The sequence below is a fragment of the Actinoallomurus vinaceus genome, assembly GCF_039542055.1.
Lineage (GTDB): Bacteria > Actinomycetota > Actinomycetes > Streptosporangiales > Streptosporangiaceae > Actinoallomurus > Actinoallomurus vinaceus.
The window spans coordinates 510568-566833 of sequence record NZ_BAABHK010000001.1; the positions used below are offsets into that span (position 1 = coordinate 510568).

At 68.8% G+C, this 56266-nt stretch carries 53 protein-coding genes, 1 tRNA gene and 1 riboswitch (2 of these 55 running past the window's edge); of the genes, 23 read left to right on the forward strand and 31 right to left on the reverse strand.

Going from position 1 to position 56266, the window contains the following annotated elements; genetic code table 11:
* The 3 genes from tmk to ABEA24_RS02100 form a co-directional block, all read left to right on the forward strand.
* A protein-coding gene (tmk, locus tag ABEA24_RS02090; RefSeq protein WP_345428746.1) for a dTMP kinase crosses the window boundary here: on the forward strand, positions 1-672 show its end. Its footprint begins 1350 nt before the window's first position; the window shows 672 of its 2022 coding nt (coding positions 1351-2022); the start codon falls outside the window, past its left edge; the stop codon is at positions 670-672.
* 399 nt (positions 673-1071) lie between these two features.
* Entirely contained in the window at positions 1072-2226 is a 1155-nt protein-coding gene (locus tag ABEA24_RS02095; protein WP_345428748.1) for a DNA polymerase III subunit delta', read from the forward strand.
* A gap of 157 nt (positions 2227-2383) precedes the next feature.
* Positions 2384-4099, forward strand: a complete 1716-nt coding sequence (locus tag ABEA24_RS02100) for a S8 family peptidase (RefSeq protein ID WP_345428750.1) — start codon at positions 2384-2386, stop codon at positions 4097-4099.
* 68 nt (positions 4100-4167) lie between these two features.
* Here the strand turns inward: ABEA24_RS02100 and ABEA24_RS02105 are convergent, their stop codons facing one another.
* Entirely contained in the window at positions 4168-4911 is a 744-nt protein-coding gene (locus tag ABEA24_RS02105) for a glucose 1-dehydrogenase (RefSeq protein ID WP_345428752.1), read from the reverse strand.
* A 77-nt stretch (positions 4912-4988) separates the two neighbouring features.
* Here ABEA24_RS02105 and ABEA24_RS02110 point away from each other — a divergent pair, with 77 nt between their 5' ends.
* The gene (locus ABEA24_RS02110; protein WP_345428754.1) at positions 4989-5597 is read left to right on the forward strand and encodes a TetR/AcrR family transcriptional regulator; all 609 of its coding nucleotides are present in this window, start codon (positions 4989-4991) and stop codon (positions 5595-5597) included.
* Here the strand turns inward: ABEA24_RS02110 and ABEA24_RS02115 are convergent.
* Positions 5594-7108, reverse strand: coding sequence for an outer membrane protein assembly factor BamB family protein (locus ABEA24_RS02115; protein ID WP_345428756.1), 1515 nt, complete (start codon positions 7106-7108; stop codon positions 5594-5596). The two genes, ABEA24_RS02110 and ABEA24_RS02115, sit on opposite strands and share 4 nt — an antisense overlap.
* A 163-nt stretch (positions 7109-7271) precedes the next feature.
* Between ABEA24_RS02115 and ABEA24_RS02120 the strand changes: the two genes are divergently transcribed.
* A complete protein-coding gene (locus ABEA24_RS02120; protein ID WP_345428758.1) occupies positions 7272-7751 on the forward strand; it encodes a low molecular weight protein-tyrosine-phosphatase in 480 nt (159 codons plus the stop codon).
* Positions 7752-7753: 2 nt separating this feature from the next.
* The gene (locus tag ABEA24_RS02125) at positions 7754-8713 is read left to right on the forward strand and encodes a fructosamine kinase family protein (RefSeq protein ID WP_345428760.1); all 960 of its coding nucleotides are present in this window, start codon (positions 7754-7756) and stop codon (positions 8711-8713) included.
* A gap of 290 nt (positions 8714-9003) precedes the next feature.
* Here ABEA24_RS02125 and ABEA24_RS02130 read toward each other — a convergent pair whose 3' ends face one another.
* Positions 9004-11820, reverse strand: coding sequence for a lectin (locus ABEA24_RS02130; RefSeq protein WP_345428762.1), 2817 nt, complete (start codon positions 11818-11820; stop codon positions 9004-9006).
* 184 nt (positions 11821-12004) lie between these two features.
* Here ABEA24_RS02130 and ABEA24_RS02135 point away from each other — a divergent pair, with 184 nt between their 5' ends.
* The 3 genes from ABEA24_RS02135 to ABEA24_RS02145 all read left to right on the forward strand — a co-directional run bounded on the left by ABEA24_RS02135 (position 12005) and on the right by ABEA24_RS02145 (position 14557).
* A complete protein-coding gene (locus ABEA24_RS02135; protein WP_345428764.1) occupies positions 12005-12832 on the forward strand; it encodes a PSP1 domain-containing protein in 828 nt (275 codons plus the stop codon).
* Positions 12833-12916: 84 nt separating this feature from the next.
* Positions 12917-14422: an alpha/beta hydrolase gene (locus ABEA24_RS02140; protein WP_345428766.1), complete on the forward strand. Its 1506-nt coding sequence runs from the start codon at positions 12917-12919 to the stop codon at positions 14420-14422.
* A 62-nt stretch (positions 14423-14484) separates the two neighbouring features.
* Positions 14485-14557: transfer RNA gene (locus ABEA24_RS02145), tRNA-Thr, on the forward strand.
* Here ABEA24_RS02145 and ABEA24_RS53380 read toward each other — a convergent pair.
* The 9 genes from ABEA24_RS53380 to ABEA24_RS02185 all read right to left on the reverse strand — a co-directional run bounded on the left by ABEA24_RS53380 (position 14513) and on the right by ABEA24_RS02185 (position 20018).
* A complete protein-coding gene (locus ABEA24_RS53380) occupies positions 14513-15964 on the reverse strand; it encodes a tyrosine-type recombinase/integrase (protein WP_425551143.1) in 1452 nt (483 codons plus the stop codon). The two genes, ABEA24_RS02145 and ABEA24_RS53380, sit on opposite strands and share 45 nt — an antisense overlap.
* 116 nt (positions 15965-16080) lie before the next feature.
* Positions 16081-16287 carry a helix-turn-helix domain-containing protein gene (locus ABEA24_RS02150; RefSeq protein WP_345428768.1) on the reverse strand — a complete coding sequence of 69 codons (207 nt, stop codon included), beginning with the start codon at positions 16285-16287 and terminating at the stop codon, positions 16081-16083.
* A gap of 92 nt (positions 16288-16379) precedes the next feature.
* Entirely contained in the window at positions 16380-18140 is a 1761-nt protein-coding gene (locus ABEA24_RS02155) for an FtsK/SpoIIIE domain-containing protein (RefSeq protein ID WP_345428770.1), read from the reverse strand.
* Positions 18137-18490, reverse strand: coding sequence for a hypothetical protein (locus ABEA24_RS02160; RefSeq protein ID WP_345428772.1), 354 nt, complete (start codon positions 18488-18490; stop codon positions 18137-18139). Before ABEA24_RS02160 ends, ABEA24_RS02155 begins: the two co-directional genes overlap by 4 nt.
* Positions 18487-18696: a hypothetical protein gene (locus ABEA24_RS02165; RefSeq protein ID WP_345428774.1), complete on the reverse strand. Its 210-nt coding sequence runs from the start codon at positions 18694-18696 to the stop codon at positions 18487-18489. Before ABEA24_RS02165 ends, ABEA24_RS02160 begins: the two co-directional genes overlap by 4 nt.
* Positions 18677-19348, reverse strand: coding sequence for a DUF2637 domain-containing protein (locus ABEA24_RS02170; protein WP_345428776.1), 672 nt, complete (start codon positions 19346-19348; stop codon positions 18677-18679). Before ABEA24_RS02170 ends, ABEA24_RS02165 begins: the two co-directional genes overlap by 20 nt.
* Before the next feature lie 10 nt (positions 19349-19358).
* Complete coding sequence (locus tag ABEA24_RS02175; protein ID WP_345428778.1) at positions 19359-19553, reverse strand: hypothetical protein; 195 nt, start codon at positions 19551-19553, stop codon at positions 19359-19361.
* 7 nt (positions 19554-19560) lie between these two features.
* Positions 19561-19827, reverse strand: a complete 267-nt coding sequence (locus tag ABEA24_RS02180; protein ID WP_345428780.1) for a hypothetical protein — start codon at positions 19825-19827, stop codon at positions 19561-19563.
* Positions 19827-20018, reverse strand: a complete 192-nt coding sequence (locus ABEA24_RS02185; protein WP_345428782.1) for a hypothetical protein — start codon at positions 20016-20018, stop codon at positions 19827-19829. Before ABEA24_RS02185 ends, ABEA24_RS02180 begins: the two co-directional genes overlap by 1 nt.
* A gap of 263 nt (positions 20019-20281) precedes the next feature.
* Here ABEA24_RS02185 and ABEA24_RS02190 point away from each other — a divergent pair, with 263 nt between their 5' ends.
* Both ABEA24_RS02190 and ABEA24_RS02195 read left to right on the forward strand, forming a co-directional pair.
* Complete coding sequence (locus ABEA24_RS02190) at positions 20282-21025, forward strand: helix-turn-helix domain-containing protein (protein ID WP_345428784.1); 744 nt, start codon at positions 20282-20284, stop codon at positions 21023-21025.
* A 3-nt stretch (positions 21026-21028) separates the two neighbouring features.
* Positions 21029-21505 (forward strand): NUDIX hydrolase, encoded by a 477-nt coding sequence (locus ABEA24_RS02195; RefSeq protein WP_345428786.1) that lies wholly within the window; start codon positions 21029-21031, stop codon positions 21503-21505.
* On the opposite strand, the gene ABEA24_RS02200 is transcribed toward ABEA24_RS02195, so the two are convergent.
* From ABEA24_RS02200 to ABEA24_RS02220, 5 genes are read right to left on the reverse strand one after another with little or no spacing between them, the layout of a single operon-like run.
* Positions 21498-22055: an HD domain-containing protein gene (locus tag ABEA24_RS02200; RefSeq protein WP_345428788.1), complete on the reverse strand. Its 558-nt coding sequence runs from the start codon at positions 22053-22055 to the stop codon at positions 21498-21500. The genes ABEA24_RS02195 and ABEA24_RS02200 overlap by 8 nt on opposite strands.
* Positions 22056-22108: 53 nt before the next feature.
* Entirely contained in the window at positions 22109-22558 is a 450-nt protein-coding gene (locus tag ABEA24_RS02205) for a GntR family transcriptional regulator (protein ID WP_345428790.1), read from the reverse strand.
* A gap of 52 nt (positions 22559-22610) precedes the next feature.
* The gene (locus tag ABEA24_RS02210) at positions 22611-22796 is read right to left on the reverse strand and encodes a hypothetical protein (protein ID WP_345428792.1); all 186 of its coding nucleotides are present in this window, start codon (positions 22794-22796) and stop codon (positions 22611-22613) included.
* Positions 22793-23107, reverse strand: a complete 315-nt coding sequence (locus ABEA24_RS02215) for a winged helix-turn-helix domain-containing protein (RefSeq protein ID WP_345428795.1) — start codon at positions 23105-23107, stop codon at positions 22793-22795. Before ABEA24_RS02215 ends, ABEA24_RS02210 begins: the two co-directional genes overlap by 4 nt.
* Positions 23035-23448, reverse strand: coding sequence for an ATP-binding protein (locus tag ABEA24_RS02220; protein ID WP_345428797.1), 414 nt, complete (start codon positions 23446-23448; stop codon positions 23035-23037). The genes ABEA24_RS02215 and ABEA24_RS02220 overlap by 73 nt, the downstream gene beginning before the upstream one ends.
* A 195-nt stretch (positions 23449-23643) precedes the next feature.
* Here ABEA24_RS02220 and ABEA24_RS02225 point away from each other — a divergent pair, with 195 nt between their 5' ends.
* On the forward strand, positions 23644-24372 hold the full coding sequence (locus ABEA24_RS02225; RefSeq protein ID WP_345428799.1) for a helix-turn-helix domain-containing protein: 729 nt from the start codon (positions 23644-23646) through the stop codon (positions 24370-24372).
* 129 nt (positions 24373-24501) lie between these two features.
* On the opposite strand, the gene ABEA24_RS02230 is transcribed toward ABEA24_RS02225, so the two are convergent.
* Positions 24502-27288 (reverse strand): NACHT domain-containing protein, encoded by a 2787-nt coding sequence (locus ABEA24_RS02230; protein ID WP_345428801.1) that lies wholly within the window; start codon positions 27286-27288, stop codon positions 24502-24504.
* A gap of 310 nt (positions 27289-27598) precedes the next feature.
* On the opposite strand from ABEA24_RS02230, the gene ABEA24_RS02235 reads away from it, so the two are divergent.
* On the forward strand, positions 27599-29344 hold the full coding sequence (locus tag ABEA24_RS02235; protein ID WP_345428803.1) for a translation initiation factor IF-2 N-terminal domain-containing protein: 1746 nt from the start codon (positions 27599-27601) through the stop codon (positions 29342-29344).
* Positions 29341-30489, forward strand: a complete 1149-nt coding sequence (locus tag ABEA24_RS02240) for a hypothetical protein (protein WP_345428805.1) — start codon at positions 29341-29343, stop codon at positions 30487-30489. The genes ABEA24_RS02235 and ABEA24_RS02240 overlap by 4 nt, the downstream gene beginning before the upstream one ends.
* 817 nt (positions 30490-31306) lie before the next feature.
* Here the strand turns inward: ABEA24_RS02240 and ABEA24_RS02245 are convergent.
* Positions 31307-32119: a MerR family transcriptional regulator gene (locus ABEA24_RS02245; RefSeq protein ID WP_345428807.1), complete on the reverse strand. Its 813-nt coding sequence runs from the start codon at positions 32117-32119 to the stop codon at positions 31307-31309.
* 100 nt (positions 32120-32219) lie between these two features.
* Between ABEA24_RS02245 and ABEA24_RS02250 the strand changes: the two genes are divergently transcribed.
* Positions 32220-32567 (forward strand): nuclear transport factor 2 family protein, encoded by a 348-nt coding sequence (locus tag ABEA24_RS02250; protein WP_345428809.1) that lies wholly within the window; start codon positions 32220-32222, stop codon positions 32565-32567.
* A 224-nt stretch (positions 32568-32791) separates the two neighbouring features.
* Positions 32792-34243 (forward strand): amidase, encoded by a 1452-nt coding sequence (locus ABEA24_RS02255; protein ID WP_345428811.1) that lies wholly within the window; start codon positions 32792-32794, stop codon positions 34241-34243.
* A gap of 38 nt (positions 34244-34281) precedes the next feature.
* Here ABEA24_RS02255 and ABEA24_RS02260 read toward each other — a convergent pair whose 3' ends face one another.
* On the reverse strand, positions 34282-35169 hold the full coding sequence (locus ABEA24_RS02260) for a helix-turn-helix domain-containing protein (protein WP_345428813.1): 888 nt from the start codon (positions 35167-35169) through the stop codon (positions 34282-34284).
* A gap of 278 nt (positions 35170-35447) precedes the next feature.
* On the opposite strand from ABEA24_RS02260, the gene ABEA24_RS02265 reads away from it, so the two are divergent.
* From ABEA24_RS02265 to ABEA24_RS02275, 3 genes are all read left to right on the forward strand, one after another.
* Positions 35448-36170: an alpha/beta fold hydrolase gene (locus tag ABEA24_RS02265; RefSeq protein ID WP_345428816.1), complete on the forward strand. Its 723-nt coding sequence runs from the start codon at positions 35448-35450 to the stop codon at positions 36168-36170.
* 184 nt (positions 36171-36354) lie between these two features.
* Entirely contained in the window at positions 36355-37230 is an 876-nt protein-coding gene (locus ABEA24_RS02270; RefSeq protein WP_345428818.1) for an arylamine N-acetyltransferase family protein, read from the forward strand.
* Positions 37231-37394: 164 nt separating this feature from the next.
* Positions 37395-38879 carry a hypothetical protein gene (locus tag ABEA24_RS02275; protein WP_345428820.1) on the forward strand — a complete coding sequence of 495 codons (1485 nt, stop codon included), beginning with the start codon at positions 37395-37397 and terminating at the stop codon, positions 38877-38879.
* A gap of 70 nt (positions 38880-38949) precedes the next feature.
* Here ABEA24_RS02275 and ABEA24_RS02280 read toward each other — a convergent pair whose 3' ends face one another.
* Positions 38950-39915, reverse strand: a complete 966-nt coding sequence (locus tag ABEA24_RS02280; RefSeq protein ID WP_345428822.1) for a C40 family peptidase — start codon at positions 39913-39915, stop codon at positions 38950-38952.
* Between the two features lie 62 nt (positions 39916-39977).
* Positions 39978-40116, reverse strand: a riboswitch (cyclic di-AMP (ydaO/yuaA leader).
* A 330-nt stretch (positions 40117-40446) separates the two neighbouring features.
* Between ABEA24_RS02280 and ABEA24_RS02285 the strand changes: the two genes are divergently transcribed.
* Entirely contained in the window at positions 40447-41427 is a 981-nt protein-coding gene (locus ABEA24_RS02285; RefSeq protein ID WP_345428824.1) for a hypothetical protein, read from the forward strand.
* Positions 41428-41557: 130 nt separating this feature from the next.
* The gene (locus ABEA24_RS02290; protein ID WP_345428826.1) at positions 41558-42007 is read left to right on the forward strand and encodes an RDD family protein; all 450 of its coding nucleotides are present in this window, start codon (positions 41558-41560) and stop codon (positions 42005-42007) included.
* A gap of 146 nt (positions 42008-42153) precedes the next feature.
* On the opposite strand, the gene ABEA24_RS02295 is transcribed toward ABEA24_RS02290, so the two are convergent.
* The 8 genes from ABEA24_RS02295 to ABEA24_RS02330 all read right to left on the reverse strand — a co-directional run bounded on the left by ABEA24_RS02295 (position 42154) and on the right by ABEA24_RS02330 (position 52680).
* A complete protein-coding gene (locus ABEA24_RS02295) occupies positions 42154-42627 on the reverse strand; it encodes a nitroreductase family deazaflavin-dependent oxidoreductase (protein WP_345428828.1) in 474 nt (157 codons plus the stop codon).
* Positions 42628-42654: 27 nt separating this feature from the next.
* Positions 42655-43065, reverse strand: coding sequence for a VOC family protein (locus ABEA24_RS02300; protein WP_345428830.1), 411 nt, complete (start codon positions 43063-43065; stop codon positions 42655-42657).
* A gap of 84 nt (positions 43066-43149) precedes the next feature.
* Positions 43150-46026 carry an FtsX-like permease family protein gene (locus ABEA24_RS02305; protein ID WP_345428832.1) on the reverse strand — a complete coding sequence of 959 codons (2877 nt, stop codon included), beginning with the start codon at positions 46024-46026 and terminating at the stop codon, positions 43150-43152.
* Positions 46023-49247 carry a permease gene (locus ABEA24_RS02310; protein WP_345428834.1) on the reverse strand — a complete coding sequence of 1075 codons (3225 nt, stop codon included), beginning with the start codon at positions 49245-49247 and terminating at the stop codon, positions 46023-46025. The genes ABEA24_RS02305 and ABEA24_RS02310 overlap by 4 nt, the downstream gene beginning before the upstream one ends.
* 16 nt (positions 49248-49263) lie before the next feature.
* The gene (locus ABEA24_RS02315) at positions 49264-50073 is read right to left on the reverse strand and encodes an ABC transporter ATP-binding protein (RefSeq protein WP_345428836.1); all 810 of its coding nucleotides are present in this window, start codon (positions 50071-50073) and stop codon (positions 49264-49266) included.
* Entirely contained in the window at positions 50070-51002 is a 933-nt protein-coding gene (locus ABEA24_RS02320) for an ABC transporter ATP-binding protein (RefSeq protein WP_345428838.1), read from the reverse strand. The genes ABEA24_RS02315 and ABEA24_RS02320 overlap by 4 nt, the downstream gene beginning before the upstream one ends.
* A 76-nt stretch (positions 51003-51078) precedes the next feature.
* Entirely contained in the window at positions 51079-51504 is a 426-nt protein-coding gene (locus tag ABEA24_RS02325) for a YchJ family protein (RefSeq protein ID WP_345428842.1), read from the reverse strand.
* Between the two features lie 84 nt (positions 51505-51588).
* Complete coding sequence (locus tag ABEA24_RS02330; protein WP_345428844.1) at positions 51589-52680, reverse strand: helix-turn-helix transcriptional regulator; 1092 nt, start codon at positions 52678-52680, stop codon at positions 51589-51591.
* Between the two features lie 62 nt (positions 52681-52742).
* On the opposite strand from ABEA24_RS02330, the gene ABEA24_RS02335 reads away from it, so the two are divergent.
* Positions 52743-53477 (forward strand): alpha/beta fold hydrolase, encoded by a 735-nt coding sequence (locus tag ABEA24_RS02335; protein ID WP_345428846.1) that lies wholly within the window; start codon positions 52743-52745, stop codon positions 53475-53477.
* A 140-nt stretch (positions 53478-53617) separates the two neighbouring features.
* On the opposite strand, the gene ABEA24_RS02340 is transcribed toward ABEA24_RS02335, so the two are convergent.
* Both ABEA24_RS02340 and ABEA24_RS02345 read right to left on the reverse strand, forming a co-directional pair.
* Complete coding sequence (locus tag ABEA24_RS02340) at positions 53618-54799, reverse strand: CU044_5270 family protein (RefSeq protein WP_345428848.1); 1182 nt, start codon at positions 54797-54799, stop codon at positions 53618-53620.
* A complete protein-coding gene (locus tag ABEA24_RS02345) occupies positions 54796-55332 on the reverse strand; it encodes an RNA polymerase sigma factor (protein ID WP_345428850.1) in 537 nt (178 codons plus the stop codon). Before ABEA24_RS02345 ends, ABEA24_RS02340 begins: the two co-directional genes overlap by 4 nt.
* 246 nt (positions 55333-55578) lie before the next feature.
* Between ABEA24_RS02345 and ABEA24_RS02350 the strand changes: the two genes are divergently transcribed.
* A protein-coding gene (locus ABEA24_RS02350) for a RibD family protein (RefSeq protein ID WP_345428852.1) crosses the window boundary here: on the forward strand, positions 55579-56266 show its 5' portion. The gene runs 50 nt beyond the window's last position; the window shows 688 of its 738 coding nt (coding positions 1-688); the start codon lies at positions 55579-55581; its stop codon lies beyond the right edge, outside the window.

The following is a 56266-nucleotide window of genomic DNA, read 5'->3' on the forward strand; positions in this document are numbered from 1 at the left end:
GAGCGCGGGGTGTTCCTCGCGTTCGAGGGCGGCGAGGGCGCCGGGAAGACCACCCAGGCGCGTCTGCTCGCGATCTGGCTCCGCGACCAGGGCTTCGACGTCGTCACGACCCGCGAGCCCGGCTCGTCGAAGATGGGCATGCGGCTGCGCGCGATCCTGCTCGACAAGGAGACCACCGGCCTGTCCTCCCGCGCCGAGACCCTGCTGTACGCCGCCGACCGGGCGCAGCACGTCGCCGAGGTCATCCGGCCCGCGCTGCAGCGCGGCGCGATCGTCGTCACCGACCGGTACGTCGACTCGTCCCTGGCCTACCAGGGCGGCGGCCGCGAGCTGAAGGTCAAGGAGATCGCGGAGGTGAACCGCTGGGCCACCGGCGGCCTCACCCCCGACCTGACGATCATCCTGGACGTGCCGTCCGAGGTAGGGCTGGGCCGGTTCGCCTCCCCGGCCGACCGGATCGAGTCCGAGCCGCGGGAGTTCCACGAGCGCGTACGCCGCGGGTTCCGCGCCCTCGCCGAGGCCGAGCCGCACCGCTACCTCGTGATCGACGGCACCCAGCCGCAGCAGGAGATCAGCCGGCAGATCCACGACCGGGTCCGCGCCATCCTGCCCGACCCCGTCCCCGCCACCGCCGAGGCCGTCACGAGCACGATGCCGGTCATCTCCGACTGACCGGCCGCCGTACGGGCGAGCCGCCGCGCCGGCGTCATGGGCGCGGCGAGAGGAACGGCCCCTGGATGGTCCAGGGGCCGCTCCGGCCGGGCCTCACACGTTGTAGACCCACTTCGACGTCCACACCCGGATCCACGTGCCGGGCGGGTAGGGCCGCCCGTTCGTGAAGATCCAGTGGTTCTTGGAGCGGAAGCAGTCGACGTCGGGCCAGCGCGGGGATCCGTAGGAGTTGGAGTTGCGCCCCGGCGGGAGGTTGCGGCGCAGCGAGCCCGGCGACGCGCGCTCCAGCGGCCGGTGCCAGCCGTTAGCATCAAGTGCGCCCGCGGGTCGGCAGGTAAGGGGCTACTCCAAGAACGGCGGGTTTATGAAACAGCCTGTAGGGCTGGAGGAGATCGACGCGTGACGGTGTACGACGATCTGGTCGGGCAGGGGCCCGTCATCGAGCAACTGCAGTCCGCCGCTGCCGCCGGGGCGCAGGCCCTGACCGGTGAGGGCGGCGGCGGGATGACGCACGCCTGGCTGTTCACCGGGCCGCCCGGGTCGGGCCGCTCGACCGCCGCTCGCGCCTTCGCCGCCGCGCTGCTGTGTCCCGACCAGGGCTGCGGGCACTGCGCGTCCTGTCACCAGGTGCTGTCCGGCACCCACGCCGACGTGGAGGTCGTCCGCCCGGCCGGCCTGTCGTACGGCGTGCGGGAGACGCGTGAGCTGGTGCTGCGGGCCGCCTCGTCGCCGACCGGCGGGCGGTGGCGGATCGTGCTGTTCGAGGACGCCGACCGGTCCACCGAGCAGGCGGCGAACGCGCTCCTCAAGGCCATCGAGGAGCCCCCGGCCCGTACGGTCTGGCTGCTGTGCGCGCCGTCGCCGGACGACCTTGTCGTCACGATCCGGTCCCGCTGCCGCCTCGTGACGCTGCGGACGCCGCCCGCGCACGCGGTCGCCGACGTGCTCATTCGCCGGGACGGGATCGAGCCGGACGTCGCGGCCGCCGCGGCGCGGGCCGCGCAGGGGCACGTGGGGCGGGCGAAGCGCCTGGCCACCGACGAGCAGGCGCGCCGGCGCCGCGCCGAGGTGCTGGCCGTCCCGGGCCGGCTGACCGGCGTCGGTCCCGCCGTCGGGGCCGCCGAGGCCCTCGTGAAGGCCGCGGAGGCCGAGGCCAAGGAGCTGGGCGCGGAGAAGGACGCGGAGGAGACCGCCGCGCTGCGTCAGGCGCTCGGCGAGAGCGCCAAGGGCCGGATGCCGCGCGGCACCGCCGGCGCCCTCAAGGAGCTGGAGGACCGTCAGAAGTCCCGGACGACCCGCATGAAGCGCGACGCCCTCGACCGCGCCCTCCTCGACCTGGCCTCCTACTACCGGGACCTGCTGGTCATGCAGCTCGGCGCCGGCGTCGAGCTGGTCAACGCCGAGCGTGCTCGGGAGTTGCGCTCGGCCGGGGGAACTCCGGAGGCCACGCTCCGCCGCCTGGAGGCGATCATGGAGTGCCGGGAGCGCCTGGAGGCCAACGTCAACCCGCTGCTCGCGGTCGAGGCCATGGCGATGGCCCTGCGTACGGGCTGATTTCTGTTGGCGTCGCACGCCGGCTGATCGCCCTCTGGCCATTACCGGCCACAGATCTCATACGGCGCAACACTGGACGAACCACGCACTCAACCGCTCTGATTCCTCCATTGCCGGTTCTTTACCGGCACTCGGTTGACATACCTGGAGGTGTGCAGTGCGGCGCGCCATCATTCTCGTCGCCTGTGCCGCCGTAACGGCGGCGCTCGCAGCACCCGCGCAGGCGGGGCCCACGGCGACGACCTCGGCCGACGGAACGGCCGCGGAGTACGTCGTGCTCTACAAGGACGGCGTCTCCCTCGAGAAGGCGCACGCGGCGATCCGAGCCGCGGGCGGCACCATCGTCCGGGAGAACACGGACGTGGGCCTGGCCACCGTCCGCTCGACGCGCACCGCGTTCGGCGCCGACGCCCGGCGGCAGTCCGCCGTCGAGGGGGTCGCGCGCGACCGGGCGGTCGGCGAGGCGCCCAAGGTGACGCACCAAGCGGCCGACAAGAACATCGCGGTCGAGAAGGAAGGCCGCGACGGCGGGCGCCGCGCCACCACCGCGAAGGTGAAGGGCGATCCGCTGGCCGGCAGCCAGTGGGACATGCAGAAGATCCACGCGACCGCCGACGGGTCGTACCGGGTCGAGCCCGGCGACCGCGGGGTGCGGGTCGGGATCATCGACACCGGCATCGACGGCAACCACCCCGACATCCGGGCGAACTTCGACCGCGGGCTCAGCCGCAACTTCACCAAGGACATCCCGGTCGACGCCAACGGCACCGAGGTCGACGGCCCCTGCGAGCACCCCTCCTGCGTCGACCCGGTCGACGAGGACGACAACGAGCACGGCACGCACGTCGCCTCGACGATCGCCTCCCCGCTCAACGGGCTCGGCATGGCGGGCGTGGCGCCGAACGTCACCCTCGTCAACATCCGGGCCGGGCAGGACTCGGGGTACTTCTTCCTCCAGCCGGTCGTGGACGCGCTCACGTACGCGGCGGACGCCGGGATCGACGTCGTCAACATGAGCTTCTACACCGACCCGTGGCTGTTCAACTGCCCGGACAACCCGGCCGACTCGGCGGAGTACCAGGCCGAGCAGCGCACGGTGATCGCGGCGCACGAGCGGGCGCTCGCCTACGCCCACCGGCATGGCGTCACGCTGGTGTCGGCGGCGGGCAACGGTGCCACCGACTACACCAAGACGATCGTCGATGCCTCCAGCCCGGACTACGCGGCCACGCCCGGCGAGGCGCCGTACAGCCGTACGATCCCGCCGAGCTGCGTCTCCGAGCCCAGCGAGGGCCGAAACGTCATCTCGGTCTCCTCGGTCGGCATCAGCGGCCGGAAGGCCTACTACTCCGACTACGGCAACGGCTACGTGGACGTCGCCGCGCCCGGCGGTGACGTGTACGACACGGCCGATGGCAAGCGCGACGTGACCAAGGGCATCCTCGCGGCCTACCCGGAGTCGCTGGCCCGGGCGCGCGGGGAGCTGAACGCCGACGGCACGCCGAACGTCCCGTACGTCGTCCGCGACTGCAAGGGCACGACCTGCGGCTACTACCAGTACCTGCAGGGCACCTCGATGGCCTCCCCGCACGCCGCCGGCGTCGCGGCGCTCATCGTCAGCCGGTACGGGCACCGCGACCCGAGGCACGGCGGCCTGACCCTGTCCCCGGACGTGGTCCAGCGGATCATGCAGGGAACGGCCACCGACCAGGCCTGCCCGTCGCCGCGCGACTTCACCTACACCCGGTACGTCCTGCAGTCGGACGGCACGTACCAGAAGGTGACCGCCACTCACACCTGTGAGGGGCCGGCCCGCCACAACGGCTTCTTCGGCAGCGGCGTCGTCGACGCCCTGCACGCCGTCGGTCGCTGACGCGCTTTATCCGAAGCCACGGCCCACCCGCGAGCCGCGGGTGGGCCGTGGCTTTGTCGCGGGGCGGGTCAGAGGTCGGAGCCGCCGGTGACGTCGATCCAGTCCGCGGTGATCCAGCGCGCGTCGTCGGAGGCGATGAACGCGACGACGTCGGCCACGTCCTCCGGCCGGCCGACCCGTCCGAGCGCGGCGCGGGCGGCGGCGGCCGCCTCGGCCTCGGGGTTTCCGCGCAGCCAGGAGGCGTTGACGTCGGTGTCGATGATCCCGGGCGCCACCGTGTTGACGGTGATGCCGCGCGGGCCGAGTTGCTGCGCCAGAGTGCGGGAGAAGGTGTCGAGCGCGCCCTTGGTCATCGAGTAGGTGATGATCTCCGGCATCGCGATCCGGGTGACGCCGGAGGAGATGTTGACGATCCGGCCCCCGTCGCGCAGTCGGGACAAGGCCCGCTGGGTGATGAAGAACGGCGCCTGGACGTTGACCGTGAAGATCCGCTCGAACTCCTCCGACGTGGTGTTCTCGAAGTCGCTGGACGTCGCGATGGCCGCGTTGTTCACCAGGATGTCGAGCCCGTCGAACTCCTCGTCCAGCCGGGCGAACAGCGTGTCCACCGCGTCCGGCGTGCTCAGATCGGCGCGGACCGCGAACGCCCGCTCTTCTCCGATCGCCGCCACCGTCTCCTTGGCCGCCGCCTCGTTGCCGCCGTAATGGACCGCGACGCGCGCTCCGTCGGCGGCCAGGCGTTCGGCGATCGCCCTGCCGATGCCCCGGCTCGCCCCGGTCACCAGGGCCGTACGGCCGCTCAGGTCGCCCATCACTCACTCCCTTTATGTAGCGATCGATACAGAGAGGAACTGTAGCCCGATTTTTTAGCGATCGCTACACTTTGGTCATGGGCAAGGGACGACCGCGGACGTTCGACCGCGACGAGGCGCTGGACCGGGCGACCATGGAGTTCTGGCGGCACGGCTACGAGGCCACCTCGATCGCCGGGCTCACCGGGGCGATGGGCATCAACCCGCCCAGCCTGTACGCCGCGTTCGGCGACAAGCGCCGGCTGTTCGCCGAGGTGGTCGAGCGCTACCAGCGGTCGTACGGGGAGTTCGCGGCGCGGGCCCTCGCCGAGGAGCCGACCGCCCGCGCGGCGATCGAGCGCGTCCTGCGCGAGGCCGCGGTCGAGTACACCGATCCGGCCCACCCGTGGGGCTGCCTGATCATCACGGCGGCCGTCAACTGCGGGTCCCCGGACGTCGAGGCGGAGATGCGCGCACAGCGGGAGGCCTCCAAGGCGGTGATCCGCGACCGGATCGCCGCCGACCTCGACGCCGGCCACCTCCCCACCGGCACGGACCCCGACGCGCTGGCCACCTTCTACGCGGCCACGATCCAGGGCATCTCCACCCAGGCCCGCGACGGCGTGCCCAGGGAGCGGCTGGAGACCGTCGCCGACCTGGCAATGCGCGCCTGGCCTGCCACCGGTCAGCCCAGGGGCGTCCGTTAGCCGGGAGGTGCCCGGAAGGCCGAGATGGGAGAGCTGCCGGGCGTCACCGCCCGCTCGGCGACCACGATGTACCGGCCTCCGGCGGAGTACAGCGCCGCGCCGTTGAAGCTCCTCCGCGTGCGGAGGGCAGCGACAAAGGTGAGCCGGCCGTCGCGCAGGGACACGGTCCACAATCCCGGAGCCCAAAAGGAGTTGTTCAGAATGTGCACGCGTCCCGGCTCCGCCTGTATCGCCGCGACGTAGCCCGTCTTGGCGGACCAGCGCAGCCGGCCGTCGGCCAGCCCATAGGCGACCAGGCGGTACGGGCCACCGGGCACGTAGGCCGCGGTCACCAGGAGCCCGTCCTGCACGACGAGGCCTCGCGCCGGCGCCGCCCGGAATGCGCGGTCGCTGACGTCCAGCAGCTCTCCATCCTCGACCGGGATCGTCGCCTGCGGTCGGCCCGACTCGTCGAACGACGCCACGAAGCCGAAACCCCACTTACCGCTATTCCGGATCAGGACGACGGCGGGATCCGCCGAGAGCGGACGGACGTCAGCCAGGACGTCCTGGATCGGGGCCTCGGTGTGCCACCGGGTCCGCCCGGTACCGGCGTCCACGGCGCGGATCTCGGGAAGCGCCCCCGGGCACGACACCGTGGTCAGGACCTGGTCACCGCTGGCGGCGACCGTGGCGAACCGGCACGAATCGGCCGCCCTGTCCTGCCAGATGAGGGCGCCGTCACGCAGGCGCAGGCCCAGGAGCAGCCCGGAGGTCCGCACGGCCGCCGTGCCGTCCGTGGCCGCGAGGACGTCCGCGTTGATCGCCGATGAGCTGCTGTCGGCGGGCACGCGGCGTTCCCACAACGCACGGCCGGTGTCCAGGTCGATGGCCGTGACCCGGCTGCACGGCTGCGCTCCGGCGCCATGTCCGATCAGCCCGACGTCGCCGGCGGCCGCCCGGCTCATCGCGCACAGCAGGTCGCCTCCCGGCACCGGGTATGTCCAGCGGTGGACACCCGTGGCGACGTCATAGCCGACCAGGCGGTCGAATCGGGCGCGGACCACCGTCGTGCCGGAGACCCAACCGCCCAGCCCCTCCGCCGTGATCGGCCGGTCGGGCGGCGCATGCCACAACGGCGTGAGCGTCCTGCCATGGGACCGATGGAAGACGGCCAGCCCTGGCAGGATTCCGACCGGGATGAGGAGGACGGTACCGAGGCAGCCGAGCCGGAGGGATCCCACCCTGAAGACGCCGAACACCACGGCCACGAAGGAAACGAACACCGCGATGGCCGAGACCGGGCGCATCCACGCCGTGCCCCGAGGACACGGGCCGTGCCATTCTCGACGACTCATTCCGCAGGGGCCGCCGGCTTCGACGTTCAGCGCCCGGAAGCTCTCCACCAGCACCGTGAGCGCCGTCCCTAACAAGATCGCGCCGATCACTCCGGCGACGATCAGGGCGATCCGGCGCGCGGAGCGCCGGGCCGACTCCGGCGGCAGGGCCTGAGGTTTCCTGTCCGTGGACATTCCAACGTTCCCCTTCGCGCTTACGGTCTGCGGTCGGTCGGTCCGCAGACAGCCGAAGCGTCGAACAATGGGACTCTTCGGACGCGCAACCGGTTGCCGTGATCCGGCAGGTCGTCCACAACCTGTGGACACCGGAGCGTCGAGCGCTTATTAGTCTTGCCGCATGCCGTACCGCGTCACGTTCGTCTGCACGGGCAACATCTGCCGCTCCCCGATGGCCGAGCACATCTTCCGCCGCCATGTCCAGGACGAGGCCCTCGACGTGGAGGTGGACAGCTCCGGCACCGGGCGCTGGCACATCGGCGACCCCGCCGACCACCGCACCGTCGCGACGCTGCGCCGCGCCGGGTATACCTCCTCCCACCGGGCACGGCAGTTCGAGTCGGCCTGGTTCGACCACTACGACCTGATCCTCGCGCTGGACGAGAGCCACCAGCGCGACCTGCGCCGCCTGGCCCCTGACCAGGAGGCCGCCGGCAAGGTCCGCTTGCTGCGCGAGTTCGATCCGGACGCCCGCGACCTCGACGTCGCCGACCCGTACTACAGCCGCGACTCCGCCTTCGAGGAGGTCCGCGAGCAGATCGAGGCGGCCGTGCCGGGCCTGCTCGACCACGTCCGCGAAGAGCTCAAGAACGCCGGCTGACCATGGAGCGGCTTCTCGGCACACCCGTCGCGGACGTCGCCGAACTCGGCACGAGCCACGAGTGGTCGCTGCGCCGCGTCACCCTCGCCGACGGGCGCCGGGTCTTCGTCAAGGAGGCCCGGCGCAGGATCGACGGGCTCTTCGCGGCCGAGGCGGCCGGGCTGCGCTGGCTGCGGGACGGCTGGCGGCAGGCGGCCGGCACGGAGACACCCGGCGAGGGCACACCGGGGGAGCAGCCCCGAGAGAAGACGCCCGGCGGGGAGGCGCCCGGCGAGGGGACGCCTGAGGCGAAGGTGTCCGGTGAGGAGGCGTCCGGGCCCGTTCCCGAGGTGCTCGCCGTCGATGACACGACGCTCGTCCTGCCGTGGATCGAGAGCGGGTCGCCGACGCCGGAGGCGGCCGAGCGGTTCGGCCGGGAACTGGCCGTCCTGCACGGCGCGGGCGCGGAGGCGTACGGCGCGCCGTGGCGCGGCTACATCGCCTCCCTGCCGCTGGACAACGCCCAGGGTTCGTCCTGGCCGGAGTGGTACGCCGAGCGCCGCGTCCTGCCGTACGTCCGCATGGCGGTCGATCGCGGAGCCCTGTCGGCGGGTGACGCGGCACAGCTCGAGCGCGCCGCCGAGCGCATCCCCGACGTCGCCGGACCCGAGGAGCCACCCGCCCGGATCCACGGCGACCTGTGGTCCGGCAACCTCCTGTGGGGCCGCGACCGCGTGTGGCTGATCGACCCGGCGGCGCACGCCGGGCACCGGGAGACCGACCTGGCCATGCTGGCGCTGTTCGGCGCGCCGCAGCTGGAACGGATCCTCGCCGCGTACGACGAGACGGCGCCGCTCGCGGACGGCCGGCGGGCGCGGGTGCCGCTGCATCAGCTGCACCCGCTGCTCGTCCACGTCGTCCTGTTCGGCTCGTCCTATCGCAGCCAGACGCTGGCCGCGGCGAGATCCGTGCTCACCGCTTGAGGCTCGGCCCGGCTTCTCGGCTGTCCGGTTGCCTGGCTGCACGGCGGGGTTGGTCGCCGGCCGCACGGGCGTACGGCTCCCGGACCGTACGGCTGCGCGGCGGCCCAATAGCCCGGCGGCGCGGTCCGTGCTCAGCGGCTGAGGCTCAGCCCGGCCGCGCGGCGGCGGGCGGTCCAGCAATCCGGCGGTGTGGTCCGTGCTCACCGCTTGAGGCTCGGACGGGCCGCCTGGCTGCGCGAGCGGCCCGGTGGGGCACGGCGGCATGGCAGCGCGGACCGCGCCCCCGACGGTCACCCCGGCAGGGTCCAGCGGCGGCCGTCGCTACCGTCGCAGGTGGCGAGCTGGAGCTGTGTCGCGTCGACCGGTTGCGGGGTGGCGAGGCACTTGCCGGACCGCTGGTCGACCACGGTCTTCGCCGACGCGTCGTACGTCCACCGCTGGCCGCCGCCCGTACTCCCGCATTCCCACAGTCGTACGTTCGCGCCGTCCGCCGTGCCGTCGGCGTCCAGGCACAGGCCGAAGGAGGTGAGGGTCCCGTCGTCGTGCACGGTCCACTTCTGGGCGTTGGTGCCGTTGCAGACGTACAGCTGGACGGGGTTGCCGTTCGCGGCCCGGCTCGACCGGACGTCGACGCACTTCCCGGCGATCGCCGAGGTGATCGGCCCGGTGCGGGTCGGCGGCGCGGCCGTGCCCGGGTACGAGGGAGGCGCCGACGACGCGGCCGTCGCCCAGGACGTGTTCGCCGTGGTGCCGAGGTTCAGGTGGAGCGTGCCGCCGTTCAGGATCGCGGACGGTCGCAGGTAGGCGTTGTTCCAGGAGTGGCCGTTCCAGATGGCGCTCTGGACGTACGGTGCGTTCGGTGCGGCCTTCGGCGCGTCGATCGTGAGGGTACGGCCGGTGCTGAGCTTGATCACGACCTTGGTGAACTCCGGGCTGCCGAGCGCCAGGTCGGCCGTGCCGGGGGTCTCGGGGTAGGCGCCGATCGCGGACCAGATGTACCAGGCGCTCATCGTGCCGAGGTCGTCGTTGCCGACGCCCCACCCGGTGGGGGAGTCCGGCCACAGCTTGTTCTCGACGTCGCGGATGATCTCCTGGGCGCGCCACGGCCGGCCGACGTAGTCGTACTCCCAGGGCAGCTCGATGCTCGGCTCGTTGCCGAGGTTCGCGTGGTCGCCGCCGCTGCCGTCGTACGTGGCGAGCACGTGGTCGAGATAGGCGATCATCGCGGCGTTCCCGCCCTTGGCGTCCGCGAGGCCGCGCACGTTGAACGGGACCATGCCGGTGTACTGCCAGGACGTTCCCTCGGTCATGTTGCTCTTGGACGTGGGGTCGAATCCGGTCGTCCACGAGCCGCTGGCGGTGCGGGGCTGCATGAAGCCGCTCGTGGTGTTGAGGAGGTTCTTCCAGTCCTGGGCGCGGCTGACGAACCGCGTCTGCGTGGCCTTGTCGCCGAGCGCGCCGGCGAACGCGCCGATGGCGAAGTCGGCGGTGTTGTACTCCAGGGTCGTCGAGACCGAGCCGTTGTAGTTGCAGCAGCCGTACACGCCGTTGCTCGGCGTGTACCCGATGCTCTGGAGGTAGTTCAGGCCGGGACGGATCTTGCTGGCGACCGTCGCTCCACGGACCATCGCGTTCTTCGCGGTGGAGGTGTCGAAGTGCCGGCCGCCGAAGGCGTACAGGTCGGCGATGATCGGATCGATGGGATCACCGATCATCGTGTACGTCTCGCCGTTGGCCTGGGACCACTTCGGCAGCTGGCCGCTCTGCGCGTAGTCGTTCACCGCCGACTGGGCGATGTCGCTCGCCTGTTCCGGGGCGATCATGCCGAGCAGCTGCGCCTGCGCGCGGTAGATGTCCCAGCCCGAGTAGTTCGCGTACTGGGCGTGGCCGCCGGCGACCCGGTGCACGGCGTTGTCGAAGCCCATGTAACGGCCGTCGGCGTCGCTCATGACGTTCGGGTGCAGGAGCGCGTGGTAGAGCGCGGTGAAGAAGACGTGCCGCTGCGCGAGCGTGCCGCCGGCCACGCGGATCCGGCCGAGCGCGTCGTTCCAGGCATTATGGGCGGCGGTCCGTACGTGCTCGAAAGTGGGCGTGCGAACCTCGGCGTCCCGGTTGGCCTGGGCCTCGGCGTCGGAGGTGAACGACAGCCCGACCCGGGCGGTCACCACCGGGCTCTTGGTCGTGTCGAACGTCAGGTACGCGCCGTTCGGGTCGGTCAGCGGCGCGGCCTGCGGTCGCTGCGGGCCGTGCGGGCGCGGACTGTTCGGCGCGTCGCCCTCTTCGGCCGGGGCGGCCTGCGACGTCACCCGCGCGGTCGAGGTGGCGGCGAGGGTCTTCGCGCCCGGCCGTACCGTCGCGGCCTGCCACGTGCCGGCCGTGAACGGGCGGTCGAAGGTGACGGCGAAGTGGACGGTGTAGCGGTTGCCCTGGCCGCAGAAGTTCCCGCTGGTCACCGACCCGACGACGGCCCGGTCGCCGACAACCTTCCAGGTGTCGGCGAACGTGCCGTTCTGGCTGCCGGTCAGCTTGAACAGCAGGTTCGCCTGGGTGGTGGCCGGAAAGGTGAACCGGCCGATCCCGCCGCGGGTCGTCGTGGTCAGGTCCGTCCGTACGCCGTTGCCCAGCTTGACCGAGTAGTAGCCGGGTGAGGCCGACTCGCCGGCGTGCGAGAACGAGGCGCTCGCGGAGCCGGCGTCGGTGACGGCGCCGACGGTCGGCATGATCGGGACGTCGCCGTACGCCTTGCAGCCCGGCCCGGCCATGTGGGTGAGGCTGAACCCCGTGATGGTCGAGCTCGTGTAGGAGTAACCGCCGCCGTACGGCCGCGGGTTCGTGTCGGGGCTCCACTGCACCATTCCGAACGGCACGTCGGCGCCGGGGAAGTCGTCGGCCGCGTTCGTGGTGCCGAGCAGGGGGTTGACCAGTGAGGCCGGGTTCGCGACGAGCGACGCGGCCTCCGCCCGTACGGGGGTCAGCAGCGCCCCCAGGACGGCGACGGCCGACAGAAGCAGGGCGACGGGACGGGGAAGGCCGGTCTTCCGGGGCAGGGCGGTGGGGCGGGAGAGGCTGGTCGGTTGTGGCGGGGCGATGGGGCGGGGGAGGACCATGTGGGTTGTCCTTCGGAGGAAGCGGCCGATGACAACGTTGTCTGATCACGTCTACGCTCCGTGAGCGACGGCGTCAACGAATCTGTCAGGACCCGGCCATTCGTGTGATGTCGCTCACGTCAGAGTCATACCGGTTGCGCGTAGGCTGACGGCCAGGTCGACCCCCCGGCGGACGGAGCGAATCATGGGCATGATGATGGCCGTCAGCTTCACGCGGTACGGACGTCTCTACTACCTGGACCCCGGGCCGTACTCCCCGAAGGTCGGCGACAAGGTGCTCGTGCCGACCGACGCCGGCGCCGAGGTCGCCGAGTGCATCTGGGCGCCGCAGTACGTCTCCGAGGACGTCGACCTGCCGGTCTGTGCGGGCATGGCCGGCGAGGAGCACCTAGCCCGCGACGAGGACAACCGGCGACGGCGCGCGGAGGCGCGGTCCATCGCCAAGAGGCTCATCCGCAAGCACGAGCTTCCGATGAAGGTCATCGGCGTCGACTACCTCGACCGCGACAACACCTACAAGATCTACTTCTCCGCGCCGCACCGCGTCGACTTCCGCGCCCTCGTCCGCGACCTCGCCCGCGCCATGAAGGCGCGCGTCGAACTCCGCCAGGTCGGCCCCCGTGACGAGGCGCGCCTGCAGGGCGGCATCGGCCCGTGCGGGCGCGACCTGTGCTGCGCGACCTTCCTCAAGGACTTCGAGCCGGTGTCGGTCCGGATGGCCAAGGAGCAGGACCTCCCCGTCAACCCGCTGCGCATCGCCGGCGCCTGCGGGCGGCTGATGTGCTGCCTGAAGTACGAGCACCCCCTTTACGTCGAGGCGCACAACCGCATGCCCCGGCTCGGCGCGCGGGTGCAGACCGAAAAGGGCGCCGGACAGGTCGTGGGCCGAAACGTCCCTTCCGACACGGTTACGGTCAGGCTCGACGACGGCGGCCGCTGCGCCTGCCCGTCCGCATCCGTATGCTCGCCTCGCAAACAGCACGACCGTCACTATGGTGACACTCTCGGATGACTCGCCGGTACGCTGAGTAGCGAAAAAGGGGCCACGCCCGCGTAGGCTGCGAGCGAACCCAACGGCGACGAGAACGGTAACGGCGTGAACAAGTTCCGTACGGTCTCCGTGCTGGCGGCGGCCGCGATCGTGGTGACGGCCTGCACGGATGCCCCGAAGTCCACCGCGTCGGCCCCGTCCCCCAGCGGCACCGCGTCCATGTACTCCCAGCGGATCTCCTGGCGCGACTGCGGCAACGGGTTCCAATGCGGCACCGTGCAGGTTCCGTTCGACTACTCCCACCCGAGCGGCCGCCCCATCACCCTCCCGGTGATCCGCCTGCCCGCCGAGGGCGGCCAGCGCAAGGGCTCGCTCGTGCTCAACCCCGGCGGCCCGGGTGGCTCCGGCGTGGAGTTCGCCCGCAGCTCGGCCCGGCAGTTCGGCGCGGACCTGCGCAGGAACTTCGACATCGTCGGCTTCGACCCGCGCGGCGTCGGTCAGAGCCGCCCCACCGTCCGCTGCCTCACCGGCAAGCAACTCGACAAGTTCTTCGAGACCGACACCTCACCCGACAACCCCGCCGAGGTCAACGCCCTCGTCGACGTCAGCAAGATGTGGGCTGACGAGTGCAAGAACCACATCCCCACCCTGCTGCCGTACGTCGGCACGGCCAACGCCGCCCACGACATGGACATCCTCCGTGCCGCCCTCGGCGACCAGGGCCTCACCTACTACGGCGCCTCGTACGGCACCTACCTCGGCGCCTACTACGCCGAGGAGTTCCCCAAGCACGTCCGCGCCCTCGTCCTCGACGGCGCCATCGACCCCAAACTGTCCGCCGACGAGATCAACATCGAACAGGCCAAGGGCTTCGACACCGCCACCAAGGCCTTCGCCGCCGACTGCGTCAAGACCAGGGACTGCCCGCTCGGCACCGGCAGCACCAAGTCCGCGCTGGGCCGGCTGTCCCAGCTGTTCGCGCAGGCCGACAGGAGACCCCTCCGCAACGGCCTGAACGACGGCCGCATCGTCGACGAATCCCTCGTCGAACTCGGCGTCGCCGCCGCCCTCTACAACAAGCAGACGTGGCCGGTCTTGAAATTCGCCCTCAAGAGCGCCATCGACAACAACGACGGCACCACCCTCCTGCGCCTCGGCGACCTCCTCGTCGAACGCAACCGGGACGGCAGCTACTCCAACCAGAGTGAGGCCAACATGGCCGTCAACTGCGTCGACAAGCCCTACGCGCGCGACATCGCCGCCTGGAAGGACCAGGCCGACCGCGCCAAGAAGGAGGCCCCGCTCTTCGGCCAGTTCGTGGTCTGGGGCACCCTCCCGTGCGGCTACTGGCCCGTCCAGGACGGCACCAAGCCCAAGCCCTTCGCCGCCGAAGGCGCCAAGCCCATCGTGGTCGTCGGCACCACCCGCGACCCCGCCACCCCGTACAAGTGGGCCCAGGGCCTGGCGTCGCAGCTGAAGTCGGGCGTCCTGCTCAGCCTCGACGGCGACGGCCACACCGCCTACCTGCAGGGCAACCCCTGCATCACCACCGCCGTCGACCGCTACCTGGTCACCGGCACGCCGCCGAGGAAGGGCACCATGTGCCACTGATATGGGTGCGCGAGCAGTGCTGAGAACCCGGTAGACTCTCTGCGTCACACCGTGTGTGGCAGGCCGCCTTAGCTCAGTCGGCAGAGCGATTCACTCGTAATGAATAGGTCGTCGGTTCGATTCCGACAGGCGGCTCGTCCGTGACGTGGGCGTCTCTCCCTCGGAGAGGCGCCCTTCGTCGTCTCCGGTCTCATTCTTGGTCTCATTCGCCGTGAACAGCGCTTGTCCGATGCGCTGAGCGGCGTCGTGGACCAGGGGCGAGGCGACGTGTGTGTATCCGCGGGTGACGCGGATGTCGGAGTGACCCAAGATCTCCTGGACCACGGCGAGGGCTACGCCCTGCTCTAGGAGGAGCGTCGCGGCTGTGTGGCGGGCGGCGTGGACGCGGTAGTGCGGGAGGCCGGCGGAGCGGAGGAGACCCGCCCAGGCGTCCCAGTCGTGCCGCGGGTCGATCGGGCGGCCGTTCGGTTGGCAGAACACGAGATCGTGTCCCTCCCAGACGCTCCCGGCCCGCTTGCGCTGCCGCTCCTGCCACGCGAAGTGGTGGCGGAGGACTTCCACCAACTCGTCGGCGAGGGCGATCGTCTTCTTCCGCCGTTCTTTGATCGGCCGGAAGACCAGTCCTCCGCCTGTGCGCTTCGGACAGGTGGACGCGTGCCTTTCGCATTTCTTCGGACAGAGGCCCTTGGCGTCCTCCGGCACGCACTTGTGGCGGCGGCCGGAGGTCCGCTTGGCTTTCGGACAGTCGTCCGGGCAGGGGCGGCGGTGCTTATCCTTAGTGCATTCCGTGGGGTCATCGCAGCCGTGTCGCCACGTCGTCCGCTGGAGCTGGAACCATACGCGTGCCTCGACGCGGTAGCGATCGTCACCGCACTTCGGGCACTTTGCAGAGTCGGTGGCCCACCAGCCGGTCACCGACCCGCTGTGGTCGCAGCCGAGGCAGGTGGCGACGAGGTACGGCCAGCGGAGTCCCAGGACCTCGCCCTGACGCAGGCCACAGGACAGCCCGACCGACCAGCGCGCCCCGTTGGGACGCTGCTGAGCCTCGGCGAGGACCGCCCGCGCCTCGTCCCGCGTCAGCGACTTCAGCTCTGGATTGTCGAGCCGAGGCGGCTGGACAAGCTCGGCGGGATTCCGGCCGACGCGCTGCCGCCGTACGGCGACGCTGTAGGCGCTGGAGATGATCGCGTGGACCTTGCGGACGTGACTCGGCTTCTTGCCAGCGGCGAACATTTTCGAGTAGAGCGCTTCGAGGTGTTCGGGCTGGCAGCGATCGATCCGGTGACGGCCGATGTTGGGGAAGATCCAGTTTCGGCAGTCCGACCAGTAAGCGTTGATCGTGTTCGGCGCCGTCTGCTTGAGCGGCAGCACGGTCGTGAGCCAGTACGTCATCCACTTTTCCACAGTCGGTGGACGACCAGGCTTGTCGACTTTTCCGGCGTCGCGCTTGGCCTCCAATTCGCGGACCTTCTTGGTCACCTCCTTCTCGCCCTTGGCGGTGACGTGGCGCCGGTCCGGGCTGCCGTCGTTCTTCACGCCCATCGTGACGCGGCCGTGCCAGCGGCCATCGCTGCCCTCGTAGATGGACGAACGGCCATCGGGCGTCCGCGTGGGCTTGGTTCTGCCTTTCGGGTTGCCGGGTTTCTTGGCCAAGCTGATCACTCCTTTCTGGCGGTACAGAGACGGTTGACGTAGGCGTCGAGAGCGGTGGCGGGGACCTTGCGGCTTCGGCCGATGTAGACGGATTCGATCTGGTTCGCGGTGAGGAGTTCATAGAGCTTCGTCCTGCTGATTCGGAGGAGTGCGGCGGCTTCGGGGAGCGTGTAGAGGAGCGGCGTGTCCGGTGCGGTCGTCGTGGTGTTCACCTCCTTTCGTGGATCGTTCGTCCGCGCGAACGTCCGGACGTTGTGCGGCTCTACGCGCGCAGGCGCGTGCGAGGACGCGGACGAACGGGCGGTCACGGACGTTGGGCGGCACGCCAGCGGCCTCGGGAGACCTGCTGAACGCGTTCGGCATGGGCGTGCTCTTGGAGCCGGCTGTAGACCCACGTGCGGCCCATGCCGGTGATCTTCATGAACTGAGAGACGGACAGCCCTTCGTCGGGTGCTTCGAGCAGCGCCGTCCACAGGGCTTGGTCGGGGTCGTCGGCGATGATCTCGGCGTCGATCACCTCTTCGTCGGTGGTCGTATGGGCGATGGCGTCGGCGGACAGGGCGTCCAGGCGCGGTCGGCGGTTGCGATGGGCACGAGCAGTGGCGCGTACGCGTTCGTCGGTGAGCAGATAGGCGCGGGCTCGGCGGGGGACATCGAAACCAGGTGCGGAGATGAGGAACTTGCCGGGCGCGTCGAGGGTGTGGGCGTGCCAGCCGGCGGTGTGGGCTCCTTGGCCGAGGATGAGATCGGTGTCGCGGCGTTCGCGAACGCGGAGGCAGATGCGGATGTCCATCTGGGAGCGGACGGCACCCTTGCCCATGGCGGCCTGTGTCGGGCGTTGGGTTGCGACGAGGAGCATGACGGCGACAGCACGGCCTCGGCGGGCGATCGAGTCGGCATGGGCCATCGCGTCGGGGGACTCGTCGACGAGTTCGGCGTACTCGTCGGCGACGATGATCAGTGCAGGCTCGTCTGCGGTCGGTATCCACAGGCGAGCGCCTTGCCGCGTGAGGGTGGCCGCGCGGGTGTCGAGGACGGTGACGGCGTCGGCGAGGAGTTCGGCGGCCTGGCGCGGGTCAGTGGCAATCCGGTCTAGGCAGGACGCCCACGGCTGGAGTTCCATGCCGCCCTTGAGATCGATGCCCCAGATGACGACGTCGGGGCAGGCGGTGAGCGCGGCGAGGATGACATTGAGGACGCCGCTCTTGCCGGATCCGGCGATGCCGGCGACGAGGGCATGCCGGTGTAGGAGCCGCACCCGTACGGGCGTGGCGTCCTCGAAGACGCCGAATTCGACGGGGTCGGCGACGCTCGTGCCGGTCGGCGCGGGCCAGGGGATCGGGCGGGCGTGCGGGTCCCGTTCGAGGACATGCAGCATGCAGTGATCCGCGCGGGCGGGGTCGGGTTCGACGCGGACGGATCCGGGGCGGGTGCCGAGTCCGGACTCGATCGCTGGAAGCTTGCCGACGACGTCGCTGACGGTCTGACCGCGCTTGAGGGCAAGGCGGGCGCTCCAGCCCCACAGGTCGACAACGGCGGACAGGATGCGGGATCCGGCGAGACCAATCGTCTCGGCGAGGTCGGGCCAGGCGTTAACGGTGCGCTCGATCCGGACGCGCGAACGGCGTCGACGGTGCGACCACCACGGCACTCCGCAGATCAGGGTGGCGGCGACGAGCAGGCCCGGCAGCGGTGGCGAGGTTGGCCCGTGGGCGATCGCAGTGGCGAGCCATCCGCCTACGGCGACCACGACGGCGGAGGCGTAGACGCGTTCGATGCCTCGATCGAGCCAGCGCTTACCGCTCGCCAGGATGACGGCTATGGCAACGACGGTGAGCGCAAGGACGTCTGGCCAGAGTCCGCGGTGGCCGTGGTGGAGGAACGATGCGGCTCCGGCGAGGAGCCCCGCCGTGGTGAGGGGCGCGAGTTCGGAGCGGTAGCGGTACAGCCATCGGGAGAGTACGGCGATGGCCTCGCCGGCGTGGCGGTCGTCGGTGACGACGTACAGGGGCATGGGATCGGAGCGGCCCCAGCGGCGACGGCGGGTTGGGTAGCGCTGTCTCATCGGTCACCGTCCCGAAGGTCGGCGAGGGCGAGGAGTTCGGCGGCGTGCAGGTCCTCGTCCGGGAGTTGGCCGTGTGCGTCGAGTTCGTCCCGGAGGTAGAGCAGCGGGTTGTCCTCGCCGTCTCGTTCGGCGGCCACGGTGGCGCGTGCGGCGGCGAGCAGTCCGGCGTACTGGGCGCGGGCGAGCGCGAGCAGGGACCGGAGACGTTCGACCTCGGCGATAAGCATCGGGAGGTCGGCGACGGCGACCCACAGCGCAACGGGTACGCGCGCGGATCGTGCTTCGTGTAGGTGAGTACGGACGGCGTTGAGGTCGAGAGTCGGGCGTGGAGCCCGTTGGGGGCGTGTCATGGGCAGTCCGGCACCTCCTTTCGGTTGGGGATGTCCTTGGGGAGCGGCGCCGCGGGCGTCACGCCGAGTGCGGACAGCAGGTCCTCAGCGGCCGGCACGGCGTCGCCGAGTTGGGCGAGGCTGAAGCGGGTCTTGATGCCCTGGTGGGCCAGCTCCTTCATGAGGAGGTCGAGCAGGGCGTACGGGTCATAGGTCGGCTTGCTCATCGGCGGTGCCTTTCTCGATCAGTTGGCGTCGGAGTTCGGTGGCGCGGGCGTTACTGACGCGCAGCGTTGTGCGGAGCGCGTCACGGGTGATGGGTCGGCCGTCGTTGGCTTCGCGGTGCCGGGCGTCGGCGGCGCGGGCGGCGTTGATCAGTTCGTCCTCGGTCCGGTACCGGCGGTGGCGCCTGCGGCGAGTACGGCGGGCGTGCTGATCGCGGTTGTCGGTCCGGTCCTCGGCGGCGGCTTCGGTCCGTCCTTGCAGGGCGTGAAGGTGAGCGGTGAGTCCGAGGACGGCGGCCGGGACCGCGCCGACGAGGACGACGATGGGCCAGGACACCGACAGCAGTCCGGTACGGGCCGCGTGGTACGTCGCGTTGCCCGCGATGCTGGCGGCGATGGCGCCCAGGGCATTGAAGCGGGCGAACCGGCGCGCGGCGGCCGACCGCGTCGAGGCGGCCAGCCACACGCGCGCCGAGGTCATCGCGTAGGCGTCCAGGGTGACCGGCAGCAGCCATGACAGCCGTGACGGCCAGCCGGCGATGTGGGCCAGCCCTTGCAGCCCGGAGAAGCTGGCGATGGCTGCGGACGCGGCGGCGACGGTCATCCCGGCCATGACCCACCAGTCGCGGTCGGCGTTCGTTGGGGGCGTGGTCACGGGGGTCCTCTCAGAGCTTGATGCCGGACAGGAAATGGGCGAAGGAACGCACGCCTTGGCGGATCTGGGGTGCGAGAGATGTCGAGGCGAGGTAGAAGCCGAAAAGCGTGCAGACGATGGCGTGCCAGGCGCGAAGGCCCGCGTACCGGTAGAGGCCGTAGACCAGCGCGCCGAGCACGATGACGAGAGAGACGGACAGCGCCAAGCGGAGATCACCTTCTTTCCGGTCGGGCCATGGGCACGGCCTCGCAGCGGTCCGAGCCGATCGCCTGGAGGTCGTTGCCGCGGGGGCGGTCGGTGTCGGGCTTGCGGACGTGTACGCCGAGGACGGAGCGAGCGAAGAGCGCCAGCGGCGTCGGAGCGTCGGAGTCCAGTCCGCTCCCGGGGGTCTCGCGATGAGTACCGACGATCACGAGGCCGATGAGCACGAGTGCGATGACGGCGAGGACGAGAGCGAGTCCGGCGATCGCGATGGCCATTACCGGCTCACCGCCTCGGCGTCGCGGCGGAAGGTGCGGCGGACGCGCGTACCGCGCCGAGCACGCGCGGTACGGCGGAGCCAGGCGGCTCGGGCACGGCACTTGCGGCACAGGCCGAACCGGCGCTCCGAACGCGCGCCGCACGGGCACTGCCGTCCTCGCTCGTCCAGGGGGAGGGGGTGAAGGTGCATCGAGGGCTCCTCTCCGAGCTCGCGCCCCGGCAATCCCTAAATTGTGAACAAGACTAGTCATGTTCACGATTACAGTGCGGCGTCTTAGCGCCTGTCAAGGTCTGGATTGTTCGCCGGAACGCGGACTCTGGCTTATCGGAATTTCCTTACGCCATCGAGGATGCGCCGATCACCCGTGACGAGCACCTACATGACTGGACGTGTTCATGACGTCCTGACTAGGGTGTTGGCGTCCCAAGACGTCCTGCGATCCGGTCGGGTAGATGGCGAACGAACGGCTACGAGCAGCCCTGCTCCAGAAGGGCATCACCGTGGCTGCTCTTGCCGAAGCGATCGCCGTTGATGAGAAGACCGTCGAGCGCTGGATCAGTCAGGAGCGCACGCCCTACCGCCGGCACCGCTACGCAGCGGCAACGCATCTGGGACTCGACGAGGGCTACCTGTGGCCTGACGCACTTTCCGGCGAGCAGGTGACCGCAGCGTCGGCGAGCGAGATCGTTTCCGTCTTCCCGCACCGTTGGTCGGTCCCGAGGGACTTGTGGGGACGACTCTTCGAAACGGCCGAAGAGGAGATCGGCGTCCTTGTCTACAGCGGACTGTTCCTAGCCGAAGATTCCGGGATCCAGAGGTTGTTCGCCGACAAGGCGAGCGCTGGAGTGCGAGTACGGATCCTGCTCGGTGATCCTGACAGCCAGCACGTTGCTCAACGCGGCATCGACGAGGGCATCGATGAGGGCATGGCGGCGAAGGTTCGCAGCGTGATTCGGATGTACCAGCCGTTGTGCGAGGTGGAAGGCGTCGAGTTCCGGCTGCACGACACCGTCCTGTACAACTCGATCTACCGCGCCGACGACCAGTTCCTCATCAACACCCACGTGTACGGCATGAGCGCCTCCAACGCGCCCTTCCTGCACCTGCGAAGAGTCGCCGGCGGGGACATGGTCAACACGTATGAGGCGAGCTTCGAACGGGTCTGGGATGGCGCCAGACCACTACCGGAGGACTGAGCCATGGGCCGCAGGATCGACTACTACGACGACCCCAACGCCCCCAAAGCCAACAGCATGGTTCCCTCCGTCAACGTCGTCGTCACCAACGATGAAGACGAGATCCTGCTGATCCGCCGAACCGACAACGACAACTGGTCCCTCCCCGGTGGTGCTATCGACCTGGGCGAGTCGCTCGCGCAGGCTGGCGTCCGCGAGACCAGGGAGGAATCCGGCATCGACTGCGAGATCACCGGCCTCGTCGGCATCTACACCGATCCGAAACACGTCCTCCACTACACGAGCAACGACGAGGTACGCCAGGAGTTCACGATCGTTCTCACCGGCCGCCCAGTGGGCGGGCAACCGACGCCGAGCGATGAGTCGAGCGAGGTGCGGTGGGTCGCCCCGGATGATCTGTCGGACTACACGATGGATCGATCGATGCGGCGGCGACTGGAACGGTTCTTGTCTGCCGAAGACACTCCAGAGATCAGCTGAACGCCGCTGCGCGCTTCACGCGCTCGATGGTCCTCACAGAACGCACGATGTGCGGTGACGAACGCCTGATCGACCGCGCGACGAGGTGGCCCTCACCGTAGCGGGACTGGATCTCGGAGAGACGGTGCTCCACGGCGATCGGCCGACCGTCCGGCGTCGTCGTCATGTCGCAGTACGTCAATGCGTCGGACAGGAGCTCATCCGCGGGCTCGAACTCGTCCGTCAAGACGGCGAGGAGACCGCGCTCTTCGGCCTCGTTGGCCGCACACGAGTGATGGGCGACCAGCCCGCACAGGCGCCGGTCGGCATGCTCGACGTCACGCAGGTATCGAGCGCCGTCCAGAGGGTGGAAGCCGGTTACGACAAGATCAGGGGAGTAACCGACGTCGTGCAACCAAGCGGCGGCTTCGAGAAGATCAGCGTCCTCACCGAGGACCGGTGCGAGACAGCGCGCACGCTGGGCGACGCCCTGAGTGTGCGCCCAGCGGCGAGGCAGAGGCTCTTCCAGACGCTTGCGGGCGATCTCAGCGGCCCAGCTGGCTTGGCTCATGTCTCCGACGTTACGGGGCGACGCAGGGACGTCCACGGACGTGGGCGCGCCTTCTACGGACGTCTGCGAACGAAACGTCCCTTGCCGTGTTGCGTCTCGACCAGGCCGGCAGCTTCCAGCTCGGCGAGCGCTTGGCGTGCGGTACCACGCGCGACGCCGTAGGTTTCCACGATCACGGCCTCACTGGGCAGCGGGTCGCCGGTGGCGAGTTCCCCGCGCTCGATTCGATCGCGCAGGTCGGCAGCGATCCGGCGATACGCATACTGCGTTGGCGCCTCACCGCGCACGACGCGTCCCTTGCCGGGCAGCGTCTCGACCAGTCCGTCGTCTTCAAGCGCGGCTAGGGCGCGGCGCACGGTGTTACGGACAACGGCGAACTCATCGCACAAGGCGGCTTCGGACGGCATAAGAGAACCGGGCGCGAGGTCTCCACTGCTGATGCGCTGCCGCAAAACCTCGGCGATCTGCGCGTACGCGCCCCATGCGGTCTCTCGTGGGCTCACCGTCGTCCTCTCACTACGCGTCTCCCGTACTGCGCGCGACACGGCAGTCGTATCAGTCTGCACGCGACCGCTCGTCGTGATCGGCGAGGAAGCACCGTGCCTGCTCCGGATACTTGCCGACCAGGACCTTGAGTTGCTGAACCTCAACGACCTGAGAGGCGCCCGTGAACCGCATGTTGTCGAGCATGGCGTAGAACTCCGCCAGCGAGCGCTGTAGCCGCTCGTCACGCGGATTCACGAGTGCTCCTCTCGCCAGTCCTCGGCCGGCCGCGCGTAGCTGCCTTTGTGCGGCAGCGTCCAGACGTACCCGCGCTCTCGGAGATGGGCGATGGCGTCGGAGACCGTACCGCCCGATAGGCCGAACTCCTTGGCCATCTCTGTTTGAGAAGGGATTTGGCTTCGTGGCCGCCACTCGCCGCGTGCGATCCGATCACGGATGACGTCCGCGACCTCTCGGTACCTCTTCCGGCGATTGCTCATGCCGATCCCTCGATCAGGCACTCGCACCAGACGATCTTTCCGCCCGTCGACAGGACGACGCAGCCCCATTCCTTCGACAGCGCTTGTACGAGCACCAGTCCGCGGCCGCTCTCGTCGTCGTCCGCCGCCGCACGTTGTAGCGGCGGTGTGCTGCTGGAGTCCCAGACCTCGATCAGCACGGCCTCAGGCCGTGCCGAGACGCAGAGGTAGATCGGCTGCACCTTGCCGGCGAGCTGGTTCATGTCTTCCGGCAGCCTGGCAACGCCGGTCGCGTTGATGGCGTTCGTCACCAACTCGCTGACCAGCAGCTCGACGGTGTCCACCACCGATGGCAGCTTCCACGTGTCGAGCAGCCACCGCGCGTACTGCCGCGCCTTGCCGACCGTGTGTGGCAGGGCCGGAATGAGCATGCAGCTCGATCGAGAGGGTTGAGTCATCTTGCGCCTCGCAGCCTGTGACCCGTCCGCTAGCGACGGACCGGACCGATCCGCCACATGTCCAAACAGGCTCGCGTCCAAGCGCGGACCTCTCATGGGCAACCGGGGGACGTCTAGGGACGTCTTGTGTTAGCGTCGGCCCAGACCAGCGCGGTTTGGAGGATCGCGGTGAACGAGATCTTGAGACACGCCTTCGTTGAGGCCGGCGTGACTGAGCAGGACGTAGCCGCGCGTTTGGGCGTGGACACGAAGACCGTGCGACGCTGGCTGGCCGGACGACGTCCCTACCCTCGTCATCGCTCTGGACTCGCCGACCTCCTCGGCATCGATCAGGCGAAAATCTGGCGTACTGAAGTACCTGCGCCGCTGTCGCCACAACATGGTGGCGCTGAGATCGAAGCCTCCTACGCGCACCGCTGGGCCGTTCCCCGTAATGTATGGCAATGGCTCTTCAGCCAAGCCGGCCGGGAGATCGGCATCCTTGTCTACTCGGGTCTCTTCCTCGCCGAGGACATTGGGATCCTCCGCATCCTTGCGGAGAAAGCACACGCCGGCGTCCCCGTACGGATCTTGCTTGGCGACCCGAACAGCCCGCATGTAGCCAAACGCGGCGCCGACGAAGGCGTGGACGAGGCGATGGCGGCCAAGATCCGAAACAGCATCGTGCTGTACCAGGCGCTTCGAGACGTCGATGGTGTCGAGATCCGACTACACAGCACCGTCCTGTACGCCTCGCTTTATCGCGCCGATGATGATCTTCTCGTCAACCCGCACGCCTATGGGATCACAGCCTCACACGCACCAGTTCTCCACATTCGGCATGTCGAGGCCGGAGACATGGCGAGTGTCTACATCGATAGCTTCGAAAAGGTGTGGTCGCTTGGGATGAAAATCTAACGCGCTTGGCAGGAAGAATCCATGACATTTATCGGGTGGAGGTGAGAAATAGTCGCAATCAGATTAGTTGTACTTCCAGCTTGATGGTTGGGTTGTAGATCTCGGCGCCTGCTGGCTCTTCGGAACGGACTAAACACTGGGTAGACTCGTTGCAGCCAGCGCGGAAAGTTCGCCGCTGGCAATAGGGCGCCGCTCATACCAGTGGATGAGAAGAGCGCGTAGGTGGGCAGCCTGTTGCCAGTTCTCGGCCGGTAGGCTTTGAACCACCATTGCGAGATCTTCCATAACCTCTGCCGTCAGTAGCTCCGTTGCCGTATCAAGCCGACCAGATTCGAGAACATTGATCACGGATTTAAGCTTCCTACAATGAGCGTCTTCAATGCTGAGATCGTTTTCCAAATGGTCACCTATAATGCTCGCCGTATTTCCCGGATTGACTCCTGGTGTACTGTAATCTACATCTGACGACCCCCATTGTGAAACAGGCAACCGTCGTCGCGCGGAAGCGGTAATGGGTCCCGTGGCGGATGTCCAGAGCTTTAGTACAAGGTTGGCAGATATCGCCGGTATTCCAGAGCCTGCGATCGCATCGTCGAGGGCGCGGTCAATCATAGCTTGTGCCGGAATGTGACTTTCGGCCACATGGAACAGCACCCTACTAATCTGCGCAATATCTCTAGATGGGGAAAATCTGAGCAGCTCCAACACGCGCTTCGCCAAGAGACGACGATAAACTGGAACATTCGCGGCGATATCCTCGTCTATCATTTCCACCGCAAGTCGCGCGCCCGGAAGTGCGAGCATCTGAAAAGGGGTCTCGGTGTCGAGTTTTTCCAGAAGGGTGATAATGGAATCATGCAAATGTTCCGAACGAGCAAAGACGCGGCTAGCTGCAAACAGCCAAGTGTTGCGCCAATGGGCTGAAGGAGCGAGTTCGCCCAATCTTTTAATCACAGTCGCGTCGGCACCGGAAGTTAGGGCTCTTGCAGCCATGAGTTCTTGCAGGCTGCGAATCTCGAACCCGACATTTCCAGGAGCGCGAGGCACCAGTTGAACCAGTCGGTCGGTAGCGGCCTTGACTAGCTGATCAGCAAGCAGATCGGCCTTGTCTCGATCGAATTCATGAGCGGTGAGGCGATATATCGCCATCGCTTTCAATTCGTCCAGCGGAAGCGAGGGGTCGGCCTCGCCTGCGTGCTCGGCACGGATTTGCAGGTGCAGACCGATATGCTCGTGCAAATAATCCACGTTAGTGCGCTGCTCGTCCAAGAGGCGAGATATAGAGGTCCCCTTGTTCACTTCGCGATCGTATAGAACGTTGTAATAGGCCTCGAAGAGGGCATGTCGGTCTTGGGGGGCGCGTCGCCGTCGCTCCAATAGAAGAGACATGATTGTGACCTGAAGTGGTGTTCGCATCAATCGCTGAGTCAGAGGCTCGCCCATCGCCTCTCTGACTCGATCTAGCACCGTATCGCGCGTCTCATCATCTTGCTCGTGCCGCACGTTGGCGAGTCGCGTCGCATAATTCATAGCTTCGGTTGTATTGAGATGCCGCAGTGTCAAATGCTTGAATTGGCCGGAGGTGAACTCTTCGCCGTAGCCCTGAGGGCGAGTAGTTCCTACGACGAGGAGGTCGGCATCACATGCTGCAGCTTCTATCAGGAAGTCGGTGACGTTATTCATCATTTTTTCGCGCACCGACGGGACAGTTACTTCATCTAGTCCATCCAGTACCAGTAGCCATGGCCATAGGCGAAGCCACGACCTAAGTTGCTCTTCTGTTATTGGAGTTCGGCGGTTGATGTACGACGCGATATAACTCAGCAAACTAATATCTTCGCCACCAGATATAGCATCGCCGTATTGACTTAGGACGACTTTGAACGGCCATCGTCGACATCGCGGTCGGGGCAATCGGATCTCGTCAAATCCGTCGCTTAGTTGCTCGCGGATGCTTGCCGCCGGGCCGAGTCTATGTGCCTCTCGATCCTCCAGCAATGCAACACGATACAACTGAGTCAATAGGTCGGTTATCGTGGTCTTGCCTTGCCCTGGCCCGCCAATTAGAACTATGTGTCGGTTATCTAGACGTTTGAGACTAGGGCGTCTACAATGATCTGCGAGCTCAACGATATGTCCGACCACTCCGGAGACCTCTGTGCGCCGCTCTGCATAGCCATTTAGGGCCATGCTAAAATCCAGGGTGGCAGGAAGGTCAATCCCAACCGAACCGAGGCGCAACTTTGAGCTGGTGGTATCGCCAGCTTCGCTCAATCTAATCCATTGACCGTTGACTATTTGTTGCGTGGCGTGCATGGCAAGGATATCACCCAGATTTGCCGGAGCTCCGGCTAGTATCTCCTGAAGTTGAGTCAAGATATCGCCGGGTGTGAGGAAGGCGGCATAGGTGCGGCGTACATCTGTATGTCCGTCGAGCAGTCGACAAATTTGATCGTGATGCCATACACTCCAGCCTTTGAGTGGAAGGCCGATCGTTTCAGCATACTCTCCAATGAATTTATTGATCGTATCGATGCCGCCGCTGCCGGGTACTGCTGAAAGCGTCACGTTGGTCGTGAACAGGAGAAATTCCGGCTGCCGAACACGCTTAACGCGGTTGGCTTCTGAGTTCGCCCAAGCGTCGAGTTCCTTTTTGATCTGTCCTTGCAGCCAGGCTGTATCCTGGCCCGTGCCATAGAGGGTAGCCTTATATTTGGCCTGCAAAATGCCATATCCATCCCATGGCCCGTCTGGGCTTGGCTCGGGATAACGCATCTGGCCTTCGAAGGTCGCCTCACGGCCGCCATCGCGCCCAGCGCCGAAGACACTTACACCCGGACCTAGGATACGCAGAGCGAGTGCTTGCGAAAGATCCTCGAACTCGGCACTGCCTAGGCGGGCAAGGTCATGTCTCACCCCACCATCCTGCCGCATACTTCGGGCTTGGGGGACATTGTTTAGGGTTTCACCACAGTGTGCTTGTGCCGGCGCTTGGGGCACCTGCGATGCGGATTGGGTGGCAGAACAGGGGGCCTGATCGATGCCACGTGGCCTCGGTTCCACTGGCTAATGGGCATTACGGAAGTCCGAAACGGACATTTAGAGCGCACCAAGCCCTCGCGTCGGCGAGACTCCCGGGGACTACGGTTGCGTTGACCACTTCAACATACTGATGACATCCCTCTATTCTGGTGTTAACCAAGACACAGCATGGGGATGGTGAAGCTTGCGGCTTCGTGTCTATGAGCTAGCAAAATCGCTGGACGTCTCATCGCACAGCGTCCTGATGCGTCTGGCCGAGCTCGGTGTACCGGCACGTAGTGCGTCCAGCCTCGTCGACAGCGCAACAGTGACCCGTGTCAAGGAGTCGTTCGGCCAGTACGATGCCGCAACCGAAGCCGGGTCCACCACCCCGCGCCAGTCGACCTGGAACGCCGGCGCCGTGAAGCCGTCGACTCACCCCGACACCTTGCGGAACCTCCAGCGCCTCAAGCGGGAGTTTCCCGTGGTCGAGGATCATCAGACGATCCTTGCGCGCCTCGGATCGCAGTTCGTTTACTCGGGGACAGGCCGGGTGCCCAAGTTTGAAGACTGCGGGTTCGCTCTCGTACGGTTCAGTGGCGCTATCGAGAACGCGTTCGGGCTGACCAGAGAGGTGTTCTTCTTCTATAGCCCGCACAACGACTTGCAGATCAGGACCTTCCGCGCAGCAAAGAATGCCCTGGTCGGGCTACAGCGGGAGGTGACTCCCGACATGATGTTCCTCTGGTCACCTGACGTGCGTCTCCGTGAGAAGCTCGACGACTGGTCATCGGGCAACTTCCTGGCCATTCCGCTAGTCCTGTCCGACGACGGCGACCCGATCGCCTTCATCAAGCTCCTGCGAGACTACGTCTTCTCGCGCGACCTTTTCTATGAAACGACGCCGGTACAGGGCGACCGATTCTTCGGCAGGCGCAGGCTCCTCCAGACCCTCCGCGATGACATTGGCAATCAGCGAGTGGCCGGGTTGTTCGGGCTCAGGAAGGCCGGCAAGACGAGCGTGCTTTCGGAGCTGGCGCAGAGCCTCGCCGGCCCGGAAACGATCTTCATCCTACGCGACCTGGAAAGCCTGCCATCCCCGCCAGACGACCCGGTGCCGATCCTGCTTCAGGACCTGACCGACGATCTACTGAGTGGGCTCCGGCAGCGCAGGCTGGGCACCCAGGATCTGAGCAGGCTCGCGGCTAACCCAGGTATTCCCGAATTTAAGCGGGCGTTCCAAGCAACGCTGCGCAAGCTGGCGGAAAGCGACATCACGGTCGTTCTTATGCTTGACGAAATCGAGTACCTTACGCCGTCGGACCGGATCGACGTCAGTGAAGGTGATATGACCTCGGTGGCCCAACTCCTGGGGGCTCTGCGTAGCCTCGTTCAGGAGAACGGCAACTTCACCTTCCTGCTGTCCGGGCTTACCAGCGCGATTATCGAGAGTGGTCGACTTTATGGCCGGCCGAACCCGCTGTTCTCCTGGGCCAAGGCGAACTTCCTCGCACCATTCGAACGGCACGAGGCGGACGATCTCGCGCGGTCGGTGGGGCAGAAGATGGGCATCACCATCGATGACGGCGCTCTAGATGCACTGTTCGAGGCGACCGGCGGACATGCGTTCCTCTACCGACACCTGGCCTCCGCCGTGGTTAATGAGCTACCTGTAGATACGTTCCATCGGGAGATCAAGAAACCGCTGGTACTGCGGATCACCAATACGTGGCGCCGCCAGGTCGCAGGGAATATGCGTGAGATGCTCGACCATGTTAAGAGGTACTATCCGGATGAATCCTACCTGCTAGAGATTCTTATGGACGAGCCCGAGTCGTTCGCCCTCGTCGCAGAAGATGTTCCCCTCGCGCTTGGCCATCTGATCAGTCTCGGCCTCATTCAAGAGGTCGATAACTCTTATGAGCTTACACCGGTGCTGCAACTGCTATGACCGATCTCATTCTTTCCAGTGTTCAGGGTCGTGCCGCCGAAATCCGTACCCGGCTAAAGCGCTTTAAGCTAGTTTTCATCCAATGCGGTGCGGCGTTCGAGGTTTTGCGGGAACCGCTGTTGGCCGCTCTGGGCGGGACGGTGCTCGACGCTGCAAATTTCGCAGGAACCGTGGGGCCTGTCGAACTGCCCGCAGGCCCGGTAATTCTAGATGGCTTGGAAGCATTTGCTCGCGACGGCAAAGCCGGCGGTGCCACGCTTGGAGGGCTCCGCGCTAAGGTCAACGAACTCAGGGACGACGACGCCGAGATTTGCCTGGTCTCGCGGGTGCCGAAGATCTCGTTCGCCCCGGTTGTGGGCAGTAACCTGCTGGATGATGCATCTTGGCACTGTCTTCCGCTGCTCGAACCGCACGAATGCCTGGCAGAGGTACGGCATAGTCCGGCGTCGGCGCTCCCGTCAGTTGGGCTTGGTCACCAGCCCGACGTTGATCTCGTTCTACGAGCGTCTCTCGACGAGCTTGGTGTGAACGTTCTAACCGACCTTGACTTCGCCATATTCGAGGCAAAGCACGACGTTAGTTTCATCGCCGAAGTCGAGCCTGGAGTCGCAGAAGCGATGCGTGGCGCCGGTCTTGCCCATGTGGTTGACGACGTGCTTCGATTCACCGCGCCAGTCCCGTTCTGGAAATTCATGAATGCCGTAGCGGACGCCGTCGCCGCAGTAGTAGGACCGCAAGTCGATCTCCCTGCTGTTTCGGGTGGCCTATGGGAGATCGAACGTACAATCCGGAAGATACTGCGCGACGCTGCTATCAGGGATTCGGGCGCACGATGGCGCAAGAATCTCTTCAATGAGGCCATCGCCAAAAATGTGCTTGAGCGAGCGCGAAACGACGTGAATGTGACGGCCGTAAGCGTTTCTCAGCTACGAGACCCCATCGAATGGCTCAGCCTCGGCGAACTTCTTGAAGTCGTCCAGTCTTCGAGGTTCAATGGCTTGTCGTGGGACGCAATCGCATGGAAGCACTTCGCACAGGATATCATGCCGATAAGGAACCGGATCTCCCATATGCGGCTGCTTAAGAAAGGTGACCGAGCAACCGTGCGTATGTGGGTGAACCGCGTTACGACAAATCTGAGCTGACCTCCATCGAGGTATCTAGGATCTAATTGATCTGGTTTAGCCCCCTAACGCTCAGTCGAGATAACTTGAGAGCTCCGGTCGAATTCTTATCGCGCCAGGCGCCGTGACGGAGCCTGCTGTTCTGTCACGATCAGCGTTCATCCCTGTCCATCATGTGGGTCGATTCTGGATGGCTCTGCAATAGGAGCGGTCGAGCCGGCTTGATTGTCCGTGGATGCGGCGAAGGTCGTCCTGACGGTGGCAGGGCCGTGACTTGCTGACGAGCACGGCTGTGCGGGACAGCCGCAGACACGGTACGACGATGCCGTGTCAGGGACGTGAGACGTCGACCAACCGGCCTACAGAAGGCAGACACGGGTTCGCCGATCATAGAGCCGTCTCAAACGTGGTCTCATTTCGACGCGTGTAAGCCGGGATACACGGTTGTCCGCTGAGGTACGGGACATGCCATCTGAGCACGTCAGGCGTACCCCAGCGGACATTGGCGATCTACTGGTACCGGAACTCGTAATGAATAGGTCGTCGGTTCGATTCCGACAGGCGGCTCCCACGTTGACCTGGGCGTCTCTCCCTTGGAGAGGCGCCCAGGGGCGTTCTGGCTCATTTTTGGTCTCATTCACCGCTGACGACTACGCGGCCCTTCCGCCGGTCGGCTTGTGCTGGCCCTGCTAGGGCGGGCCTCAGGCTGCGGCGAGAGCGATCTGCACGCCAACCCTGTCCGTTGCGGGTAGGAACAGCGACTGACGGTTTGAGGCCCCCTCATGTCGATCAGCGGGCGCGTGGCGATCGACTCCGTCCCGTCCGCCGAACCGTCACGTCATTCTGCGGCCAGGCGAAACACGGGCCAGCCGATCTCGGTTCGCCAGGCCCGAGGATCCGGGTCGTCGCGTGGTCCGACGAGGTAGGTTTCGTGGACGGGACCGTCCACGGCGAGGGCGTGTTCGACAACCCAGGCGCCGAGCCGGCCGTACGTGACGTCGATGTCGTCGTGGGGTCCGAAATGGACAGCGACGGCGAGTTCGGCGGGTGGGAGGTCGGTGGGCGTCACTCGCCCTCGGGCCGGCGGTTCGGCGACCGGACGGTAGACCAGCACCGCTCCTCGGCCGCCGGTGAACAGCTCGTTGGCGTAGCGCCCACCTGGCGGCCCGAGCGGCGGCAGACCGGTGACCGCGGCGTCGAGTTCGGCCATGGCCTCCGCGTACCATGACAGGATCTCGCCGTGGTCGACGAACCCCTTGACCGCGGCGACCGTTCTGGCGGCCACTGAGCGCAGCTCGACGTGCAGTAGGCCCTCGTCGGGACGAAGCAGTCGGCGCAGCGAGGTCACGGCGGCTCGTGTGCGGTCCAGTTCGGCCTCCAACCGCCGCAGGTGCCCGCCGATCAGGCCGGCGCGTTCCCTGGTGTCCTCGGTGGCGAGGACCTTGGCCACATCGGATAGCGGCACGTCCAGCTGACGCAGTTGGTGGATGACCTGTGCGGTGGGGATCTGGTCGCTGGTGTAGTAGCGATAACCACTGACGGGGTCGACAGACGCGGGCTCCAGCAGCCCGGACTCGTGGTAGCGGCGCAGGGTCCGCACGCTCAGATGCGTCAACTGCGCGAACTCGCCGATCGTCAGTCCACGGGACATATCCCCACTCTGCACCCTCACGGGACGGTGCGCTTGACCCTCTCCCTGCGGGAGACCGCAGCCTGAATGCGCGACACCACGATGCAGAGAGGACCGTGACATGAGTGAAGCGATCGATACCCGCAAGCTGCCCGAGATGATCAACGACTACCTGGCAGCCCACCAGGCCCGTGACCTGGACCTGGCCCTCGCGTACTACACCGAGGACGCCATCGCCGTCGATGAGGGCCACACCTACCGCGGTAAGCGCGAGATCCGCGACTGGTTGGCGCGCGCCGGCGGTGAGTACACCTACACCATGAAGCTCGTCGCGGCCCAGCGCATCGACGACGACCATTACGTGGCCGTGCACCACCTCGAGGGTGACTTCCCCGGTGGCGTCGTCGACCTGCGATTCCGGTTCTCCCTGCGTGACGGCCATATCGCCGAATTGGTCATCGAGCCCTGACACTCGACGCCGAAGGATTTCCCAGCGACCGTCGCGTCCTCGCCGCCCTCGAGCCGCGAACGCTGCGCCTCGCGACGCTCCAACTACGTCAACAACCTACTGCGGCACGGCTACGACGAGACCGATATCGCAGGCGACGGAAGCGCCGAGAGTATGGAGACACCCATCCCGTTGCGCGAAGCGGCATTTTATGGCCTGTTCCAGAGGCCGTTACGGTCGGATTCATGGAGTGGAATTTTCAGACGGCCGAAGATCTCGCGGCTGCCTTGCGCGCCGGTGAAGTGACCTCGGCGGAACTGACCGACGAGGCGATTGCCCGTATCGAGCGGGACGACAAGGCGATCAACGCGATCTGTGTGCCGGACTTCGACCGTGCACGGGCCGCCGCGCGCGGCGCCGACCAGGCGCGCGCCCGGGGTGAGGACCGGCCGCTGCTCGGCATTCCGGTGACGGTCAAAGAGTCCTACGACATCGCCGGGCTGCCCACGACCTGGGGCATGCCGCTACACCGGAACTACATGCCGGCCGAGGACGCGGTGCAGGTGTCGCGGCTCAAGGCCGCAGGCGCGGTGGTGCTCGGCAAGACCAATGTGCCCTTGGGGCTGCAAGATATCCAGAGCTTCAACGAGATCTACGGCACCACCAACAACCCGTGGGATCACGGTCGCACGTCGGGTGGGTCCTCGGGCGGATCAGCGGCGGCTCTGGCGTCCGGATTCGGCGCGCTGTCCATCGGCTCCGACCTCGCCGGCTCGTTGCGCACCCCCGCGCATTTCTGCGGCATCTATGCGCACAAGCCGACGCTCGGGCTGGCGGCGACCCGCGGCATGGTCGCGCCGCCGGCGCCGCCGTTGCCCGTCGACCTCGATCTGGCCGTCGTCGGTCCGATGGCGCGCACTGCCCGCGACCTCACGCTCCTGCTCGACGTCATGGCCGGACCGGACCCGCTGACGCACGGTGTGGCGTACGACGTGACGCTGCCGCCCGCGCGCCACGAGCGGCTCTGCGACTTCCGGGTCTTGGTGCTCGAGGAGCATCCGCTCATTCCGACCGGGTCCGCTGTGCGGGCGGGCGTGAACCGGGTGGCCGACGCGCTTGTCGACGGCGGCGCCCGCGTCGAACGGCACAGTCCGCTGCTGCCCGATCTGACCGAAGCCGCGACGCTCTACATGCAGTTGCTGATTTCGGGCTCCGTTGCGCGTTTTCCCATTGAATCGTACGAGCAGCTGCGGACCCGCGCCGCCGGACTGAGCGCAGACGACCAGAGTCTCGACGCGACGCGGCTGCGCGCCATGGTGTTCAGCCACCGCGACTGGATCGAGGCCAACAACCATCGCGAACTCCACCGCCACGGCTGGCGGCAGCTGTTCGCCGAGTTCGATGCCGTGGTGTGTCCGATCACGCCCACTCCCGCGTTCCCGCACGACCACAACCCCAATCCGCTGGAACGCCGGATCGACATCGACGGCGTCGGGTACCCGTACTTCGACCAGCTCGTCTGGGCCGGTCTGGCCACTATGCCCGGCCTGCCCGCCACCGCCGTACCAACGGGCCGGTCCCCCGAGGGTCTGCCGGTGGGAGTGCAGCTCATCGGTCCGATGTTCGAGGACCGCACCCCGCTGCGGCTGGCCGAACTGCTCGAGCAGAAGATCGGCGGCTTCCAGGTACCGAAGTAGGGCGTCGTGCGGGCGATCGGCCGCCCGTTCGGCCGGCGTCATCTTCTCGGCGCGCCGGGCGAACGTGAATCCCGGTCGCCCGCGGTGGCGTCTCGAGGCGCAGCCGGTGTCTGCATGACGGAGGCGAGGAGTGCCAGTTTTTCGGCGCTGTCAGTGCCGGGGTCCGGGTGGTAGACGACGAGCTTCTGGCCTGCCGCACCGGCGAAGCCCAGCCTCTCCCGGTTCAGCCGGAGACTGCCGACCTGGGGGTGGTCGATGTGCAAAGGGGAGCCTTCGCATACTCGTACGTCGTGGCGGGCCCAGAGCCGGCTGAAGCGAGGGCTGGCGAGGGAGAGCTCGCCGACGAGCTCGATGAATCGGGGGTCGTCCGTGTCGGTGCCGACGGAGTCGCGGAAGCCGGCGACCATGACCACGGTGGCGTTCTCCCAGTCCGGGTAGAGAGCCTGCTCGGCAGGGTCGAGGAACACGTCCCGCAGGCGGTTGGCTCCCGCCGCGAGACGCGGTGACAGCGCCGTCGCCAAGGCGTTGGCGGCGAGGACGTCGAGGTAGCGGCTCTCGACGTGCGCGGGTAGCGGGAGCGTGGCCACCAGCTTGGCGATGCCCGGAGGGACGGTCTCCTTCCGGGCCCGGCGCCGGTACCTTCGGGGTTTGTCCGCGCCGAGGCGTAGCAGGTAGGCCGTCGCATCGTCGTCGAGTCGCAGCACGCGGGCGAGGGACTCGAGGACCTGCACGGAGGGGTTGCGATCGCGGCCCTGCTCCAGGCGGAGGTAGTAGTCGACGCTGATGCCGGCGAGCATCGCGACCTCCTCCCGGCGCAGCCCCGGCACGCGCCGCACTCCCGAGACGGGGATGCCGACCTGCTCGGGAGTGACGCGCTCACGGCGGGCGCGAATGTAGTCGCCCAGCGGGTTCGGTTCCTCGGTCATGTCTCCACGGTAATTCGGACGATCGCGTGCGTGCCTGGTCCTGCCACCCCCAGGAACGTGGGGGCCCTGGCTCGGTCAGAGCCTGGGCGGCAGCCTGATCAGCGGTTCACCGAGCCGACGCCGACCTCACCGCCGGTATGGACGGTGGCCCACCCGTCGGGGAGACCGCGGCCGTCGTCGGCATGACCATCACCGGCACCGACGCCTTCCAGGAGGACTCGGCTGGTGACCCCCATCCTTCCGCCCCCAGTGCGGACAAGCACAGCAAGGAGCGAGACATGTCAACGTATCTCCTGGTACACGGCGCCTGGCATAGCGGACAGTGCTGGGAGCGAGTGGTCCCGTTCCTGACGTCGGCCGGACATCGGGTGCTCGCCCCGTCGCTGACCGGCCACGGAGACAAGGCGCATCTGCTCAGCCCCGAGGTAGGGCTTGACACGCACGTCGATGACATCGTCACGCTGATCACCGAGGAAGACCTCACCGAGGTGGTACTCGTGGGACACAGCTACGCCGGGCTGGTCATCTCGTCTGCGGCCAACCGAGCGCCGGATCGGATCGCACATCTGGTCTACCTCGACGCGATGGTCCCGGAGGACGGTGAGAGCGCGGCCGACGTCATGCCCCTGACCCAGGGCATGATCGACCTCGCCGCGAAGTCCGATGGTGGCTGGCGGGTTCCGCCTCCGGAGCTGCCGCCGTCCTCGGGTCTGTTCGGGGTCACCGATCCGGTGGACGTCGCCTGGCTGCGCACGATGCTGTCGGATCAGTCGGTGCGTTGCTTCCAGCAACCGGTCCGACTGGACAACCCGGCCGTGAACGGGATCCCACGGACGCACATCCACTGCGTCGCCGGCGTGCCGAAAGGCTATGAACGGAGATCTGTCCCCGCGATACAGCCCAACGGTTCCCCGGCACAGGTGTGGGAGTTGCCGACCGGCCACGACTGCATGATCACCTTGCCGGGCGAGCTCGCCGAGCTACTGCTCAAGCTCGGGTGACCCGCCCATCCGGCGCCGACCGCACCAGCCTGGGATTCCGGGGCGTCGATCAGCGTTAGGTCGGCGGCCGTGAGCAACTCGGGTCGGGCGTCGTACTGGGGCGTGCGTCAGGGCCGCGGCGGGAGCCATCACTGCTTGGCGTACCGCTTCCGCGGCGGTTTACGATGCGTGCCGGAGGTGGCAGATGCCCGCGTTCGACACGGCCGCCTATCTTCGACGCCTCGGCGTTTCCGACCTGGGACCGCCCAGCGTCGCGGGCCTGCGCACTCTTCACACCGCGCAGGTCGAACGCATTGCCTACGAGGCCCTCGACGCCCACCTCGGCCGGCTGACCTCCATCGACCCGTACGACTCCGCCGCGCGGATCGTGGCCGGACGCGGCGGTTACTGCTACCACCTCAATGGCGCGTTCTCCCTCCTGCTGCGCGCCCTGGGCTATGACGTGACCTGGCACCGGGCCGGAGTGCAGGAGCATGATGTCGTGCCTCCTCCGGGTCCGGCGCTCGCCAACCATCTGGCGCTGACCGTGCGCGGCCTGCCGTCCGGGGAATGCCCGGAGGGAGCCTGGCTGGTGGACGCGGGGCTGGGCGACGGGCTGCACGAGCCGCTGCCGCTGCGTGTGGGGGAGTATGTCCAGGGGCCGTTCCGGTTCCGGGTCGGGCGCTCGCAGGTCGAGCCTGGTGGCTGGCGGCTGGAGCACGATCCGCGTGGAACGTTCGCCGGCATGGACTTCGAGATGCGGCCCGCGGTGGTGACCGACTTCCTCGACCGGCATGTGGACCTGTCGACGTCCCCGGAGTCGGGGTACGTGCGGACGTGCACGGTGATGCGGCGCGACGCCGACGGCGTCGACGCACTCATCGGGTGCGTGCTGCGGCGGATCGGCCCCGGCCCGGACCGGCGGCGTGTCCTGGAGACCAGGAGCGAGTGGTACGAGGTGCTGGCGGAGGTGTTCGGGCTGGAGTTGACCGATCTGGGTGCCGCCGGCCGTGAGGTGTTGTGGGCTCGCGTCCGCAGCGCCCACGAGGCTTGGTCCGCCCGTCGCAGCGCGGGTACCTGACTCGCGATGGGGCCGACCAGCCGGCGAGTTCCGCGCCTGGGCGCGTCGTCAACCCTAATATCGAACAGATCTCGACATCGACGGTTGTCAACGCGTACGTGGACCGCGCAGTGCCGTTGAACTGACACTCAGAACGTCTCATCTCCGCCCGAGAGGCGTGTCGAATGTTCGAGCCCCTTGCCATCCCGGTTCGTACGACCCGGGCACGTCTGCTGGGCGCGATCACCGCGCTCGCTATTGCCGCGTTCACCTTCGCTGCCGTCACGCTTGTGGTCGTCGCGAACTCTCACCCGGCGGCGGCGGTGACCAAGCACCGTGTGCTGTTCGACGACAGCAAGGCCGAGACCGCGGGCAACGCCGATTGGATCATCAGTACGAGCATTCCCGACCCGACGAAGCAGAACGCCTCGCCGTCAGTGGAGACGGACTGGACCGGCGCCATCTCGGCCTGGGGTGTGGCCTTGCAGAAGACCGGCAACTACACCCTCGACACCCTCGCCCCAGGCAAGACCATCACCTACGGCGATTCCTCCAACCCCCAGGACTTGTCGAACTTCGACGAGTTCGTGCTGCCCGAGCCCAACGTCCTGCTCAGTACGGCCGAGAAGACGGCCGTGATGACATTCGTCAAGAACGGCGGCGGGCTGTTCCTGATCTCCGACCACACCGGCAGCGACCGCAACAACGACGGCGCCGACTCGCCGAAGATCATTAACGACCTGATGACCAACAACACGGTCGACAGTACCGACCCGTTCGGATTCAGCGTCGATCTGCTCAACATCGCCAGCGGCTACCCGACCGCCATCACTGACAGCACCAACCCGGTCCTGCACGGCCCGTACGGAACCGTGACCGCGGGTGCCCTCTACAACGGCACCACCGTGACCCTGCACCCGGCCGACAACGCAGGCGTCAAAGGCCTGCTCTACCTGACCACCGCGACGCCGGGCGGGACCACCGGGGCCTTCTTCGCCACCAGCACCTTCGGCAACGGCCGGGTCGCCTTCTGGGGTGACAGCTCCGACATCGACGATGGCACCGGCCAGTCCGGCAACACCCTGTACAACGGCTGGAACGACGCCAAGGCGACCGACGCGCAACTCGGCCTGAACGCGACCGAGTGGCTCGCCGGCGCCGGCGACACCACCACGCCGCCCCCGACCTCCTCGTGCACCCCGGCGCAGCTGCTCACCAACCCCGGTTTCGAGTCCGGCTCCGGCGCCGGCTGGACGGCCACCTCGGGTGTCATCAGCACCTCCTCCAGCGAGCCGCCCCGTACCGGCGCCTACGACGCCTGGCTCAACGGCTACGGAACGGCCAACACCGACACGCTCTCCCAAACCGTGACCGTGCCGGCGGCCTGCTCGACCGCCTCGCTCAGCTTCTGGCTGCACATCGACACCGCCGAGACGTCCACCTCGACCGCCTACGACACCCTGAAAGTCCAGGTGCTGGGCAGTTCGGGCACCGTGCTGTCGACCCTGGCGACCTTCTCCAATCTCAACGCCGCCACCGGCTACCAGCAGCACAGCTACAGTCTCGCCGCCTACGCGGGCCAGGCCGTCACATTGAAGTTCACCGGAACCGAGGGGTCGCAGCTGCAGACTTCGTTCGTCCTCGACGACACCGCACTGAACGTCTCCTGACCCGCCTCCGGTCGTCCGTACCCGCGTCCCGGTGGCAGGCCGACCGGGACGCGGTGCGTCGGCCCTCTGATTACGGACGGCCGGCGCCGACGTAGTGCGAGACCCAGTAGGTATTGGACATACTGGCGTACTGCACGTCGGTGCCGGTGTGCGGGGCGTGAATGAATCTACCGCCGCCGACGTAAATGCCTTCGTGGCCAAGGCTGTCGAAGAAGACCAGGTCGCCGGGCTGTAGATCGGACTTGGCGACATGGCGGATGGCGTTGTACTGGTCCGGGACGATGCGGGGAAGATCGACGCCGGCGGCACGCCAGGCCATCATCGTCAGCCCGGAACAGTCGTAGCCCGTCGGGCCTGTCCCGCCAAAGATATAGGGTTTGCCGAGCTGGGCGATGGCATAATTTACCGCTTTGCCGGCCTGGCTGGATGCGGAGCCGGTGGAGCTTCTACTGCTTTTCGAACCACTGCTATTGCTGCTGCTTGTCCTTTTGGTGCTTCCGCTGGGGCTGCCGATCTTGGCCAACAGTGCCTTCTGTTTGGCGATTGCCTTCTCGACGGTGGCTTTCTGCGCCTTCAGTGCGGCTGTGGTCGTGGTGACGGTCTGCAGCGTTGCCCGGGCTTCTTCCTGATCGCGCCGGAGGCGCTGGGTCGATCCCAACAGTGCGGTCATCTCCTGGCTTCGCCTGTTGGAAAGCGCGGTGAAGTTCGACATATTATCCAGCGCCGCATTGGGGTCCTTGGAGGCGAGGACGCTGGTGCTGTCGAGCGTGCCGTTCTTGTAGGCGGCGACGGCCATCTGTGCCACCCGGATGCGGAGGTTCTGATACCTGGGTTTCTCTGTGGCCACTTCATTGTTGATCGCGGAAAGATGCTTCTTTGCGGCGTCCAACTGTGTCTTGGCCTTATCGTACTTATTGGCGAGTATGTCGACCTGGCTGTTCAGCTTCTCCAGTTTCTTCTTCGCTGTCGCCGCAGACGAGCCGGTAGCCGCGTTTGCGCCGCTCGAGGGGAGAAGAAGAGCGGCGCTTACCGTCAAGGCCGCAATGCTTCCCAGGCGGCCAGAATTTATGAGCCGCGAATATGAAGATGTCACGTACGAACTCCTCTCCTCACGCCTACCGGGTTAGCTGTCGGGTTCGGGCGGGAGATGCCCTACCGAGCGCCGGGCGCTGCGGATTCACCCCAAGTACTTGGGTCCCCGGTTCCCTGAACTGCAGGGATTCGGCCGGCGGCCATGGTTTTTGTGTGACACGTGGGACCGCCGAGTGGTGAGGAGTCTAGGGGGTCAATGGGGGCAAAGTCACCGAATCGTGATAAACGGTACGATTTGCGCATGCTTGCTAACGCGATGTAGGCGAACATCGGTGTAGACCCCTCTATGCTGTGCGATCCGCCTACTCGGGCCGCTTGCTTGATTACAGAGCGTTCGCATGGCTTAAGCGGCCAGGTGGTGGAAGGCGAACGGCTCAGCGGTCGACGAGGACGGCGTCCCCGAACGCGGACCACGGGCGGGCATGTCTGGCGATATCCACTGGTCGCAAATGATTCGAGGGAGCATGATGGCCGGGTGATTCCGCTCGGGGAGCGGCGGCGTAAGGCGCGGGAGCAAGCCGCTCGGTTCGACGCCCAGCTGACCGTGTTCGGCGAAATGCTTGCGGTGCACCCGTTCGCCGTCGATCGTCCGGGCTCTACTCACGAGATGGCCGTGGAGTATGCGCGAGCCCTGGACGCCTATGAGGCCGCCAAGCGGGAGGCCGGCCGTGACGTGGCGCTGGCCAGACGCGAACTCGATGCCGGCATGGCCGCGCTGAATCGCCTCAACACCCATCTCGTCGGCACCTCGCTTCCCCAAGCGGGGATGGCGGAGCCGAACGTCCCAACGCCGAAAGCCAAAAGCCGAACGCCCCGAGCGAACGTGACGACGTCCGCCGGTCCAGTAGGTCCGGACGTCCCTCGACCGACTCCCACACAAACGGGTGCGGCGGACGGCCGGTCAAGGCCCCGGCTGCGTGACCGTTACATGCCGGAGCAACTGGCGCTGCGGGCAGGCCTCGTGGCCTTGGTCGTGTACACCCTCGCGGTGATCGCCGTGGGCACTTGGATCATGGCGCTGTGCAGCATCTTGTTTCTGAACGTGGGTCTGGGATTGGCTGGTGGCGGCGGCATATTCGCATGGGCGGTGTTGAACGACATCCGGGGTGCCGTCAAGGGGGGACTCGTCGAAGCCGAGTACCGCCATACCGCCAAGAAAGCCTGGCGCAAGGTCGACGAGGCTCCCTGGGAACAGCACTACGTCTACGTCGATTCCGAAGGCCGGGAACTGATCTACCGGCGTGGCGTGCCCAGCGGATCCCTCAAACCGCTGCCGACTCGCCGGTTGTGGCTTATCGAGGGCGACAGGCCCGAACTGCGGGCCTTCTGGCCACCGCTGTTGAGTCCGCTATCGTTGATCTTCACTGTCCCCCTGTTCCTGGCCGGTGCCGTCGTCAGCCTGGGTGCCGTTCCCGGGGTGCTGATCGCCGCGCTGATGGGCCACTCCTGGGGGTGACACCTGTCGCGAAGCAGGCCCAAGCGTGGGCCGGTTGCTAACGCGGGCGCTGACAACTGACCTGGACGACCTGCCCATCAGGGTGTCCGCACCTCACGCTCGGGGTCCGCAATCGGTAAAGTCGTCGGACATGGCGCGTTCCAAAGTAACGCTCGCGAGTGGCGGACGCCGCATCGGGGCGGCAATCATCGATGGGGTCGTCCTGAGCCCGGTCATAGTCGGATATGCCCTCCTGCCTACCGTGTCGGCGACTCTTTGGCTCGCCGTTTTCTGCTTCGGCTACTTCGCGACTCACCACGTCAGGAGCGGTCGAACCTTTGGCAAGTACTTCATGGGTATCAAGGTGATGAGCACGGACTTCGCTGATATCGGCATCTGGACGGCGGTATGGAGGGCTGGATTCGCAACTCTTCTTGCGTTCCTCACTGCCGGAATCGGCGGAATCATCGACTTGGCGTGGAGTTTTTGGGATCCAGACGGGCAGACCCTGCACGACAAGGTTGCTAATACCTGGGTGATCGTGACAGACCAGGGCGAGGTCGATCCTTACGGGACATCAGATCCTCACCTGCGCCGGTGAAATAGGTCGTCGGTCCGATTCCGACGGGCGGCTCCCAGGTCAGAGGCCCCGATCCCACCCGAGGACGGGGCCTCTCGCATGACTGGGTGACCAACTGAGTGACCAGGACTCGGGCTGATGGCGGATCGCATCCTGGTCGATCGCCGTCACCGCACGGTGAGTCGGATGACCGGGTATTCCCGGTCGGTCTTCTGCTGGTACTTCGCGTAGCGGGGCTGGGCGGTGGTGATGCCCTGCCATGCCTGCTCACGGTCGGTGCCGTCGAGCACGTGCGGCGTCACCGGTACGGCGTCGTGGCCGGGCAGTTCTATCGACGCCCGGTCGGGGTGCGCCATCAGGTTGAGGTGCCAGTCCGGGTGCCGGCTCCCCCCGCCCGACGCGACGATCAGCCAGGCGTCCTCGCCGTCGGCGAACCACGCGAGCGGCGATTGCCGCGCCTGCCCGCTGCGGCGGCCCACCGTGTGCAGGATCAGTACGTCCATGCCCATGAACGTGCCGCGGCCACGTCGGATCTTGCGGTTCATGCGGGCGTTCATTCGGTGCTGCATCCACCGTGACACCGGTCCGGGCGTACCGCGCGTGCGCCCTTCGCGACTGCCCGCCTGCTGGTTCTGTGTCATTGGCTTCCTCCAGTCTCGCCGGACGGCTCAGGGGAGCTCGTTGATGCGGATCTGGTTGCCCGCGGGGTCGCGGAAGGCGCAGTCACGGATCCCGTACGGCTGGTCGGTCGGCTCCTGGGCGACCTCGGCGCCGCCGGCCTGCAGCCGCGCGAAGACGCCGTCGAGGTCCTTGGTGGCCAGGATGATGCGGGCGTACGTGCCCTTGGCCATCATCTCGGCGATGGTGCGGCGCTCGTCGTCGGTGATGCCCGGGTCGGCGGCCGGCGGGTACAGGACGATGGACGTGCCGGGCTGGTCCTTGGGGCCGACCGTGAGCCAGCGCATCGTGCCCTGTCCGACGTCCTTGCGGATCTCGAAGCCGAGGATGTCGCGAAAGAAGGCCACGGAGGCGTCCGGGTCGTTGTGCGGGAGGAAGCTCGCGTTAATGGTGATGTCCATGGCTTTCACGCTAGGCGTGGCCCGATGACCGGCGCTTCTCGATTCCTGACCGGTCTGGCCACTTGTTCCACTGGGGGTCGGCGGCTATCCCTCGCCCGCGCGCAGCACCTCGCTCAGCCGGCGGCGGCGCCGTAGCGCCGACTCGACGGGTACCACCACGGCGACCGCCGCCAGCAACGCGACGGTGACCAGACCGAGCCGTCCCCACGGCAGCACGAGGGCCGGGTCGGCGGCCTGCCCGGTGAGCGTCCGCAGAGCGAGCGGGCCGAACGTCAGGCGCGCGAGCAGCGCCCCGAGCAGTGGGCCGCCCACGGCGGCGACGAGCACCGGCGGCAGCAACTCTCCCGCGGCGACCCAGCGGGCGTCCCGTGGCCGCAGGCCGAGGGTCCGCAGCCGGGTCAGGGTCTGCCACCGTTCCGGCGCGCTCGCGGCCGCGCCGAGGCCGAGCGCGAGCAGCCCCAGGGCCAGGAGGGTCGCGGTTGAGGCCCACGCCAACCGCAGCAGTCCCGAGGTCAGCGGCGCCGTACGGCGTGCGCGGAGCACGTCAGTGCGCAGCACGGCGTTCGCGGCGACGGCGCTCGCGGTGACCGCCCGTGCCGCTCCGGGGCCGGTCGCCCACACCGTGTTCGGGACGGTGGGCATACCGGCGGCGGCGAGGGTCGCGGCGTCCACGAGGACGACGTCGTCGGCGTCGCCGACGGCGGGTGCCGTGCCGACGGCGGTGAGCCGGATGGCCGGGGCACCGTCCCGGAGCAGTTGCAGGCGCATGCCGCGCCGCAGGCCGCCGTTGCTCGAGCGCACCAGCGCGGGGACGTCGCCGTGACCGGTTGCCGTGAGCGCGGGCGCGTGCGGCCGCGGGGTGGAGGCCGGCAGCCGCTGGAACGCGGCGGCGTCCACGACCACCAGGCGCGGTGCGACGATCACCGAGTCGGCGACGATGCGCGCTCTTTCGGTCACCTGGCCGGCGACGGCCTGCCGGACTCCCGGCGCGGCGGCGATGCGCCGGGCGAGCGCGGGCGTGGAGGCCGCGGCGGCGGGCGCGACGTCGAGGCGGGCATCGGCGCCGGCGGTACGCCATGCGCCGTCGGCCAGGCCCCGGCCGGCGGTGGCGTCGAGGGTGAGCGTGTACGACGCGAGCGCCGCGGAGGTCACCAGGACCAGCAGCGGCAGCACGCGCGCGGACGTCGCGGCCGCCCGCGCGGCGCCGAACACGGCCAGTGGGCGGCGTGAGCGCAGTGCCCGCTTCAGGGCGAGGCGCGTCCCGGCGGGCAGCAGCCGCCGCAGGACGAGCGCGCCGGCGAGAACGCCGAGGGCGGGCGCGCTCGTGGGCAGCGCCACGCCACCGTCCGGCCCGGTTCCCGCCGCATCGCCGGAGGGGGCGGCCGGGAGGATCCCGCGTTGGTGCAGCGCGACCAGGGCGGCGACCGCGGCGATCAGGATCGCGGCCTCGAGGGTGGCATGGCGCAGTTGGTCGGTGCGGCGGGCCCAGCGCCGCGCGCTCCGGTTGGCGGGGACACGGCGATCGCGGGTGGCACGGGCGGCGGCGAGCGTGCCGTACGCCGGGCCGGCGGCGGCAGCGGCAAGGACCACCGGGACCACCCACCCCCAGGAGGCGCCCGGGGCGACCGTACGGGCGAGCGCGAGCCCGGCCGCGGCGGCGGACAGCGCCACCACGGCGGATTCGAGCAGCAGTTCGGCGCCGAGGTCGGGCAGGGCCGCCCCCCGTTGCCGGGCGGCGGCGAGAGCCAGGGTACGGCGGCGCACCAGCAGGTCGGCGGCGAGCAGCAGCACCAGGACCGCGGCGGCCAGGACGCCGATGAGCAGGACGGACGCCTGCGCGGATGCGGCGCTGACCTGGGCGCGAACATCCCGCAGCACGGCGTCGAGCTGCGTCTCCCACTGCAGGGAGTCGTCGAGAACGCCGGAGGAGCCGGAGGCCGCCTTGAGAGCGACCGCCCTCCCGGCGATCGCCTGGGCGGAATCCCAGGTGAGCACGCGTGGGTCGGGCGTGAACCAGACGGTGCGCTGCAGTTGGTCCTGGTCGAGGGCGAGGCGGGCGTCGGGCAGCGAGTCGCGTGACAGCAGACCGGCGAGCCGGGTGGTGCCCACGCCGTCCTCGCCGGAGACGGGATGCAGCAGCCAGGGGGCGAGCCGCCAGGCCGGATCGGCGCTGTCCGTCGCCCGGAAGACGCCGCTGACCTGGACGTTCTTAACGCGCTTCTGGTCGTCCTCGACCGGGATGCGCGCGCCGGGACGTACGTGGAGAGCGGCGGCGTCCGCTTCCGACAGGCCGACCTGCACCGGCCAGGGCGGCGCCTGGTAGGGGATCTCGGCGTTGCCGCCCACCGCGGCGGCAGCGCCCCGGGGCGGGCCGCCCGCGATCCAGGTCACGTGTGGCCCGGAGCCATGATCGGTTGCGAGGTAGGTGAGCTGGAAGGTGCGCAGCACGCTGCCGTCGGTGATGCTGAGGGTGGAGCTGGTGACGGTGGCGACGGGCGGACGCAGCGCGGCGCGCAGGTGGGGGCCGAGCGCGTCCTTGGCCCGGTCGCGGAAGTCGTCGACGTCCTCGGCGAGGTGGGGCGAGCGGACGCGATCGCCGCTGGGCCCGTCGTCGGGCTCCCAGCGGGCGTGAACCAGGACGTCGGCGTCGTGCCCGGCGCGGCGGACCGCGTCCTGAACGGCGTCGTCGGCGGTGGCGCGCAGCAGCGGCGGCACGGCGCCGGCGAGCACGGTGACGATCGCGACGACGGCGGCGGCCAGGAGCAGGGGCCCGGCGTCGGCGAGGGCGCGGCCGCGGATGCTGGGCCAGTGCAGGGTGGGCGGCCGCAGGATGGGTGGTCGCCAGCGACCAGGCGACCGCAGGGCGGCCGGCCACAGGCGACCAGGCGGCCGTACGGCTGGCGGTCGTAGGGCGGGTAGGCGTCGGCGACCGGACGGCCGTGGGGTGGTTCGGCCGCTCACGATGTCACCCGCAGGTGCGCGGCGTCGACGCGGCGGGCCCGTACGGTGACGACGGCGGTCACCGCGAGCGTGCATCCGGCGAGCAGCAGGGCGAACAGGGCGGTCTCGGTCGCCCACGGCCAGCTGGGCAGGGCGGCCGGGACGGGCGCGGCGCCGGTGTCGGATCGTACGAGCAGGGGCGCGACGATGCGGGCGGCGAGCGCGCCGACGGCCGCGCCTGCCGTGAGCAGGGGTAGCAGGATGCCGACGTGCTGGCCGAGCAGTACGGTACGGATCTCGCGCCGGGACATCCCCAGGCCCGCCAGCCGCGCCGCCTCGTGGGCGCGGACCTGCAGGTCGTACGTCACATGCAGGATGACACCGGCGAGTAGCAGCAGGGCGGCGGCGGGGACGAGCAGCCGGAGCGCGGCCGGGAGTCCGGCGCGCAGCGGGGCGCTGGTGAGCCGGGCGGTCTCGGCGGCGCGAGTGGTGACGGTGCCGAGGTGCAGGGCCGTGGCGCGTACGGCGGCGTCGGCTTGGGTGGGGTGGCCGACCCACCAGGCGTCCACCGGGAAGTCCAGGGTGCCGCCCACGACGAGGGCGCGGGAGAGGGCGTCCAGGTCGGCGAGGACGGCGGCGGCGCCGGGGGCGGCCGGGATGGTGGGCAGCACCTCGGTGACGCTGGCCGGGACGGGCGTGGTGCCGACGGTGAGGCTGAGCCGGGAGCCGCGCTTGGCCCCGACCTCGTCGGCGAAGCGGGCGGAGACGGCGACGGGTACCGGCCCAGGGGCGGGGAAGGCGGTGGCGACGAGGTCTCGGGCGGCGTTCGGGGGGCCCTTGAGTGAGACGGTCGTCGTCATCCTCAGCTTGGTGCCCGCAGGGGTGCTGGTCAGGGCGACGGCCGGATCGGCGAGTTGCCCGGGGGAGGGCGGGGCGGAGGTGGCGGTCCAGGGCGGCGCGGGTGCCGTACCGGCGGAGGCGGGGGCCCCGGGCACCGCGAGCGTGACGGAGACGCGGCTGTCCCCGGCGGGGGCATCGGGGGAGGCGGCGCCCGGTGTGGTCTCGTCGGCCGCGAACGGGAGGGACACCGCGACCAGCCGCAGCCCGCCGGCCGTCGCGCAGGCCGGCAGCGGGTGCGCCCTGCCGTCGAGCCGGATGGGCGGGCCGGTGCAGGTGGTCCGCAGACTCGTGGCGTCCTGCAGCAGCAACCGGGGGGTCACGGTGAGCGGGGTCGCGCCGACCGCCGTCCCGGTCAGGGTGAGCGCGGCGCCGGCCGGGACCGCGACGCCGGTGGCGCGGGCCGCCGGCGCGAGGGCGGCGGCCACGTTCCTCCAGCTGCGGCCGCCGTTCAGCCGGCCGCGCAGCAGGGCCCCGGCGCGGGTGGTGTCGACGGCGACCAACCGGGGCACGTCGCCGGCGCTGCCGAGCCACTGCCCGACCACGATGCCACGGTCGGTGGCCGGGCTCACCGTTCCCCCGGTGGCCGCGCGGACGGCCGCGCCCTGCCCGGTGACCGGCGGGGCGGTGAGGGTGAGAGCGAGGTCGGTGCCGACGGACAGGTCGGCCTGGTCGTGCTGCGATCGCTGCCACGTGGCGTCGAAGGCGATCCCGAACGTGCCGGCCGCGCAGGCCAGGCCGATCAGCAGGCCCGCGGCGACCGCCTGCGGCCGGCGGGCGGCTTCGAACGCCGCCAGCGGGAACACCAGTCCGCGGGCGCGGCGCGCCAGCCGGTCGGCGCCGCGCAGCGCGGGCACCGCCAGGCGAAGCGCCAGCGCGGCGCCCGCGGCGAGGAGCAGCGCGGGAGCGAGCACGCGGACGGTGTCGGCGCGGGAGCCGGCACCGGTGGGCTGAGCGCGCAGCTGCCACCAGGCGACGGCGGCGAACGCCACGAGCAGCAGATCGGCTCCGGAGCGGGCCAGCAGCTCGCGCCGGTGGCGACGCTCACTGACCGCGGCGGCGGGCCGTACGGCGAAGACGACGAGCACCGCCGCGAGCGCCAGCGCGCCGCCGGCGACGGCGAGTACCTGGGCGCCGGTCACGCTCGGCCGGGTGGCGAGCCCGGCACCCGCCAGCGGCGGCAGGTGGGTCAGGCCCGCATGCAGGGCGGACGACGCGGGCATCGCGAGCGCGGCGGCGAGGACGGCGAGTGCGCCGGCCTCGACGGTCGCGGCGGCGGCGGACTGGCCGCGGCCGGCGCCCAGATCGGACAGCAGGGCGGTCTCGTCGGCGCGCGCGCCGGCGGTGAGCCGGCCGGCGAGGGCGAGGGCGGCCGCGGTCAGGACACCGGCGAGGACCGCGACGGCGAGCACGGTGGCGGCGGTGACCTGCTGCTGGTCGCGGGCGGCCTCCAGGGTGGACGGCAGCCGGGAGGTGACGCGTTCGGCCTTCACCCGGTCGCCGAGGGTACGCGCCAGGCGGCGATCGGCGCCGAGCGTGGCGTCGGCGACGGTGTCGAGGTCGCGGCGGGTGGGGTTGGACAGGTCAGGATGGGCGGTGATCTCCAGCCGGTCGATGGTGGAGCCGCCGGCGAGCAGGTCGGCGAGGTCGACGATGAACGGCCCGTACGCGTGGACCGGTCCGATGGAATGGCCGTCGTGATAGGCGAGGTCGTAGCCGGCGGCGGCGAGGGTGTCGCGGTCCCAGCCGGTGCCCGGCCGCGGGCGTACGACGCCGACGACGGTCACGTCGACCGCCGGGCCGGGGTCGCCGGCCAGCTCCGCGCCGAGGTGGACGCGGCCGCCGAGGGTGAGGCCGAGCAGCCGCGCGGTGGGTTCGAGGACGACGGCCTCCAGCGGCGCGGCGGGGTGCGCGGCGTCGGCCGTGGCCCGCGGCCAGCGTCCGGCGGTCAACTGGGCGCGGGCCGCCAGATCCTCCACTCCCGACAGGTAGGTCTCGGCCTGGACGCCGTCTCTCCCGGCACGCCTCAGCGGCAGCGACCGCATCACGGAGGACGCACGCGCGGCCGTCGTCGCGGCGAACGGAGCGAACGCCGAGGCCAGCACGCCACGGGTGTCGCCGGCGACGGATCGCGCGTCCGGGCCGCGGACGGTCACGGCGTACGCGGTGGTGTCCACGTCGTCGGGGGCGGCGCGGGACGCGGCGGCCTCCAGCGCCTGGTCGGCGGTACGGGTGACGAGAAGGGCGTAAGCGCCCAGCAGGGTGGAGCCGACCGTGACGACCGCCAGGAGGGCTGCCAGCAGTGGCCACTGCGCGCCGGCACGGCGAACGAGCAGCCTCAGCACGGGCCGCTCCGAAGGATCACGAGGCTTCCCGCCCGTCGGCCTGTCCCTCGATCCGTCCGTCGGGCTCCTCTGCGAGCTGCCCGTCGGGCAGTCCCTCGAGCTGCCCGTTGGGCTGGCCTCTGAGTTGCCCGTTGGGCTCCTCCTCGAGCCGCCCGTCGTTGATGCGGATCACCCGGTCCGCCAGCGCGATCATCACGGGGTCGTGCGTGGACACCAGCGCCGTGACGCCCTCGGACTCCACGACTCCGCGCAGCAGCGCCATCACCGACAGGCCCGTCTCGGCGTCCAGCTGCCCGGTCGGCTCGTCGGCGATCAGCAGCCGAGGCGACGCGGCCAAGGCCCGGGCGATGGCCACCCGCTGCTGCTGGCCGCCGGACAGCTCACCCGGACGCTGCTCGGCGTGGTCGGCCAGGCCCACGAGCTCCAGCAACAGCTCGACCCGGCGCTCACGTTCCGCCGAGGGGACACGGGCCAGCCGCAACGGAGCGCCGACGTTCTCCGCGGCCGACAGCACCGGGATCAGCCCGAACGTCTGGAACACGTAAGCGACCTTCTCGCGCCGCAGGCGGGACAGGCCGTCCTCGTCGAGGGCGGTGACGTCGGTACCCTCGACGAGGACGGTGCCGGCGTCCGGGCGGTCCAGGCCGCCGATGACGTTGAGCAGGGTGGTCTTGCCGGACCCGGATCGGCCCACGAGGACGACCATGGTGCCGGCGGTGACGTCGAACGACACGTCCCGCAAGGCGTGGACGGCGGTCGGCCCGGTCCCGAAGCTCCGATGGACGCCGCGCACGGTGACCAGCGGCCTGCCCGGACCGGCGTTCACGCGTGCCCGTCGAGGTCGGGGCGGATCGCGACGTGGTCGGCCTCCAGCGCCAGCCGGACCCGCCTGGTCAGCGCCAGTGCTTCACGGTAGTCGCGCGGCACCTGGACCCTTCCGGCACGGTCCATCACGGCGTACTCCTCGGCGATCACATGCGTGCCGCCGTCGGCGTTGGTGGCGGTACGGCGCAGCACCTCGCTGCTGGTGCGCCCGTCGCGGATCGCCACGGTCCGCTCGACCTGGCCGCTGACCTCGGGGTCGTGGGTCACGACAACGATGGTGACGCCGAGCTGCTGGTTGACGTTCCGCAACGTCCCGAAGACCTCCGCGGAGGTGGCGGTGTCCAGCTCGCCGGTCGGCTCGTCGGCCAGCAGGACGCGGGGCTCGTTGGCGAGGGCCACCGCGATGGCGACGCGCATCTGCTGCCCGCCGGACAGCTGCGCGGGACGCCGGTCGGCGCATTCGGCGATGCCGAGGGCGTTCAGCAGCTCGGTGGTACGGGCGCGGCGGGTACGGGCCGGTGTGCGGGCCATCGTCATCGGCAGATCGATCATCTGCCGCGCGGTCAGGTAGGGCACGAGGTTGCCGGCGGTCTGCTGCCGGACGAATCCGACGGTGTGCCGCCGGTAGTGCACGCGGTCGGCACGGGACATCGCCAGCAGGTTCCAGCGGTCGACGCGCGCCCGTCCGGCGGTGGGGGCGTCGATCCCGGCGAGGATGGACAGCAACGTCGACTTGCCCGACCCGGACGCCCCGACGACGGCGACCATCTCGCCGCTGTCCACGACCAGGTCCAGCCCCTGCAGCGCCTGCACCTCGACCGACCCGGACTGGTAGATCCGCACCAGGCTCTCGCAGACGATCAGCGAGTCCCGCCCGAACTCCGGCGCCCGCTGCGGCGGCTGCGGCAGGGACAGCGGTGTGCTGGACATCCCCCTCCTCGGCCCCGCGTCATGCTGATCTTGGGCAGACTCTATAGGCCGTCTCGCGGGATTACAGCCCCCGGCTTCACCGCCCCCGGGCGGGCGCGATCGGTGGCAGGGAGGCGAGGGGGCCGACGTACAGCCAGGCGCCGTCCTGGAGGACGAAGCGGCTGTGTTCCTCCATGTGCCCGGGGCGGTTCCGCACGATGTAGTGCGCGCGGAAGTGCACGGTTCCGTCGGTGTCGAGGTAGCTTCCGCCGTCGGTTTTGAGGACTTCGAGGCGCTGCCATCGGAGGGACTCGTCGAAGTCGATGTGCGGTGGCCGCGTCGACGGGTGCCACGTACGCAGGAGATAGGCCTCGTCATTGACGCAGAAGGCGCTGTACCGCGAGCGCATGAGCCGCTCCGCGGTCGGCGCCTTCGCGTCTCCGCGGTGAAAACGCCCGCAACAGTCGTCGTACGGTGCGGGCAGCCCGCAATGGCAGCGTGTCCCCGGGTCGGACTGGGTCATGCTCTCATTGTGTCGCGACGGGCGGTTCCGGCCGGCCCCGCGTCGCGAGTCTCCCGATCGGGAGCCGGCGGACCGCGGACGCGTTCATGGCGGAGGCGGGGCGGGCGCTGCTGTCGCCCCGTCGGCACCCGTGACGGCGTCGGCGCAGGTGGCGAGGCGGCGGGCCAGGGCGTGCACGTGGTCGCGCAGGGCGTCCGGAGACTCGATCACGAACGGGCGTTCCAGCCAGGCGAGCGCGGCGGCGACCCAGTCCAGCCGCTCGGCCCGCAGCCTGACCCGTACCCACTCGCCGCCCTCCTCGGAAACGGCCCGCGGCTCGGAGGGCTCCGGCGAATCATGGTCCGCCTTCGCGGCGGGCTCCCGCGCAGGGTCGGCCGGGAGTTCCTGCACGGTGGCGATACCGGCCGGGAGCCGGGATCGGATCTGCTCGGCGGTGCCCCGGACCCGTACCGACACCTCATGCAGGTAGGGCACCTCGGCGAGCCCCGACAGCACCCGGGCGGTCGGGTCGAAGCCCTCCGGCACCTCGAACGACCCCGGCAGCACCGCCGCGGTCTCGATCCGGTCCAGCCGGAACGTGCGCACCTCGCCGCTGGCCGAGTCCGCCCCGGTCACGTACCAGCGCCCGGAGTGGAGGACGATCCCGTACGGGTGCACGGTGCGCTCGCTGCGCCGCCCGCTCCAGGCGCTGTAGCCGACGGCGACCGGCCGGCGGTGCCGTGCGGCCTCCGCGAGCATCAGCAGCACGCCCGTCTCAGGGGTGGTCACGCGCCGGGCCGGGGCGGTGAACTCGGTGGTCGCCAGCAGCGCCTCCAGGCGGCGGCCGAGCGCCTCGGGCAGCACCCGGCGTACCTTGGCGGCGGCGCTCTCCATCGCCGCGACGGACGTGGTCACCAGTCCGGCCCGCCGGCCCGCGACCAGGCCGAGCAGCACGGCCAGCGCCTCCTCGTCGGTGAGCATCAGCGGGGGCATCCGGTACCCGGGGGCGAGCCGGTAGCCGCCGTACCGGCCGCGCACCGACCGGACCGGGACCTCCAGGTCGATCAGATGGTCGACATAGCGCCGTACGGTGCGCTCGTCCACGCCGAGCCGGCCGGCCAGTTCGGCGACGGTACGGGTGCCGCCGGCCTGGAGGATCTCCAGCAGGGCGAGTACGCGGGCGGTCGGTCGGGTCATGCCGAAATTCTCCCTCGAATACCGGGCGGATCCTGTCCGGTATCCGGCCTAGCGTCGCGCTCATGACGACTTACGTACTTCTCCCCGGCTTCTGGCTCGGCGCCTGGGCCTGGCACCCGGTGACGGCCGAGCTGCGCGGCCGCGGGCACGACGTCCACCCGCTCAGCCTGACCGGGATGGGGGAGCGGGCCCATCTGGCCCGGCCCGACATCGACCTGGAGACGCACGTCACCGACGTGCTCAACCTGATCCGTTACGAGGACCTGCACGACGTGGTGCTGGTCGGCCACAGCTATGCCGGCGCGGTGGTGGTCCCGAGCGTCGCGGACCGGATACCGGAACGGATCGCCCGGCTGGTGTTCATCGACAGCGGTCCGCTGCCGGACGGGATGTCCCACGCGGAGTTCGCCTCGCCGGAGGATCAGGAGCGCAACGCCGAGCTGGTACGCACGGAGGGGCACGGCTGGCAGCTGCCGCCACCGCCGTGGTCGCAGCTCGCCGCCGGGGCGCCCGAGCTGCCCGGCGGCACGCTCGAGCGGCTGGCGCGGCTGTCGGTACCGCAGCCGTGGGCCACCGCCACCACGCCGGTCCGGCTGACCGAGGCCTGGGAGAAGCTGCCGCGGCTGCACGTGCTCTGCAGTTTCACAGCGGAGCAGATCCGGGCGCAGGCCGCCGCCGTCCCCGCCTTCCGGCACATGGCGGACGGAGGCTGGGAGCACCGGGACCTGTTCGGCTGGCACTGGCCGATGTTCGACCGGCCCAGTGAGCTGGCGGCGATCCTGCACGAGGCGGCCTGACGGCGGCTCGCCGTGGTGGACGGCGCGCTGTGCACCTCTAAATGAGCGCAAGCGACGTGGGCGTCTCCCCCTCGGAGAGGCGCCCACCGTCGTTCTGGTCCATCGCCGGCCTCGTTCGCCGAGGCGGCACCGAGTGATGGTCAGTGGAAGGGGAGCTTCGACGGCGGGGACGGCTTCTTGTTCGTCCAGCCCGAGCCTCGCAGCAGCTCGTAATGGAGCACGAAGCCCGGCTTGCGGGTACGGTACCGGCCTCCCGGCTTGACGAGCACGGCCTCGTCACCGAGGTACTCCCCGGTCTTGCGGTCGAACAGCAGGACCTCCCGATACGTGTAGCCGAACTTCGTCCAGACCACCTTTCCACCGCGGCCCCGATCCGGCCGGCCGTCCGTCCAGTCCGCGCCGAACGCGATGGCACGCCGCCCGAGCGGGTCGGTCATCGTGCCGAGGTTGCGCACGCCGGGCTGGGCGGCCAGCGCCCGCATCAGTGCGGCACGGACCTTGGGGGGCAACGGCGCGTTGGCGAACGCATAACTGGCGTTCCGGACGACATGCGCGGGATCGTTGAGCCACTTCGACCCCACGGGATCCATTTTCGCTCTGGCGGGGTTGACGTCCCTCACCAGGAACATCTTCGTGAGCTTGGCGGGATCCGTCGGCAGGTGCTGCGCCTCGGCCGCCGTCAACTCGACGGCGGTGCCGGGCACGAAGAAACTTCCGCCCTTGTCGTGGTTGATATCCGGCTTCCAGCTCCCCGCCTTCGTCGCGCAGGGGGTGTAGTGGTCGGTGTTCCACACCTGGGAGATGCTCGGCGACCCCGCCTTGCGCCACGCGGCCTCGTCCTCCGCGGCGAGCGGACGTGCGGGGAGGTCGCGCCCGTAGAACAGGTGACCACCGCCGGCCTTGACCGCCGTCCACTCGAAGGTCTCCATATGCGCGCAGGTGATGGCGTACCCGCCCTTGACCACGAACGACAGCCCACTGAGCTGATTCGTGTACCAATACTCGCCCATCGGCTGCTTCGCCGCCACGTCCGCGGCGGCCAGCAGCACCGAGTCGCCCCTGAACGGCGCGGCGGTCGTGGACCTTCTGGGAGTCGGGGTGCCCCCGCCCGTTCCGGCGACCAGGACGGCCGCCGTCACCGCGACCGCACCCGCGGCGACCGCCGGGACCAGCCGCCGAGCGTGCCCCCGCCGCCGTACGGCCTCGCGTGGCTGACTGAACGCCCGGCCCAGTTCGCTCCGGCGGACCTCTTCACCGACCCGTCCGGCCCCGCTGAGGTGGCCCGGCCGGGCCTCGGCCAGTTCCTGCATGATGTCCTTCACGAGAACTCCACTTCGATCGTCGGGGCGCGGTGCTGTGACGCCTCCTGCGTGTGCCGGCTCATCGCCTCGGTCAGCCGCTTGCGCGCCCGGTGCAGCCGTACGCGCAGCGTGGCCGTGTTGCACCCGAGGACGCGTGCGGCCTCTCGAGGGCTCAGGCCCTGCCACGCGACGAGGGTGAGCACCTCGCGGTCACGGTCGGAAAGCGCGGCGAGGGCGCGCAGCATCGCGATGCGGTCGACGACGCCGTCGGCGACGTCGGACTCCGCTTCTGTCGTCCACCTCCGCAGTTCGGCGGCGAGAGAGTCGCGCCGCGTCTGCGCCCGTACGGAGTCACGGATCATGTTGCGGGCGACGCCCAGCAGCCACGGCAGCGACGCGGACGGCATCTCTCCGAAGCGCCGCCACGCCACCATGAACGTCTCGCTCACGACCTCGTCGGCGGCCTGCCCGCCGACACGGCTGGCGGCGTACGCCCACACCCGCATGCGGTACGCGTCGTACAGCGCGGTGAACCGTTCTCTGTCGTCATCCACTCGCTCTCCCAGGGTTGGGGGCTTTGTCACGACGAAGTGGCCGCGGAGCGACGAACGTTACGGCGAATGATCGAGAAGCCGGAGACGCTCACCGCCGGCCCGGCGGCGATGAGTTCGAACTTGCCTCGACGGCGTCCACGGACCGGCGTCCCGTACGGCCCGGCCTCGTCGCGGACCTCGACGAAGGCCATTACTTCGGCGGCTGACGCGGGACTACCCTGATTACCTCCTCCATGTGGCTGCCTGGTGGAGAGATGCGCGGCCGCCCCGACCGCGGGAGAAGAACTGGACACCGACCACGTGATCACGCGACCGTACGTGCTGCTCAGCGTGGCCGCGTCCATCGACGGTTACATCGACGACGCCGCTCCCGAACGCCTGGTGCTGTCGAACGAGGCCGACCTCGACCGCGTCGACCAGGTACGCGCCGAGTCCGACGCCATCCTCATCGGCGCCACCACCCTGCGGCGGGACAACCCCAGGCTGCTGGTGAACTCGGCCGAGCGGCGCGACGAGCGCGAGGCACGCGGCCTGCCGCCGTACCCGTTGAAGATCACCATTACGCGCAGCGGTGACCTCGACCGGGATCTGAGGTTCTGGCATCACGGCGGCGACAAGCTCATCTACTGCCCGGACCAGGCCGTTCCCAGACTGCGGGAACGGCTGGGAGACCTTGCCGACGTCGCGGGTCTCGGCGCCGACTTCGATTTCGGGGTCATGCTCGACGACCTCGGCCGGCGGGGCGTCGAACGGCTCATGGTCGAAGGCGGCGGGGCGGTGCACACGCAGTTCCTCACCGCCGGCCTGGCCGATGAGGTCCACCTCGCCATCGCGCCGTTCTTCCTCGGCGACCCCGCCGCCCCGCGGTTCGTCAATCCCGGCGACTTCCCCCACGGGCCGGGGAACCGGATGAGGCTCGCGGAGGCCCGCACGA

Bases quoted from the DNA above. Each gene is read 5' to 3' on its own strand.
- ABEA24_RS02120 (WP_345428758.1), top strand. From the start codon at position 7,272: ATGCCGTACCGCGTCACGTTCGTCTGCACGGGCAACATCTGCCGCTCC.
- ABEA24_RS02165 (WP_345428774.1), bottom strand. From the start codon at position 18,696: ATGAGCAAGCCGACCTATGACCCGTACGCCCTGCTCGACCTCCTCATG.
- ABEA24_RS02295 (WP_345428828.1), bottom strand. From the start codon at position 42,627: ATGACACAGAACCAGCAGGCGGGCAGTCGCGAAGGGCGCACGCGCGGT.
- ABEA24_RS02125 (WP_345428760.1), top strand. From the start codon at position 7,754: ATGGAGCGGCTTCTCGGCACACCCGTCGCGGACGTCGCCGAACTCGGC.
- ABEA24_RS02115 (WP_345428756.1), bottom strand. From the start codon at position 7,108: ATGTCCACGGACAGGAAACCTCAGGCCCTGCCGCCGGAGTCGGCCCGG.
- ABEA24_RS02195 (WP_345428786.1), top strand. From the start codon at position 21,029: ATGGGCCGCAGGATCGACTACTACGACGACCCCAACGCCCCCAAAGCC.
- ABEA24_RS02330 (WP_345428844.1), bottom strand. From the start codon at position 52,680: ATGACCCGACCGACCGCCCGCGTACTCGCCCTGCTGGAGATCCTCCAG.
- ABEA24_RS02250 (WP_345428809.1), top strand. From the start codon at position 32,220: ATGAGTGAAGCGATCGATACCCGCAAGCTGCCCGAGATGATCAACGAC.
- ABEA24_RS02265 (WP_345428816.1), top strand. From the start codon at position 35,448: ATGTCAACGTATCTCCTGGTACACGGCGCCTGGCATAGCGGACAGTGC.
- ABEA24_RS02240 (WP_345428805.1), top strand. From the start codon at position 29,341: ATGACCGATCTCATTCTTTCCAGTGTTCAGGGTCGTGCCGCCGAAATC.
- ABEA24_RS02300 (WP_345428830.1), bottom strand. From the start codon at position 43,065: ATGGACATCACCATTAACGCGAGCTTCCTCCCGCACAACGACCCGGAC.
- ABEA24_RS02135 (WP_345428764.1), top strand. From the start codon at position 12,005: ATGGGCATGATGATGGCCGTCAGCTTCACGCGGTACGGACGTCTCTAC.
- ABEA24_RS02245 (WP_345428807.1), bottom strand. From the start codon at position 32,119: ATGTCCCGTGGACTGACGATCGGCGAGTTCGCGCAGTTGACGCATCTG.
- ABEA24_RS02105 (WP_345428752.1), bottom strand. From the start codon at position 4,911: ATGGGCGACCTGAGCGGCCGTACGGCCCTGGTGACCGGGGCGAGCCGG.
- ABEA24_RS02325 (WP_345428842.1), bottom strand. From the start codon at position 51,504: ATGACCCAGTCCGACCCGGGGACACGCTGCCATTGCGGGCTGCCCGCA.
- ABEA24_RS02320 (WP_345428838.1), bottom strand. From the start codon at position 51,002: ATGTCCAGCACACCGCTGTCCCTGCCGCAGCCGCCGCAGCGGGCGCCG.
- ABEA24_RS02200 (WP_345428788.1), bottom strand. From the start codon at position 22,055: ATGAGCCAAGCCAGCTGGGCCGCTGAGATCGCCCGCAAGCGTCTGGAA.
- ABEA24_RS02110 (WP_345428754.1), top strand. From the start codon at position 4,989: ATGGGCAAGGGACGACCGCGGACGTTCGACCGCGACGAGGCGCTGGAC.
- ABEA24_RS02270 (WP_345428818.1), top strand. From the start codon at position 36,355: ATGCCCGCGTTCGACACGGCCGCCTATCTTCGACGCCTCGGCGTTTCC.
- ABEA24_RS02130 (WP_345428762.1), bottom strand. From the start codon at position 11,820: ATGGTCCTCCCCCGCCCCATCGCCCCGCCACAACCGACCAGCCTCTCC.
- ABEA24_RS02155 (WP_345428770.1), bottom strand. From the start codon at position 18,140: ATGAGACAGCGCTACCCAACCCGCCGTCGCCGCTGGGGCCGCTCCGAT.
- ABEA24_RS02255 (WP_345428811.1), top strand. From the start codon at position 32,792: ATGGAGTGGAATTTTCAGACGGCCGAAGATCTCGCGGCTGCCTTGCGC.
- ABEA24_RS02185 (WP_345428782.1), bottom strand. From the start codon at position 20,018: ATGCACCTTCACCCCCTCCCCCTGGACGAGCGAGGACGGCAGTGCCCG.
- ABEA24_RS02335 (WP_345428846.1), top strand. From the start codon at position 52,743: ATGACGACTTACGTACTTCTCCCCGGCTTCTGGCTCGGCGCCTGGGCC.
- ABEA24_RS02220 (WP_345428797.1), bottom strand. From the start codon at position 23,448: ATGCTCATTCCGGCCCTGCCACACACGGTCGGCAAGGCGCGGCAGTAC.
- ABEA24_RS02275 (WP_345428820.1), top strand. From the start codon at position 37,395: ATGTTCGAGCCCCTTGCCATCCCGGTTCGTACGACCCGGGCACGTCTG.
- ABEA24_RS02160 (WP_345428772.1), bottom strand. From the start codon at position 18,490: ATGACACGCCCCCAACGGGCTCCACGCCCGACTCTCGACCTCAACGCC.
- ABEA24_RS02190 (WP_345428784.1), top strand. From the start codon at position 20,282: ATGGCGAACGAACGGCTACGAGCAGCCCTGCTCCAGAAGGGCATCACC.
- ABEA24_RS02260 (WP_345428813.1), bottom strand. From the start codon at position 35,169: ATGACCGAGGAACCGAACCCGCTGGGCGACTACATTCGCGCCCGCCGT.
- ABEA24_RS02290 (WP_345428826.1), top strand. From the start codon at position 41,558: ATGGCGCGTTCCAAAGTAACGCTCGCGAGTGGCGGACGCCGCATCGGG.
- ABEA24_RS02180 (WP_345428780.1), bottom strand. From the start codon at position 19,827: ATGGCCATCGCGATCGCCGGACTCGCTCTCGTCCTCGCCGTCATCGCA.
- ABEA24_RS53380 (WP_425551143.1), bottom strand. From the start codon at position 15,964: ATGGGCGTGAAGAACGACGGCAGCCCGGACCGGCGCCACGTCACCGCC.
- ABEA24_RS02215 (WP_345428795.1), bottom strand. From the start codon at position 23,107: ATGGGGCTGCGTCGTCCTGTCGACGGGCGGAAAGATCGTCTGGTGCGA.